At 59.9% G+C, this 55,699-nt stretch carries 56 protein-coding genes, 2 tRNA genes and 2 pseudogenes (2 of these 60 cut by a window edge); 33 read left to right on the forward strand and 27 right to left on the reverse strand.

What is annotated here, in order from left to right:
• The 21 genes and pseudogenes from LIS66_RS05730 to recX all read left to right on the forward strand — a co-directional run.
• On the forward strand, positions 1 to 118 hold the 3' end of the coding sequence (locus tag LIS66_RS05730) for a phage tail assembly protein (RefSeq protein ID WP_024011858.1). Its footprint begins 179 nt before the window's first position; 118 of the gene's 297 nt are visible here — the last part of the coding sequence; its start codon lies off the left edge, out of view; it ends in the stop codon at positions 116 to 118.
• A gap of 130 nt (positions 119 to 248) precedes the next feature.
• Entirely contained in the window at positions 249 to 2,015 is a 1,767-nt protein-coding gene (locus LIS66_RS05735) for a phage tail protein (protein WP_227973786.1), read from the forward strand.
• Positions 2,012 to 3,247 carry a DNA circularization protein gene (locus tag LIS66_RS05740; protein ID WP_042607024.1) on the forward strand — a complete coding sequence of 412 codons (1,236 nt, stop codon included), beginning with the start codon at positions 2,012 to 2,014 and terminating at the stop codon, positions 3,245 to 3,247. Before LIS66_RS05735 ends, LIS66_RS05740 begins: the two co-directional genes overlap by 4 nt.
• A gap of 4 nt (positions 3,248 to 3,251) precedes the next feature.
• Positions 3,252 to 4,295: a phage baseplate assembly protein gene (locus LIS66_RS05745; RefSeq protein ID WP_042607025.1), complete on the forward strand. Its 1,044-nt coding sequence runs from the start codon at positions 3,252 to 3,254 to the stop codon at positions 4,293 to 4,295.
• A 142-nt stretch (positions 4,296 to 4,437) separates the two neighbouring features.
• The gene (locus LIS66_RS05750; protein ID WP_116658366.1) at positions 4,438 to 4,947 is read left to right on the forward strand and encodes a phage baseplate assembly protein V; all 510 of its coding nucleotides are present in this window, start codon (positions 4,438 to 4,440) and stop codon (positions 4,945 to 4,947) included.
• A complete protein-coding gene (locus LIS66_RS05755; RefSeq protein WP_101157940.1) occupies positions 4,947 to 5,345 on the forward strand; it encodes a phage GP46 family protein in 399 nt (132 codons plus the stop codon). Before LIS66_RS05750 ends, LIS66_RS05755 begins: the two co-directional genes overlap by 1 nt.
• Positions 5,335 to 6,381 (forward strand): baseplate J/gp47 family protein, encoded by a 1,047-nt coding sequence (locus LIS66_RS05760; protein WP_227973787.1) that lies wholly within the window; start codon positions 5,335 to 5,337, stop codon positions 6,379 to 6,381. Before LIS66_RS05755 ends, LIS66_RS05760 begins: the two co-directional genes overlap by 11 nt.
• The gene (locus tag LIS66_RS05765) at positions 6,369 to 6,968 is read left to right on the forward strand and encodes a YmfQ family protein (protein ID WP_042607028.1); all 600 of its coding nucleotides are present in this window, start codon (positions 6,369 to 6,371) and stop codon (positions 6,966 to 6,968) included. Before LIS66_RS05760 ends, LIS66_RS05765 begins: the two co-directional genes overlap by 13 nt.
• Before the next feature lie 13 nt (positions 6,969 to 6,981).
• The gene (locus LIS66_RS05770) at positions 6,982 to 8,133 is read left to right on the forward strand and encodes a hypothetical protein (protein ID WP_042607029.1); all 1,152 of its coding nucleotides are present in this window, start codon (positions 6,982 to 6,984) and stop codon (positions 8,131 to 8,133) included.
• On the forward strand, positions 8,130 to 8,633 hold the full coding sequence (locus tag LIS66_RS05775) for a hypothetical protein (RefSeq protein WP_042607030.1): 504 nt from the start codon (positions 8,130 to 8,132) through the stop codon (positions 8,631 to 8,633). Before LIS66_RS05770 ends, LIS66_RS05775 begins: the two co-directional genes overlap by 4 nt.
• Before the next feature lie 123 nt (positions 8,634 to 8,756).
• A pseudogene (locus LIS66_RS05780) lies at positions 8,757 to 9,853 on the forward strand (phage tail protein).
• 7 nt (positions 9,854 to 9,860) lie between these two features.
• Positions 9,861 to 10,412: a tail fiber assembly protein gene (locus tag LIS66_RS05785; RefSeq protein WP_042607031.1), complete on the forward strand. Its 552-nt coding sequence runs from the start codon at positions 9,861 to 9,863 to the stop codon at positions 10,410 to 10,412.
• A gap of 29 nt (positions 10,413 to 10,441) precedes the next feature.
• Positions 10,442 to 11,182, forward strand: a complete 741-nt coding sequence (locus tag LIS66_RS05790; RefSeq protein ID WP_042607032.1) for a hypothetical protein — start codon at positions 10,442 to 10,444, stop codon at positions 11,180 to 11,182.
• A 2-nt stretch (positions 11,183 to 11,184) separates the two neighbouring features.
• Complete coding sequence (locus tag LIS66_RS05795; protein WP_227973788.1) at positions 11,185 to 11,616, forward strand: phage tail assembly chaperone; 432 nt, start codon at positions 11,185 to 11,187, stop codon at positions 11,614 to 11,616.
• A gap of 51 nt (positions 11,617 to 11,667) precedes the next feature.
• Positions 11,668 to 12,870: a hypothetical protein gene (locus tag LIS66_RS05800; RefSeq protein WP_042607034.1), complete on the forward strand. Its 1,203-nt coding sequence runs from the start codon at positions 11,668 to 11,670 to the stop codon at positions 12,868 to 12,870.
• 9 nt (positions 12,871 to 12,879) lie between these two features.
• Positions 12,880 to 13,095, forward strand: a complete 216-nt coding sequence (locus tag LIS66_RS05805) for a hypothetical protein (protein WP_080902455.1) — start codon at positions 12,880 to 12,882, stop codon at positions 13,093 to 13,095.
• A gap of 36 nt (positions 13,096 to 13,131) precedes the next feature.
• Positions 13,132 to 13,698, forward strand: a complete 567-nt coding sequence (locus LIS66_RS05810) for a glycoside hydrolase family 19 protein (protein ID WP_042607035.1) — start codon at positions 13,132 to 13,134, stop codon at positions 13,696 to 13,698.
• Positions 13,677 to 14,195 (forward strand): lysis system i-spanin subunit Rz, encoded by a 519-nt coding sequence (locus LIS66_RS05815; protein WP_042607036.1) that lies wholly within the window; start codon positions 13,677 to 13,679, stop codon positions 14,193 to 14,195. The genes LIS66_RS05810 and LIS66_RS05815 overlap by 22 nt, the downstream gene beginning before the upstream one ends.
• 67 nt (positions 14,196 to 14,262) lie before the next feature.
• A complete protein-coding gene (locus tag LIS66_RS05820; RefSeq protein WP_042607054.1) occupies positions 14,263 to 14,763 on the forward strand; it encodes a CinA family protein in 501 nt (166 codons plus the stop codon).
• Between the two features lie 83 nt (positions 14,764 to 14,846).
• Positions 14,847 to 15,905, forward strand: a complete 1,059-nt coding sequence (gene recA / locus LIS66_RS05825) for a recombinase RecA (protein ID WP_024011876.1) — start codon at positions 14,847 to 14,849, stop codon at positions 15,903 to 15,905.
• Between the two features lie 8 nt (positions 15,906 to 15,913).
• Positions 15,914 to 16,384 carry a recombination regulator RecX gene (gene recX, locus LIS66_RS05830; RefSeq protein ID WP_227973789.1) on the forward strand — a complete coding sequence of 157 codons (471 nt, stop codon included), beginning with the start codon at positions 15,914 to 15,916 and terminating at the stop codon, positions 16,382 to 16,384.
• Between the two features lie 61 nt (positions 16,385 to 16,445).
• Here recX and LIS66_RS05835 read toward each other — a convergent pair whose 3' ends face one another.
• On the reverse strand, positions 16,446 to 17,561 hold the full coding sequence (locus LIS66_RS05835) for a TIGR00730 family Rossman fold protein (protein WP_227973790.1): 1,116 nt from the start codon (positions 17,559 to 17,561) through the stop codon (positions 16,446 to 16,448).
• A gap of 339 nt (positions 17,562 to 17,900) precedes the next feature.
• Between LIS66_RS05835 and LIS66_RS05840 the strand changes: the two genes are divergently transcribed.
• Positions 17,901 to 18,098 (forward strand): hypothetical protein, encoded by a 198-nt coding sequence (locus LIS66_RS05840; RefSeq protein ID WP_039762578.1) that lies wholly within the window; start codon positions 17,901 to 17,903, stop codon positions 18,096 to 18,098.
• On the opposite strand, the gene LIS66_RS05845 is transcribed toward LIS66_RS05840, so the two are convergent.
• Positions 18,099 to 18,524: a PA3611 family quorum-sensing-regulated virulence factor gene (locus LIS66_RS05845; RefSeq protein WP_042607039.1), complete on the reverse strand. Its 426-nt coding sequence runs from the start codon at positions 18,522 to 18,524 to the stop codon at positions 18,099 to 18,101.
• Between the two features lie 189 nt (positions 18,525 to 18,713).
• Here LIS66_RS05845 and LIS66_RS05850 point away from each other — a divergent pair, with 189 nt between their 5' ends.
• The 3 genes from LIS66_RS05850 to LIS66_RS05860 all read left to right on the forward strand — a co-directional run bounded on the left by LIS66_RS05850 (position 18,714) and on the right by LIS66_RS05860 (position 20,772).
• On the forward strand, positions 18,714 to 19,460 hold the full coding sequence (locus tag LIS66_RS05850) for a tRNA-uridine aminocarboxypropyltransferase (RefSeq protein WP_042607040.1): 747 nt from the start codon (positions 18,714 to 18,716) through the stop codon (positions 19,458 to 19,460).
• A gap of 224 nt (positions 19,461 to 19,684) precedes the next feature.
• Entirely contained in the window at positions 19,685 to 20,335 is a 651-nt protein-coding gene (gene erdR / locus LIS66_RS05855; protein WP_027611090.1) for a response regulator transcription factor ErdR, read from the forward strand.
• 74 nt (positions 20,336 to 20,409) lie between these two features.
• Complete coding sequence (locus LIS66_RS05860) at positions 20,410 to 20,772, forward strand: diacylglycerol kinase (RefSeq protein ID WP_042607041.1); 363 nt, start codon at positions 20,410 to 20,412, stop codon at positions 20,770 to 20,772.
• Here LIS66_RS05860 and LIS66_RS05865 read toward each other — a convergent pair.
• Positions 20,769 to 21,695: a LysR family transcriptional regulator gene (locus LIS66_RS05865; protein WP_042607042.1), complete on the reverse strand. Its 927-nt coding sequence runs from the start codon at positions 21,693 to 21,695 to the stop codon at positions 20,769 to 20,771. The genes LIS66_RS05860 and LIS66_RS05865 overlap by 4 nt on opposite strands.
• Before the next feature lie 132 nt (positions 21,696 to 21,827).
• Between LIS66_RS05865 and fpr the strand changes: the two genes are divergently transcribed.
• Positions 21,828 to 22,607 (forward strand): ferredoxin-NADP reductase, encoded by a 780-nt coding sequence (fpr, locus tag LIS66_RS05870; RefSeq protein ID WP_007908723.1) that lies wholly within the window; start codon positions 21,828 to 21,830, stop codon positions 22,605 to 22,607.
• Positions 22,608 to 22,763: 156 nt separating this feature from the next.
• On the opposite strand, the gene tsaA is transcribed toward fpr, so the two are convergent.
• From tsaA to LIS66_RS05885, 3 genes are all read right to left on the reverse strand, one after another.
• Positions 22,764 to 23,462 (reverse strand): tRNA (N6-threonylcarbamoyladenosine(37)-N6)-methyltransferase TrmO, encoded by a 699-nt coding sequence (gene tsaA / locus LIS66_RS05875; protein WP_042607043.1) that lies wholly within the window; start codon positions 23,460 to 23,462, stop codon positions 22,764 to 22,766.
• Positions 23,463 to 23,645: 183 nt separating this feature from the next.
• On the reverse strand, positions 23,646 to 24,416 hold the full coding sequence (locus LIS66_RS05880) for an SDR family oxidoreductase (RefSeq protein WP_227973791.1): 771 nt from the start codon (positions 24,414 to 24,416) through the stop codon (positions 23,646 to 23,648).
• A gap of 129 nt (positions 24,417 to 24,545) precedes the next feature.
• Positions 24,546 to 25,016, reverse strand: coding sequence for a DUF1456 family protein (locus LIS66_RS05885; protein ID WP_064364222.1), 471 nt, complete (start codon positions 25,014 to 25,016; stop codon positions 24,546 to 24,548).
• A gap of 267 nt (positions 25,017 to 25,283) precedes the next feature.
• Between LIS66_RS05885 and LIS66_RS27900 the strand changes: the two genes are divergently transcribed.
• Positions 25,284 to 25,331: an SEC-C metal-binding domain-containing protein gene (locus tag LIS66_RS27900; RefSeq protein ID WP_223259094.1), complete on the forward strand. Its 48-nt coding sequence runs from the start codon at positions 25,284 to 25,286 to the stop codon at positions 25,329 to 25,331.
• Between the two features lie 373 nt (positions 25,332 to 25,704).
• Here LIS66_RS27900 and LIS66_RS27905 read toward each other — a convergent pair.
• Together LIS66_RS27905 and LIS66_RS05900 are read right to left on the reverse strand one after the other, a co-directional pair.
• Positions 25,705 to 26,055: pseudogene (locus tag LIS66_RS27905) on the reverse strand (hypothetical protein); the annotation flags it as partial.
• Positions 25,982 to 26,455 (reverse strand): GNAT family N-acetyltransferase, encoded by a 474-nt coding sequence (locus tag LIS66_RS05900; RefSeq protein WP_227973792.1) that lies wholly within the window; start codon positions 26,453 to 26,455, stop codon positions 25,982 to 25,984. The pseudogene LIS66_RS27905 and the gene LIS66_RS05900, both read right to left, overlap by 74 nt.
• Positions 26,456 to 26,747: 292 nt before the next feature.
• Here LIS66_RS05900 and LIS66_RS05905 point away from each other — a divergent pair.
• A protein-coding gene (locus LIS66_RS05905; RefSeq protein WP_416220740.1) for an IS3 family transposase occupies positions 26,748 to 27,889 on the forward strand; the annotation gives its coding sequence in 2 pieces (ribosomal slippage) (positions 26,748 to 27,009 and positions 27,009 to 27,889; 1,143 coding nt in all).
• Positions 27,890 to 28,073: 184 nt separating this feature from the next.
• Here the strand turns inward: LIS66_RS05905 and rimO are convergent.
• Positions 28,074 to 29,411, reverse strand: coding sequence for a 30S ribosomal protein S12 methylthiotransferase RimO (gene rimO / locus LIS66_RS05910; RefSeq protein WP_227973794.1), 1,338 nt, complete (start codon positions 29,409 to 29,411; stop codon positions 28,074 to 28,076).
• 349 nt (positions 29,412 to 29,760) lie between these two features.
• On the opposite strand from rimO, the gene LIS66_RS05915 reads away from it, so the two are divergent.
• Positions 29,761 to 31,602: a potassium transporter Kup gene (locus LIS66_RS05915; RefSeq protein ID WP_416220756.1), complete on the forward strand. Its 1,842-nt coding sequence runs from the start codon at positions 29,761 to 29,763 to the stop codon at positions 31,600 to 31,602.
• 198 nt (positions 31,603 to 31,800) lie between these two features.
• On the opposite strand, the gene LIS66_RS05920 is transcribed toward LIS66_RS05915, so the two are convergent.
• From LIS66_RS05920 to LIS66_RS05940, 5 genes are all read right to left on the reverse strand, one after another.
• A complete protein-coding gene (locus LIS66_RS05920) occupies positions 31,801 to 32,115 on the reverse strand; it encodes a DUF3077 domain-containing protein (protein WP_227973796.1) in 315 nt (104 codons plus the stop codon).
• 552 nt (positions 32,116 to 32,667) lie between these two features.
• A complete protein-coding gene (locus LIS66_RS05925; protein WP_227973797.1) occupies positions 32,668 to 33,963 on the reverse strand; it encodes a virulence factor family protein in 1,296 nt (431 codons plus the stop codon).
• Positions 33,963 to 36,602, reverse strand: a complete 2,640-nt coding sequence (gene mprF / locus LIS66_RS05930) for a bifunctional lysylphosphatidylglycerol flippase/synthetase MprF (RefSeq protein ID WP_227973798.1) — start codon at positions 36,600 to 36,602, stop codon at positions 33,963 to 33,965. The genes LIS66_RS05925 and mprF overlap by 1 nt, the downstream gene beginning before the upstream one ends.
• A gap of 279 nt (positions 36,603 to 36,881) precedes the next feature.
• A tRNA-Met gene (locus LIS66_RS05935) sits at positions 36,882 to 36,958 on the reverse strand.
• Positions 36,959 to 37,179: 221 nt separating this feature from the next.
• Positions 37,180 to 37,256: transfer RNA gene (locus LIS66_RS05940), tRNA-Met, on the reverse strand.
• Between the two features lie 279 nt (positions 37,257 to 37,535).
• Between LIS66_RS05940 and dinB the strand changes: the two genes are divergently transcribed.
• A complete protein-coding gene (gene dinB, locus LIS66_RS05945; RefSeq protein ID WP_227973799.1) occupies positions 37,536 to 38,597 on the forward strand; it encodes a DNA polymerase IV in 1,062 nt (353 codons plus the stop codon).
• 94 nt (positions 38,598 to 38,691) lie between these two features.
• Here dinB and LIS66_RS05950 read toward each other — a convergent pair whose 3' ends face one another.
• The 4 genes from LIS66_RS05950 to LIS66_RS05965 form a co-directional block, all read right to left on the reverse strand.
• Positions 38,692 to 39,645, reverse strand: coding sequence for a hypothetical protein (locus tag LIS66_RS05950; protein WP_042608242.1), 954 nt, complete (start codon positions 39,643 to 39,645; stop codon positions 38,692 to 38,694).
• Between the two features lie 17 nt (positions 39,646 to 39,662).
• Positions 39,663 to 41,378, reverse strand: a complete 1,716-nt coding sequence (locus LIS66_RS05955) for a proline--tRNA ligase (protein WP_042608241.1) — start codon at positions 41,376 to 41,378, stop codon at positions 39,663 to 39,665.
• Between the two features lie 129 nt (positions 41,379 to 41,507).
• Positions 41,508 to 43,067: an AmpG family muropeptide MFS transporter gene (locus tag LIS66_RS05960; RefSeq protein WP_042608240.1), complete on the reverse strand. Its 1,560-nt coding sequence runs from the start codon at positions 43,065 to 43,067 to the stop codon at positions 41,508 to 41,510.
• 43 nt (positions 43,068 to 43,110) lie between these two features.
• A complete protein-coding gene (locus LIS66_RS05965; protein WP_042608239.1) occupies positions 43,111 to 43,464 on the reverse strand; it encodes an MGMT family protein in 354 nt (117 codons plus the stop codon).
• Positions 43,465 to 43,629: 165 nt separating this feature from the next.
• On the opposite strand from LIS66_RS05965, the gene LIS66_RS05970 reads away from it, so the two are divergent.
• Complete coding sequence (locus tag LIS66_RS05970; RefSeq protein WP_042608238.1) at positions 43,630 to 44,637, forward strand: DUF481 domain-containing protein; 1,008 nt, start codon at positions 43,630 to 43,632, stop codon at positions 44,635 to 44,637.
• Positions 44,638 to 44,800: 163 nt separating this feature from the next.
• On the opposite strand, the gene LIS66_RS05975 is transcribed toward LIS66_RS05970, so the two are convergent.
• Positions 44,801 to 45,010, reverse strand: coding sequence for a cold-shock protein (locus LIS66_RS05975; RefSeq protein WP_002554837.1), 210 nt, complete (start codon positions 45,008 to 45,010; stop codon positions 44,801 to 44,803).
• A 355-nt stretch (positions 45,011 to 45,365) separates the two neighbouring features.
• Between LIS66_RS05975 and dcd the strand changes: the two genes are divergently transcribed.
• Positions 45,366 to 45,932: a dCTP deaminase gene (gene dcd, locus LIS66_RS05980; RefSeq protein WP_007940589.1), complete on the forward strand. Its 567-nt coding sequence runs from the start codon at positions 45,366 to 45,368 to the stop codon at positions 45,930 to 45,932.
• 107 nt (positions 45,933 to 46,039) lie between these two features.
• Positions 46,040 to 46,249, forward strand: coding sequence for a hypothetical protein (locus LIS66_RS05985; RefSeq protein WP_016771389.1), 210 nt, complete (start codon positions 46,040 to 46,042; stop codon positions 46,247 to 46,249).
• Between the two features lie 43 nt (positions 46,250 to 46,292).
• On the opposite strand, the gene pdeM is transcribed toward LIS66_RS05985, so the two are convergent.
• The 8 genes from pdeM to LIS66_RS06025 all read right to left on the reverse strand — a co-directional run.
• Positions 46,293 to 46,946, reverse strand: coding sequence for a ligase-associated DNA damage response endonuclease PdeM (gene pdeM, locus LIS66_RS05990; RefSeq protein ID WP_416220741.1), 654 nt, complete (start codon positions 46,944 to 46,946; stop codon positions 46,293 to 46,295).
• Positions 46,943 to 49,432, reverse strand: coding sequence for a ligase-associated DNA damage response DEXH box helicase (locus LIS66_RS05995; protein WP_227973800.1), 2,490 nt, complete (start codon positions 49,430 to 49,432; stop codon positions 46,943 to 46,945). The genes pdeM and LIS66_RS05995 overlap by 4 nt, the downstream gene beginning before the upstream one ends.
• Positions 49,433 to 49,624: 192 nt before the next feature.
• Positions 49,625 to 50,389, reverse strand: coding sequence for an ABC transporter ATP-binding protein (locus LIS66_RS06000; protein WP_042608235.1), 765 nt, complete (start codon positions 50,387 to 50,389; stop codon positions 49,625 to 49,627).
• Between the two features lie 12 nt (positions 50,390 to 50,401).
• Positions 50,402 to 51,520 (reverse strand): succinylglutamate desuccinylase/aspartoacylase family protein, encoded by a 1,119-nt coding sequence (locus tag LIS66_RS06005; protein ID WP_227973801.1) that lies wholly within the window; start codon positions 51,518 to 51,520, stop codon positions 50,402 to 50,404.
• Positions 51,521 to 51,547: 27 nt separating this feature from the next.
• On the reverse strand, positions 51,548 to 52,258 hold the full coding sequence (locus LIS66_RS06010) for an ABC transporter permease (protein ID WP_042608233.1): 711 nt from the start codon (positions 52,256 to 52,258) through the stop codon (positions 51,548 to 51,550).
• Positions 52,255 to 52,983, reverse strand: coding sequence for an ABC transporter permease (locus tag LIS66_RS06015; RefSeq protein ID WP_227973802.1), 729 nt, complete (start codon positions 52,981 to 52,983; stop codon positions 52,255 to 52,257). The genes LIS66_RS06010 and LIS66_RS06015 overlap by 4 nt, the downstream gene beginning before the upstream one ends.
• A 56-nt stretch (positions 52,984 to 53,039) precedes the next feature.
• Positions 53,040 to 53,822, reverse strand: a complete 783-nt coding sequence (locus LIS66_RS06020) for a transporter substrate-binding domain-containing protein (protein WP_042608231.1) — start codon at positions 53,820 to 53,822, stop codon at positions 53,040 to 53,042.
• A 353-nt stretch (positions 53,823 to 54,175) separates the two neighbouring features.
• Positions 54,176 to 55,699 carry the 3' portion of an ATP-dependent DNA ligase gene (locus LIS66_RS06025; protein WP_227973803.1) on the reverse strand. 165 nt of this gene lie beyond the right edge of the window, so only the last 1,524 of its 1,689 coding nucleotides appear in the window; its start codon lies beyond the right edge, outside the window — the gene reads right to left on this strand; its stop codon occupies positions 54,176 to 54,178.

Genomic DNA, 55,699 nt, shown 5'->3' on the forward strand with positions numbered 1-55,699 from the left:
GTGCGCCGGCATCCCGCCGTCGTCGGTCAACCAGTTGGATCTGGCTGATCTCAACGCACTGAGCTGGGCCGTTGCGAGTTTTTTCATGAGTGCGGCGTCGGCGCCATCACCGACCTGATCGCCGTCGCCTATGACCTGGCCTGGTTCTGGAAGGTTGACCCCGAACAGATGATGGCCAGGCCACTGGATGTGCTCCGCGAATCGCTGGAGCACGCGCAACGGATCAACGCGATGCAGCAGGTGCAGTGATGGCAGACGAAGAGAAGAAAACCCCGAAACCGTTGCTGATCACCGGCATCGATGAACTCTCGCCCAAACTGGGCGCCCTGCGTGTGAAGGTCGAGAGTTTCAAAAACAATCTCGAGCAGACCGGCCTCGGCAAACTGGACATCAGTGGTCTGTTCAAGGGCGGCAGTGTCATCACGCCGTTCGTGGAAGGGATCAAATCGGCGGCGGCGTTCCAGGGCAAATTGAACGAAGTCAGCGACACGGCGAAAACCGTCGATCTGCCCGCCGCGCCGACAGCCGCCGCGCAGAACATGAATGTGTTCAGTGCATCGATGGAAAAGGTTTCGGCCTCGGTTGACGCCGCGCTGGTGCCAGCCGTTGCGGCGCTGGTGGTTGGCCTGGAGCCGGTGCTGACTCAGGTCGGCAGCCTGCTCGCCGACAATCCGCAACTGGTCGAAGGCCTGGCGGCGGGGGCCATTGCCTTTTCGGCGATGCAAACCGCAGTGGCCGGCGCCACGCAAGTGTTCGATGTGATGAGCATGGTGCTGAAGACCAACCCGATCATGCTGATTGCCATGGGCATTGCCGTCGCCGCCGGTCTGATCGTGGCCAACTGGACACCGATCAGCGCCTTCTTCACAAGGATGTGGGAGGGCGTGAAAAACGCCGGGGCGAGTGCGATGGCGACGTTGCGCTCGATACTCGACTGGCGACCGATGGCTGCACTGGCGGCGCTGTGGGAGCCGCTCGGCGGATTCTTTTCGGGCATCTGGGACAAAGTCAAAGCAGTCACCGCGCCGGTGACTGACTTTTTGCAATCGGTGTTTTCCTGGTCCCCGGCCGGAATGATCATTGAAAACTGGGGGCCGCTGACCGGCCTGTTCTCGGCGATCTGGGAATTGCTCAAGGCCTTGAGTGTGCCGGTGATGGCGTTTCTCAGAAACCTGTTCGATTTCTCGCCGATGCAGATGATTACCGATGCGTGGGGTGGTGTCGTGACGTTCTTCGAACCGATGTTCACGACGCTGCGATCGGCCGTACAAAGCACCCGGGATATCCTGCGGACGCTATTCGATTTTTTCCCGATGGAAATGCTCACCAGCGCCTGGGGCGGGATTGTCGGGTTCTTCGAACCGATCTGGATGGCGCTGCAAACGTCTATGCAGCGGGTCAGAGGCTTTTTCACCAGCCTGTTCGAATGGTCGCCGCTGGAACAGATTGCCCAGTATTGGCAACCGGTCGGGGAGGTCTTTTCGGCGATCTGGGGCGTTGTATTGGCACTGTCCGCGCCGGTCGTGGATTTTCTGCACAGCCTGTTCGAATGGAAGCCTCTGGAGCAGATCATCGAGAGTTGGGGGCCGATCACCGAGTGGTTCGGCGAGTTGTGGCAAAAGCTGCAAACCGTCATCGCGCCGATCAAGGAATTGTTCGACGGCGGTTTTGCCGGATTGATCGCCAAGGTCACCGGCAAGGTTGAAACTCTCACTCAAGCACAACGCCAGACCAATGCCGAAGGCAAGGGCGAGCTGGCGCCGGCGTTCTTCGGTGCCAGCCCGGCGCCTGCTGGCAACGGCACACTGCAAAGCGGTTCGTTGCCGCAAACCTCCAGCGCGCTGATCCAGCAGAGCGCCGCCAACAACCGTACGCAACTCGAAGGCGGCCTGACCGTGCGCTTCGAAAATGCGCCGGCAGGCCTGCGCACCGAACAACCGCAAACCAATCAACCGGGCCTGGCCGTGTCTTCGCGCATCGGCTATCGCTCACTGTCGATGGGAGGTTCCCAATGAACTGGCGTGACCGTTTGTTGCCGGCATCCTTTCGCGGTGTCGGCTTCTGGATCGACCAGGCGAAAACCCCGGTCGGTCGCAAAGGGCAGTTGCATGAATACCCGCAGCGCGACCTGCCGTTTTTCGAGGACCTCGGCCAGCAGGCCAAGACCCACAATCTGACCGCGTTCATTATCGGCCCCGATTGCCTGGAGCAGCGCGACAAGCTGCTCAAGGCGCTGGAGCAGGGCCGTGGCGAACTGGTGCATCCGTGGCTCGGACGCCTGCAAGTCAAGGTCGGCGAATGCGACATGACCCACACCCGCCAGGACGGTGGGCTGGTGACGTTCGCCTTGAAGTTTTATCCCGATCAGCCGCTGCCGTTTCCGACGGCCACGGTCAGCACACAGAAAGTGCTGCTGGCCAAAGCCGACGGTCTGCTGGGTTCGGCGGTGGCGCGTTTCGAACAGGCGATGACGCTGATCAAGGCTGCGCGGATCGGCATCACCAACCTGCGCAACAGCCTTACCGGCGTCTACGAGGTGATCAAGGAGCAACTGAAACCGTTGATCGAGCAGTATCGGCAGATCACCGAACTGGTCAAAGCCGTGAAGGAGCTGCCCAGGGAAGTGGCGGCAGAATTCAAGGGTTTGCTCGGCGATATCAAGGAGCTGAAAGCGTTCGCCAAGGAAGGCTACCGTGGCGTGATTGCCGACGTGTCGCAGCAACTCGAAGCGATCCGCAAGGCCGATGCGCCGAAGATCACCACCGGCAAGGACACCAATGCCGCAGCGCAAGCGATGGTCGATCTGGTGCAAGACACGATGCTGGTCAAAGTCGCGCAGTGGGTGGCCTCGATGCCGGTGGCGACCACGCCGGTAAAACTGGCGTCGACACCGTCGGTGGCTCAACAGTCGACATCGCCGGTCAGCCGTCAGGAAGTGCCTGTCAGCGATGATATGCAAGCCCTGCGCACGGCGGTGACTGCCGCCATTGATCCGATGCTGGCGAAAGCCGGGCCTGCGCACTTCCAGGCCATCAATGATGTAAAGGAGGCGCTGGTGGCTCATCTCAAAGCGGTGGCGTCCTCCGGCGTGCGGCAAGTCAGCAAGTCGTTTCAGGAAAGCTTTCCGGCAGTGGTCGTGGCCTACAAGCAGTTCGGCGACGCCACGCGAGTCGACGAAGTGACTCAGCGCAACGGGATCACCCATCCCGGTTTCTCGCCCAATGACGTGAAAGTCTCGCGGGAGTGACGCCATGAACGAGATGGACAATCACGTCACGCTGACGGTCAACGACATGGAATACGGCGGCTGGAAAAGCGTCGAAATCACTGCCGATCTTGAGCGTCAGTTCCGCACCTTCAAGCTCGACATCACCTGGCAATGGCCGGGGCAGACCGTGGATCAAAGAATCAAACCGGGCGACCCCTGCGAAGTAAAAATCGGCAAGGACCTGGTGCTCACCGGCTACGTGTTCAAGGCGCCGATCCGCTATGACGGACGGCAGATCAGCCTGACCATTGAAGGCAGTTCGAAAACCCAGGATCTGGTCGATTGCGCCGCCCGCAACCTGCCCAGCCAATGGCAGCAACAACCGTTGCTGAGCATCGTCCGCGATCTGGCGAGCGAATATGGACTGTGGGTCGTCAATGAAATCAGCGAAACCACGCGCCTGACCAAACACACCATCGTGCCGGGTGAAACGGTGTTTCAGTCGATCGACCGGCTGCTCTCGCTGCTGCGGGTGTTTTCCACCGACAACGAACTGGGCCAGTTGGTGTTGGCCAAACCCGGCAGCGGCGGACGCGCCAGCGATGCGCTGGAGTTGGGCAAGAACATCCTCTCGGCCAATGCGCCGATGGATTTCAGCCAGGTGTTTTCCGAGTACCGGGTGATCGGCCAGCAAAAAGGCTCGGATGCGAAAAGCGGCGCGGCGGTCAGCGAAGTCGAGTCGACGGCGGCGGATCTGAGCTTCAAACGTCGGCGCACCACGGTGATCAATGAAGGCACGCAGCTGACCTTTGAGTTGGCGCAACAGCGTGCCCAATGGGAAAGCGCGACCCGCATGGGCCGGGCTCAGGCCACCACCTATCAGGTGCAGGGCTGGCGGCAGAGCAACGGTGATTTGTGGCGCCACAACACGCTGGTGAAGGTCAAGGATCCGGTGCTCGATTTCGATGGCGATATGCTGATCTCCAAGGTCACTTATTCGTTGTCGGCGCAGGGTTCGGTGACCACGTTGCAAGTGGCACCGCCGCATACCTTTGATCCTGATCCGACTCCCCCGAAGCAAACCTGAGCCTTGCACCGCCCCCTGTAGGAGTGAGCCTGCTCGCGATAGCGGTTCAACAGACACAGAAGTGTCGACTGTCATGCCGCCATCGCGAGCAGGCTCACTCCTACAGTTGATCGCGTTGTGCCCACCTTTTTGAGAAAAAACCATGAGCCTACTGACACGCCTGCTGGCGCGCGGCACTGTCGTGCTCGCCAATTCGGCTTCGAAACTGCAATCGCTGCAAATGCGCCTCACCGCCGGCGAAGTCAACGACGACCTCGAACACTTCGAGCCCTACGGTTTTACCAGCCATCCGCTGGCTGGGGCCGAAGGGATCGTCACCTTCATCGGCGGTGACCGTTCCCACGCCATCGCCCTGGTCATTGCCGACCGCCGCTATCGCTTGCAAGCACTCGCCGCCGGCGAAGTGGCGATCTACACCGACGAAGGCGACAGGATTCATTTCAAGCGCGGGCGGATCATCGATATCGAAACCGCCACGCTGAACATCCGCGCCAGCAGCGCGGTGAACTTCGACACGCCGGTCATCAATCAGACCGGCAAGATCGTTTCCACAGGCGATCAACTGGCCGGCGGTATCAGCCAGATCAAGCACGTCCATGTTGGCGTTCAGGCCGGCAATGGGCAGACCGGCGCGCCGGCAGGAGGCCAATGATGCTCATCAGCCAGAATCTCCACGCCGCACTGACCCGCGCCGTGCTCATCAGCCTGTTCACCTGGCGCCGCGCCGCCGATGACGACGCCCTCGATGACGAAGAGCGCTTCGGCTGGTGGGGCGACAGTTTTCCCACCGTGGCCGACGATCGCATCGGCTCGCGGCTGTGGCTGTTGCGCCGGGTCAAGCTGACCCGGCAGACGCAAATGGACGCCGAGTTCTATGCCCGTGAAGCCCTGCAGTGGCTGCTGGACGACGGCCACTGCAGCGCCATCGACATCATCAGCGAACGCCTCGACGCCCAGCGCCTGAACCTGCGCACGGTCCTGACCCTGGCCGACGGCGAACGTCTGGACATCAACCCCGATAACAGTTGGCAGGTGATCTATGCCGTTTGAAACCCCTACGCTGCCGGTGCTGATCAAGCGCACCCAAAGCGACCTGGCCGGCGATTCGCTGCGCCAGTCCGATGCGCAAGTGCTGGCCCGTACCCTCGGCGGCGCCGCTTATGGCCTGTACGGTTATCTCGACTGGATTGCCGAACAGATCCTGCCCGACAAGGCCGACGAGTCGACCCTTGAACGTATCGCCGCACTGCGCCTGAACCAGCCGCGCAAAGCCGCGCAAGTGGCTAGCGGCAGCGTCAGTTTTACCGCCACTCCCGGCGCTGTGCTGGATATCGACACGCTGCTGCAAGCGAACGATGGCCGCACCTACAAAGTCACCACCGCGCGCACCACGGTCAATGGCAGCAACAGCACCACGATTGCGGCGCTGGAGGCCGGCAGTCTGGGCAACGCTGATGCGGGTCTGACGCTGACCCCGGTGCAACCGATTGCCGGGATTGTCGGCACCAGCTTTGTGGTGCTGGCGCCGGGCCTCAGCGGTGGCGTGGCCCGCGAAAGCCTGGAATCGCTGCGCTCGCGGGTCATTCGATCCTATCGGGTAATTCCCCACGGTGGCGCGGCCAGCGACTACGAAACCTGGGCACTGGAAGTACCGGGTGTGACGCGGGCGTGGTGTCGTGGTGGTTTGCTCGGACCGGGCACGGTGACCGTGTTCATCATGCGCGACGACGACCCGCAACCGGTGCCGAACGATGAGCAACTGGCAGAGGTTCAGGATTACCTCGAACCGCTGCGCCCGGTAACCGCCGAAGTACATGTGCAGCGACCGGTGCAAGTGCCGGTGGTGTATCGCTTCAAGCGCGTCGAGCCGGACACCACCGCGGTACGCGCCGCCGTCGAAGCGCAACTGCGTGACCTGCATAACCGCGAGGCCGATCTGGGTGTGCCGCTGCTGATCAGCCATATCCGCGAAGCGATCAGCAGCGCTGGCGGCGAGTACGACCACAGCCTCAGCGCACCGGCGGCGGACGTGCCGGCCGGGCAGAGCGAACTGCTCACCTTCGGAGGCTGCGTATGGGAGGCATAAGAACCGCCGCGCAATATCAGGCGCAACTGCGCGCCTTGCTGCCCAGCGGCCCGGCATGGGATCCGGAACGGGTGCCGGAACTCGAAGAAGTGTTGCAAGGCGTCGCCGTCGAACTGGCCCGCCTCGACGCCCGCGCCGCCGATCTGCTCAACGAAATGGACCCGGCCGGCGTCAGCGAACTGGTGCCCGACTGGGAACGCGTCATGCAGTTGCCCGACCCGTGCCTGGGCACCACGCCGCTATTCGACGACCGCCGCCTCGCCGTACGCCGCCGCCTGCTCGCAGTCGGCAGCCAGGCTGTCGGCTACTACCTCGACATCGCCAAAAGCCAAGGCTACCCCAACGCCAGCATCACCGAACACGAAGCACCACGCATGGGCCGTGCACGTTTCGGCTCGGCGCATTGGGGCACCTGGGAAGCGCAATTCATGTGGACGCTCAACACCGGCGGCCGCCTGCTGCTCGGTCGGCGTTATGGCGCTAGCTATTGGGGGGAGCGCTTCGGCGTCAACCCCGGCTCGGCGCTGGAATGCCTGATCCACCGCAGCGCGCCGGCGCATACCAAGGTGCATATCAATTATGACTAGGGAGAAATAGCAGATGGACTATCCGATCAGTGTGCCCAGTGCCGGGCTGGTGAATGGCAGGTTTGTCGACGAGAACCCCATAACAGGGACGCCGGGGTCGTTGATTCCAGCGGACTGGGGCAACGGGGTTACCCAGGAAATTCTCAATGTGATCAAGGCGGCAGACCTGACGCCGGACGAGAAGAAATACGATCAGTTGTTGCAGGCGATTCGCAGCGTTTCGGCCAAGGGCTGGAATCTGGATTCGGCGTTGCCGATCGGTTCCTTGCCATTGCCGACCGTCGCGAATGCAGAGGGCCGATTGGCCGTCACTGCCAATGCGTCGGCGACCAGCGGAGGCAAGGTTTCGGTGCCGCCGGGTATACCGGTGAGCATCGCTCAAGAGGTCGTGCCTGGCCAGTTGGGCAGGTCGCGCACGTTTACCACGTCGAACTGGACCAGCGCCGAATTGTTGCCTAATACGGGTTATTTTCTGCGTGCTCAAGTAGTCGGCGACGCACTGATTTTTTATGTACAGCGCGGCGCGCCGACTGACGCAGCCCCGGCGTCCCTGAAAGGCATGGCGGATGGCGTGGGCGGTGGCGGATTTTGCTCGACCAGCCTGGACATGTGCGTTGCCTGGATTCTCACCGGAGCGGTGGGAACTGTCCCTCTGGTACTCGCAATCTATAACCGGGCCCGGCTCACCTGGAGCCAGACCGTTAGTGGGACCGGTGTGATTTATCTGCCACTGGACCCGCATGCGCGTTCGGCCCGGTTGATTTTCAGCAATGCGACGCCTTCAGCCAGCCTGCTGACCAGCGTAGGGTTCTCGGAGGCCAATTGGTTGGGCTCCAGTTACACGTTTACGAGCCCTGGCGTGCAGATCATCGGTGGCAACCCATCAGGATGGACAGCCAAAAATCCAATCGTGATCTGTTCCAATAATGCGGTCGGAGACGTGTCCGTATCGACCTTGACCGCCGGGTTCGATCACACGCAGCTTCGCTCGTTGTGGCAGACATTTCAGTCTCAACATGGTCTCGGCTCGATGGATGCTTCGAAGGACGAAGCGCTGCATGGCATCGGCATCAAAACTCACCCTGTTGCCGATTACGCCTCCGGTATCGCAGTGAATTTCAGTAACGCCGTCAATATTCATTTTTTGTGGGAGTTGATCCGATGAAGGTGATTCAGGAGCTTCATCAATTTGGCGACGAACTGCGCCCGCCGCAGCCTTCGCTTGCACACGAGTGGGATGGACAGCAATGGCTGGCAGACGCATCAAAACTGGCGACGCTGGAACATTTGGAAGCCGAGCACCTGTGCGCGAAAGTCGATGCCGCCGCTGACAACGCTCGCAGCGCACTGGCAGGCGACCCGCTCAAAGCCATGGAGTACGCACAGGCAGCCGCAGACGCTCAGGCTTTTCGGGACGCCGGTTACCCGAAAAAAGAAGTCCCTCTCGCAGTTGCCGCGTGGGTCGTCAAAGGTCGCACGGCCAAACAGGCGGCGGAGCAGATTCTCGCCAAGGCCGAACAGCTGACTGACCACTTGCTCACCCTACGCACTCTGCGCCTGAAGGCCAAGGCGCAGATCCGCGCACAGGCGGGCAAGGGCAAGATCGATCTGGCGCGCGGCGCGGCCGATGAAGCCTTGATTGCCATTGGCGAACTTGCCAGCTAACCGATCTTTCGTCCTGCCTCACCCAAGCCCACTTCGATGTGGGCTTTTTATTTTCCGAACCAGACCTGTGTCTGCCAGTGCGCAGGCATGGCTCATTTGTCATTGCACCGGAACGAACAATCCATGGACTATCCAAAAAGCGTCCCCAGCGTCGGCCTGGTCGACGGCCGTTTCGTCGATGAAAATCCGGTGGCGGGGACGCCGGGTTCGTTGATTCCGGCGGTGTGGGGTAACAGCGTGACTCAGGAAATCCTGAGTGTGATTACCGGCGGGGGCTGGAGGCTTCCGAGGCGGACAACGGCCAGTTGTTCAAGGCGATTCGGGCGATTGTCGGCGGCGCCAGTCCGATGCGTTCGGTGATTACCCGACTGGCTGCTTCGAAAGCGCTGACCGAACAGGAACTCGGGCTGTTGTTGATCGATGGCAGCCCCGGTAGCGTCACCTTGCTGTTACCTCCAGCCGATGCCGCCCTCGGTGTACGCGATGTCATTGTGCGTCGGGTGGACAACAGCGGCAGTCGCATGGTGATACAGGCGGTCGGCACTGACCGAATCCGTTTCCATACTCATCTCTCGCCGAATGGTTACGCGTTTTTCGTACTGATGGGGGGCGGCGACTGGTGGCATTTGCGCAGTGACGGTGCTGGCAGTTGGTGGCCGGTGGGGCGACTTGATACCAGTGCCTTGGGTCGGCCATTTTTCGAAACGACCACTCTGCTCAACCCGGGTGGCTACGGTATTCCTAACGGCGACCTGTTCAAGCGTGCCGAGTGGCCATGGCTGTGGGATTTCGCCCAAGCGTCTGGCGCGTTAACCACCGAGGCTTTACGCGCTGGGAGAGAGGGAGGCTGGACCACTGGCGATGGTGCTTCGAACTTTCGTATTCCGGAAATTCGCGGTGAGTTTTTGCGAGTGCTAAGTGAAAGCAGGAACGTGGACAGCGGGCGAGCTATCGGCAGCCTGCAAATGCATTCCTTGCAAACCCACAACCATTTTCTTCCTACCGGAACCGGCTCTTCTTTCCGTCCGGCGCCTGCTATCCCAGATCCTGTGTGGAACGTTGCCACTGATGTGAATTTTTCTCCGACGTCTTCAACCGTGGCGACGACCTACCCTAATCCTGCATTCGACTCCGATACCTTCATCGGCAATATCGGTAACTTTTCTGGCGAAACCCGTCCTCGAAATATTGCCTACCCCGCCCGAATCAAACTGATCTGAGGTGCACATGTTCAATTATCTGATAGATGACAGTGGCGCGTTGTCAGGACCGGTCGAATTTCCGTTGGTACCGGGTATCGGCGCCCAATTACCAAGTAATGCCGTGACCCTGAGCATCGAACTGGCCCCGGCTCCACGGGGATATGCCTGGGTTTATGACAATGGTTCGTTACAACAGCAAGTTGATCGTCGCGGCAATGTTTATCACACCGATACGGGGTTGAGAGAAAGCTGGACGAAGCTGGGCGATTTGCCGGAAGGCCTCACCGAATTGCCTTGGCCAGGCGGCTTTCACGCTTGGATCGATAATGCCTGGCAGCTCGACGAAGTCGCGCGACTGGCTGATCTGAAGCGTGTCGTTCTGGCTCAGCGCGATGTCCTGCTCGGCAACGCCTTACTCCGCATCGCGCCCTTGCAATATGCCGAAGACGCCGGTGATGCCAACCATGACGAACAGTTACAGCTGCTCGAATGGAAGCTCTACAGCGTGGAGTTGAACCGCATCGACAAGCAGCCCGGTTTTCCTGAGGCGATCAATTGGCCGGTTTTGCCTGCCTGACCGCTTAATTTTTCACAAAGAGATATGCAATGGATTATCCAAAAAGTGTGCCCGGTGCGGGTTTGGTAAATGGAAAGTTTGCGGATGAAAACCCACTCACCGGTGTCCCCGGGTCATTGATTCCGGCAAGTTGGGGCAATGGCGTTACGCAAGAAATCATGGAAGTCATCACGAGTACCGGGGCCACCGCTGATGAAAGTGACAACACTCAGCTCAGGGTTGCAATCAATACCCTGATCTCCAGGAACCAGAGCGAAAGCCTGGCTACTCAGGAAGACGCGGAGTCGGGTTCAAGTTCGACAAAACTGATGACTCCGTTGCGAGTCTTCCAAGCCATTGGCAAGAAAGTTTTGCAAGCAACCGAGACGATCACCGGGACAGCAAGAGTCGCTTCTCAAGCGGAGGTCAATGCTGGCACCAGTGATTCGGTTATGGTCACTCCCAGGAAACTCCGACTCGGGTTCATGGTGAGACTCGGTCCCTCTGGGTACCTGGTATTTCCGTCCTGGATGGGCGGTCTGATCATCCAATGGATCAACGGAAGTGCCAGTCAGACCGCTAACAATAACAACGGTGAACTCAATTTGTGGCCGTTGGCATTTCCCAATGCATTGTTCCTCGCGGTTGCAACCCATGAGGGGACGTCAACGGCGACATTTCTCACTTGGAATGCGGTGTCCTCGGTAAGTCGACAAGTGGGCATCAATGTGCGTTGCCCTGATTACGCTAATGTCTCGATTTCCGCACGAATCATCGGCGTGGGGTATTGAATATGTATTATTTTTCTCCGCAAACCAGCGGCTTTTATCATTCGCAACTGCATGGCCTGAACATACCGGCGGACGCTTATGAATTAAGCGAAGGCGAGTATTGCGCGCTGATATCAAATGCACCCAAGGGAACAATTCTTTCTCTCGATAAAGACGGACGCCCGGAACGAATCCTGATGGCCGAGCAAACTGCCGCCTCCCTTGAGCGTGTGTGGCGGGACCACCAGTTGCAGCTGACTCAGTGGTTGGTGATTCGCGATATGGAAGAGTTGGAAACGGGTGGCGGCACGACACTGCGTATCGAGGAATACAGACAACTTTTGGCTTATCGACAAGCGTTGCGCGACTGGCCTGATGATCCGGAGTTTCCGCAGAGTCTCTCGCGTCCGCTGGAACCCGATTGGCTTGAAATAGCGATGCGCGCAAACAGCTGAGTTACGCGCCGAGAAAGCGCAGCGCACAAAGAATCTTCAAGGAATACTCACGTGGATTATCCCAAAAGCGTCCCCGGCTCTGGTCTGGTCAACGGCAAGTTCGTTGATGAGGACGCCATTGCTGGTACGCCCGGCTCGCTGATTCCAGCGAGCTGGGGCAACAGTGTCACTCAGGAAATACTCAGCGCAATTACCGCAGCAGGGTTGAGCCCGGATGAGCAGCAGACTGATCAATTGGCTCAAGCGATCCGGCAACTGTCCAGGCCAGATCCGCTGCAACAGTTTCCGGTGCAGGTGTATCGCCGGAATCTGCTGATCAATGGCGGATTCGATATCTGGCAACGCGGGACGACCAATCAGGCGCCAAATGTCGGCGGGTACGTGGCTGATCGTTTCCGTTGTGACTGGAACGGCAATGCTGCCGTGAATATCTCTCGCCAGGATTTCGCGCCAGGCCAATCCGAAGTGTCAGGCGAGCCCGCTCATTTTTTGCGTTGGCAGCAGACAACAGCCGGCGTCGGTTCCACTGAACACAAAATTTCCCAATATATCGAGTCGGTCAGGACACTGGCCGGTAAAACCGCCACCATGACCTTTTGGGCGCGCTCCGATGCTGCGCGGCCGCTGAAGGTATTCATAACCCAGTACTTCGGAACTGGTGGCTCGGAGCCGGTGATGAAATCGGTCGAGGTCTTTCAATTGACCACGGCTTGGTCCAGGTACACGACCACCTTTCAGGTACCTGTAATCGCCGGGAAAATGCTCGGTGCCAATGATTGTCTGAGGCTGAGTTTCGATCTTCCGCTGAATGTGATTCAAACGGTTGACCTGGCAAGAATTCAGCTGGAAGAAGGGCCGGTTTCTACCCCCTTCGAAAGCCGTCCGGCCGCGGAAGAGCTGATGTTATGTCAGCGCTACTTCGAAAAGTCTTTTGCAAGCCGCTTGCCCATTCGGGCAAACAACGGCCCAAGTACCTGTATCGCCACGTTCACCCAGGCCGCTGCCGCGAAGTCCCCCCAGTCCGGGATGGCGGTAACCCTGCTGGTTCAGAAGCGCGTACAGCCTACGATCAAGATGTATTGCCCCGGCGAGGCCAGCGGTGAAATCTGGAATTATTCACTTATAAAGGCATGTACTGGATCCATCGTGCAGAGTGTGACCGAGCGCAGTTTTGCCTTTGGCACGACGACGCCCGTCGACAGCGTTCCGGGACAGATACTGCAGATTGAATGGACTGCGGATGCCGAGCTCTAGGAGTAAGCAATGAGTTATCAATTGACTACATGCGGCGTACTAAGGCTGAGCGATGTAGCTTATATCCCGCAAGATCCAACCAATCGCGACTGGCTTGATTATCAAGACTGGCTTTTATCTGGCGGCAAGGTAATGCCGGCAAACGATTCGTTTGAAACTGCCCTGGACAGCCCCCTGAAAACTCTGGCAAATAAATGGCTGGCAAGCATCAGCCGCCAACCGTGATTCAATCGGGACAACATCCAGGGAGGATCAAGCATCATGCAGTTAACTGAAAAACACCTTATCGACATCATGCCCAACGCCCGCTCCCAAGCGGGCGTTTTTATTTCGCCACTCAACGCCGCCATGGCCAGGCAGCGCATTGATACGCCCAAGCGCATTGCCGCGTTTCTGGCACAGGTCGGTCACGAGTCGGGCCAATTGCGTTACGTGCGCGAACTGGGCAACAACCAATACCTGAGCAAATACGACACCGGCACCCTGGCGCTGCGTCTGGGCAATACGCCCGAGGCGGATGGCGACGGGCAAAAATACCGAGGGCGTGGGCTCATACAAATCACCGGTCGCGCAAACTATCGCCAATGCAGCCTCGGCTTGTTTGGCGATGAGCGTCTGTTGGCATTGCCCGAATTGCTCGAGCAACCGCAATGGGCAGCCGAATCGGCGGCGTGGTTCTGGGCGCAGAAGGGCTTGAATGAACTGGCCGATGCGGACCAGTTCAACATCATTACCCGGCGCATCAACGGCGGGTTGAACGGCTTGCAGGATCGTCTCGAGATCTGGGCGCGGGCGAGGGCGGTGCTATGTCCGGCTCCTGGCGGGTGATTGGCCTGTTGTTGATGGTGGCCGGGGCTTTTGCTGCGGCGTGGCAGTTTCAGGACTGGCGCTACGGGCAGCAATTGGCCGAGCAGGCGCGGTTAAACGCCGAAACGCAAAACCAACTGACACAAGCTGCCGCGAACGCGCAACAGGCCGAGCAGGATAAACGCCTGGCACTGGAGCAACGGCTCGCGGCCAGTGAACACACCCATTATCGAGCGCTGAGCGATGCCCAACGTGATCAGGATCGCCTGCGCGATCGTCTTGCTACTGCCGATGTTCGGCTGTCAGTCCTTCTCGACGCCGGCGACGTTGCCCACGGCTGTGCGGTGCCAGCCACCGCCGGCACCGGCGGCGTGGATTCTGCAACCGTACGCGCCCGACTTGACCCGGCGCATGCTCAACGAATTATCGCCATCACCGACACCGGCGACCGCGGACTGATTGCCTTGCAGGCGTGTCAGGCCTACGTCAGAGCGTTGGCGCCCGAACATTTTGAATGATTCTGTGTATTGAAAGCGCGTCCGGCTCGTGTACGGTGAAGACATTCCACACGATCCGGAGCTCGCCGTGAAAGAGACCACCCAACTGGCCGCCGAACTGGGCCGACGTCTGCAAGTGCTCAATGCCCACGTCACCACCGCCGAGTCTTGCACCGGCGGCGGGATTGCCGAAGCGATCACGCGGATTCCGGGCAGTTCGGCCTGGTTTGAGGCCGGGTACGTGACGTACTCCAACCGGCAGAAAACCCGCCAGCTGAATGTGCCGGGTGATTTGTTCGAGACAGTAGGGGCGGTCAGTCGCGAAGTGGTCGAGGCCATGGTGCGCGGTGCGCAGCAGCACAGCCTGGCGCATTTTGCCGTGGCGGTCAGCGGTGTCGCCGGTCCCGACGGCGGCACGCCGAACAAGCCGGTGGGCACGGTATGGCTCGCCTGGGGTGTGGGCGACGCGGTTTACAGTGAGGTTCAGCACTTCCCCGGCGGCCGTGATGAAGTCCGCCGACAAACGGTGAAGGCCGCGCTAGAGGGGCTTGTGCGACTAGCGGCACGAGAAATCGAAAATCAGGGGTAGGCGATCTTCGAGCGCTGTGGAATAATACTGGCTACTTATACAGGTGTTGGCCGTCAGGCCTTATTGATTACGTGAGGACTTTAATGGACGACAACAAGAAGAAAGCCTTGGCTGCGGCCCTGGGTCAGATCGAACGTCAATTCGGCAAGGGTGCCGTAATGCGTATGGGCGATCAGGACCGTCAGGCGATCCCGGCCATCTCTACTGGCTCTCTGGGTCTGGACATCGCACTCGGCATCGGCGGTCTGCCAAAAGGCCGTATCGTTGAAATCTACGGTCCTGAATCCTCCGGTAAAACCACACTGACACTGTCGGTCATCGCCCAGGCGCAAAAAGCCGGCGCGACCTGCGCATTCGTCGACGCCGAGCACGCCCTCGATCCAGAGTACGCCGGCAAGCTGGGCGTCAATGTCGACGACCTGCTGGTTTCCCAGCCGGACACCGGCGAACAGGCCCTGGAAATCACCGACATGCTGGTGCGCTCCAACGCCGTTGACGTGATCATCGTCGACTCCGTGGCGGCACTGGTACCGAAGGCTGAAATCGAAGGTGAAATGGGCGACATGCACGTCGGCCTGCAAGCACGTCTGATGTCTCAGGCGCTGCGTAAGATCACCGGTAACATCAAGAACGCCAACTGCCTGGTCATCTTCATCAACCAGATCCGTATGAAGATCGGCGTGATGTTCGGCAGCCCGGAAACCACCACCGGTGGTAACGCGCTGAAGTTCTACGCTTCGGTTCGTCTCGACATCCGCCGTACCGGCGCGGTGAAGGAAGGCGACGAAGTGGTCGGCAGCGAAACCCGCGTCAAGGTTGTGAAGAACAAGGTGGCTTCGCCGTTCCGTCAGGCCGAATTCCAGATTCTTTACGGCAAGGGCATCTACCTCAACGGTGAGATGATCGACCTGGGTGTGTTGCACGGTTTCGTCGAGAAGTCCGGCGCCTGGTACGCCTACGAAGGCACCAAGATCGGTCAGGGCAAGGCCAACTCGGCCAAGTTCCTGGCGGACAACCCGGAAATCGCCGCGAAGCTCGAGAAGCAACTGCGTGATAAGCTGCTGTCGCCAGCAGTGATTGCAGACTCCAAGGCCTCGGCGGTCAAAGAGACCGAAGACGACCTGGCCGACGCTGACCTCTGATCGCAGCGATGACCACCGCCGTACTGGATACCCTCGTCGCGGTGCGGCGAACCGCCATGGACCTGCTCGCACGCCGCGAGCATGGTCGCGTCGAGTTGACGCGCAAGCTGCGTCAGCGCGGCGCCGACGCGGAGCTGATCGAAACAGCCCTCGACCGTCTGACGGAAGAGGGACTGCTTTCAGAAGCGCGATACCTTGAAAGTTTTGTTTCCTACCGAGCCCGTTCCGGCTATGGCCCATTGCGAATTCGTGAGGAGCTCAGCCAGCGGGGCTTGCAACGTACCGATATCGAAGTCGCCCTGCGCGAAAGCGGTATCAATTGGCAGGCGCAGCTTCAGGACACGTGGCAACGCAAGTTCTCCGGGCATTTACCGATTGATGCGAAAGAAAGAGCCAAACAAGGCCGGTTTCTGGCGTATCGGGGGTTCTCGATGGAGATGATCAACCGATTGTTCAGCGGTCGAGAGATGGACGATTAAATCGATTCAACAAAAAACGGCCCGCTATTTTTAAAAATAGCGGGCCGTTTTTTTTTTGCCTTCAGATCACGTTGGAAGGTTCGCGCGAGCGTTGTGCGGTGGGCGGTTTTGAGTCTGCCCAGTTTTCCGGCAGGTTGATAAAGTCCACCAACTCTCTCAGACGACCATGGGTGCGGCCGTTGAAGGCGAACGCCAGCCGCGCCAGATGGCTGAACTGTGCATCATCATGTTCTTCGCCACTGTAGGCGTGTTGATGAAACTGGTCGCTCAGGCACAAGTCAGCAAATTCCTCCTGCATCTGCGCCAATGCCTGCTCGCGGAGCTTGTGGTTCATGCGTATCACGAACTGCCGCTTGAGCCAGCGGGTGGAGTGAAAGTTGCTGTAGAACTGATTGATCTCTTCCACCGCGTCTTCAACGCTGTAGACCAGCCGCATCAGCTTCATATCCGTCGGCAGGATATAGCGGTTGTCTTCCAGTTGGTTGCGGATGAAATCCAGCGCGCCTTGCCAGAACGTCCCGCCCGGGACATCCAGCAACACCACCGGCACCAATGGGCTTTTGCCGGTCTGGATCAGCGTCAGCACTTCCAGCGCTTCATCAAGGGTGCCAAAACCGCCCGGGCACAGCACCAGCGCATCGGCCTCTTTGACGAAGAACAGTTTGCGGGTGAAGAAAAAGTGGAAGGGCAACAGATTGTCGGTGCCATCGACGGTGGGGTTGGCATGTTGTTCGAAGGGCAGGGTGATGTTGAAACCCAGGCTGTGATCTCGCCCGGCCCCTTCGTGGGCGGCGGCCATGATGCCGCCGCCGGCGCCGGTGATGACCATCATGTCCGCACGGGTCAGCGCTGCGCCGAGTTCGCGGGCCATCGCGTACAGCGGATGTTCCACTGGCGTACGTGCCGAGCCGAATACGGTGACTTTGCGCCGGCCCTTGAATTGCTCAAGCACGCGAAACGCCTGCTCCAGTTCACGCAGGGCTTGCAGGGTGATCTTGGCGTTCCAGCGGTTGTGGTCTTCCTGAGCCATACGCAGCACAGTCAGGATCATGTCGCGGTAGATGGGGATGTTCGGGCTGTTGGGGGAAACATGGTCGAGTTGGGCTTCGACCTGGCTGATGAGGTCGCCGCGTTCCTGAAAATGACGGCTCAAGAGGTCGTTCGGTTGATAGGGCATTCAACGTCTCCTTCTGCACAGAGCGAGTGACTCTGACGAGAACGTCCGAGCCGCACTGCAAAAACACACAGGGCCGGCAGTTCCATTTCTGCCGTTAACGAATGATCGGGAATACTCTGAATCTAGACCCTCCCACGCATTCGTGCCGACTTGAACAGTGCGCTGTAACGTTTTGCGTGGCAACCGCTTACTGGATTGCAACAAAGCCTCGCCGCTCGTCTGAACGTGTCGCGAAGGGCCATCACTCTGATTTACTCAAATACAGATGTCGCAAGACAACCTTGCGTTTGCGCAAGGCCGGCAATTCATGGATTCGTGGGTGGCAAGGAGGCGGGATGCATGGCCAGAGTGGTTCTGGAGATCGATACGCAACTGTATCGAATGTTGCAGGAGTCGGCCAAGACCAATCAATTGAGTCTCGAGGAAGAGTGCTGCCGACGATTGGCTGGCGGCGAGCGTCGCTCGCGTTATCTGCAGGCGCTGGTGGCGGAACTGCGCGCCGAGGATGAACAGCGGCGCGCTAACGCTTCACGCTGATTACTTTTTCTTGGCGGGCGCAGTTTTCGGGCAATCGGATTCCTGATAGCTCGCCGAGCCGATCGCTTTGTTGGTTTTCACTTCGGTGAAGTCGTAACGCATGATCGCGCCCTTGGCCATCAGCTTGCGGTACGACGGGTTATTGCAGACCGACGCGCCCAACTGAAAGTACACAGCCTTGGGATCGGCGCGCATCTTGTCGGCGTGGCTCTTCTGCACGCTCAGATGGTTGATCAACTGCGTGCCTTCGACGGTGTAGCCTTGATCAAGAATGTCTTCATTGATCGCCCGTGGCGTGCCGACGCTGCTTTGGGCGGCGACGTTGCGCAGCTCTCGGTTCAGATTCTGCTCACTCAGGGACGCAGCCTGAGCAGTAAAGGACGACGCCAGCAGAATGGCAGCGGTGGGAACGATAAGGCGCAGCATGAAACTCTCCTGATTCGGTGACTGGTGGTTCGACCCGTCACGGGGCGGTGCGTTCAGTGGCGGCGAATTATAGGGGAGCCGGTCTGGACGGTACAGGCTTGTAGCCGTCGCTCTGGTAAACTGCCGGCCTTTATTGCCCTGCCGAGTGTCGTTCGTGTCGAGTTTCCCTGTCTGCCGGTGTCGCCTGCGATGAACCATGCCCCCAACGCCGTGGCCCGCCTGCGCGATCAGCGCGAAGATGAAGGCATCAAGCCGATTCAGGCGCGCGGGTTCCGCTCCGAGCGCTGCCGTGATTGCCGAGTGATCATCAGCCATTGCCTGTGCGCGTGGCGGCCGAGCGTCGACACCCGTTCCGGCGTGTGCCTGATCATGACCGGCAAGGAAGTGTTCAAGCCCAGCAACACCGGCTGGCTGATTGCCGACGTCGTGCGCGACAACCACGCGTTTATCTGGTCGCGCACCGAGCCTGACCCGCAGATGCTCGCATTGCTCAACGATCCGCAATGGCAGCCGTATCTGGTGTTTCCGGGTGAATATGTCGAGCCGTCGCGGGTAACCAACACGGTGAGCGTCGATAGCAGCAAGCGTCCGTTGTTCATTCTGCTCGATGCGACCTGGACCGAAGCGCGCAAGATTTTCCGCAAGAGTCCGTATTTCGATCGTTTGCCGATTCTCAGTCTGCTGCCCGACAAACTCTCGCGCTATCGCTTGCGCCGCTCGACTCGCAGCGAGCATTTGTGTACCGCTGAAGTCGCCGCGTTATGTCTGGAACTGGCCGGTGACAGCGATGCGGCATCGGCACTGGACGCCTACTTCGATGTGTTCAGCCAGCATTACCTGGGTGCCAAGCAGCAACTGGACGTGAATGAATCAACTCCCGCTCACGCCGAGTTGTTGCCTTATATACGAAAGCCGCAGCCGGAGTTGGCCCGATAGTGGCCCATACTGTCGACAGCGCTGGCCATCTTGCTTGACCACCCCGGCTTCGCTGGGCATGCTTGGCGCCGATTAGGGTGCGGCCAAGGTTTGAAACGCCGTTTTTGCAGTTGATTGGCGTTGAACGTGCCCCTGTGGATATCGCTTCAAAAGCGACATCTTGAGTTGTTTTGGCCAGACCGGAATGCACCGGGTCTGCCATCAAAAACAGGATCATTTGAAAAATGGCCACATACGACATCCTGATTGCCGATGATCACCCATTGTTTCGTAGTGCCCTGCATCAAGCGGTGACGCTGGGCCTCGGCCCGGATGTTCGGCTGGTGGAAGTGGCGAGCATCGCCGAACTGGAAGCACGCCTGACCGAAAAGTCTGACTGGGACCTGGTCCTGCTGGATCTGAACATGCCCGGCGCTTTCGGGTTTTCCGGGTTGGTCATGCTGCGCGGACAGTATCCGCAGATTCCGGTGGTGATGGTCTCGGCCCAGGAAGAAGCTTCGGTGATGGTCAAGTCCCGCGAGTTCGGTGCCAGCGGCTTTATTCCCAAGTCCAGCGACTTGAACGTGATCCAGCAAGCGGTGCGCAAAGTCCTCGATGGCGATGTGTTCTGGCCGCCGCAAGCCTTCGAAGCGGTGAGCGTGTCGGATGAGGCGAAAGCCGCCAGCGATGGTCTGGCCAGCCTGACGCCGCAACAGTTCCGCGTGCTGACCATGGTCTGCGAAGGCCTGCTGAACAAGCAGATCGCCTACGAGTTGAGCGTGTCGGAAGCGACCATCAAGGCTCACGTCACGGCGATCTTTCGCAAATTGAATGTGCGCACTCGCACGCAAGCGGCTTTACTGCTGCAACAACTTGAGTCAATTCCGAGCCAGTGATGGCTGGCTGTTTCACGCTTTTTTGACTTTCGTTGATCTAGCTTCCCCACTCCTTTTTGGTTGGTTTCTTCTTTATGTCACCTTTCAAGGGCCAGACCGGCCTGAAACGCATCCTCAACGCGTCCGGCTATTCGCTTGACGGCTTGCGTGCCGCCTTCACCGGCGAAGCAGCGTTCCGCCAATTGGTGCTGCTCAACGTGGTGCTGATTCCGCTGACATTCTTCCTCAATGTCAGCCGAGTCGAGCAGGCAGTGTTGATCGCTGTTTGTTTGCTGGCGCTGATTGTCGAGCTGCTCAATTCGGCGGTGGAAGCGGCCATTGACCGCATCTCGCTGGAATTGCATCCGCTGTCGAAAAATGCCAAGGACATGGGCAGCGCCGCGCAGTTCGTGGCATTGAGCATGATCGCGCTGGTGTGGGCGGTGATTCTGCTTTAAGCGATGGTCGGCAAGACGATCTCGTCGCTGCGCTGCACCCCGGCGGTAAACGCGCGGCACAGGTCGAGAAACTCGCGCATGGCCGAGGTCTGGTACTTCTGTTTATGCCAGATGAAATAGAACTGCCGGGCGAGGTCCAGATCCGGCGTCTCGACCGGCACCAGGCTGCCGCGGCGGAAGGCATCGCGCAGCGCCAGCCGCGAGATACAGCCAATCCCCAGGCCTGACTCTACCGCGCGTTTGATCGCTTCAGTGTGTTCCAGCTCCAGCCGAATGTTCAGCGCACTGCGGTGGTGGCGCATGGCTTGATCGAAGGTCAGGCGCGTGCCGGAACCCTGTTCCCGCAGAATCCACGCCTCGTGGGTCAGCTCTTCCATTGTCGCACTGCCGCGTTTGGCCAACGGATGCTGTGGCGCGCAGAACACCACCAGCTCATCTTCGACCCAGCTCTGCACTTCGATGTCGGGATGGCTGCAATCGCCTTCAATCAGACCCAGATCAATTTCGTAATGCGCGACTTGTTGCACGATATTCGCAGTGTTCTGCACGTGCAGCTTGACCTGACTTTCGGGGTGGCGCTGCATGAAACTGCCGATCAGCAGGGTTGCCAGATAGTTGCCAATGGTCAGCGTCGCCCCCACTGATAAAGAGCCGAAACCGGATTTGCCGTTGAGCAGGTCTTCGATTTCCTTGGCCTGATCGAGCAGGGCCACCGCTTGCGGCAACAGCTGTTTACCGAGGGCGTTGAGACTCAGGCGCTTACCGGCGCGGTCGAACAGCTGGCAGCTGGACTGGCGCTCGAGCTCGGTGATCGAAGTGCTGGCCGCCGATTGCGAGAGGTTGAGCAGACCCGCAGCACGGGATACGCTTTCCTGCTGGGCGACGGCGACGAAGACTTGCAGTTGACGGAGAGTAAATCGCATATCGATATAACCGATAACCCTTATCTTAATAATCCAGTTAACAGATATTGTCGTCGCTATTAGAATGCGATGCAATTGCGCACGTTAAGCCTCATCGAGCCGCGCAGACCAATCTCCAGGAGTCAAACGTACATGAGCAACATGAACCACGAGCGTGTCCTCAGTGTTCATCACTGGAACGACACTCTGTTCAGCTTCAAGTGCACCCGCGATCCGGGCCTGCGCTTCGAGAACGGTCAGTTCGTGATGATCGGCCTGCAACAACCCAACGGCCGCCCGCTTATGCGCGCTTACTCGATCGCCAGCCCGAACTGGGAAGAGCATCTCGAGTTCTTCAGCATCAAGGTACAGGACGGTCCGCTGACCTCCCAGCTGCAGCATTTGAAGGAAGGCGACGAGATCATCATCTCGAAGAAGCCTACCGGCACGCTGGTTCTTGATGACCTGAACCCGGGCAAGCACTTGTACCTGCTGAGCACCGGCACCGGTCTGGCGCCGTTCATGAGCGTCATTCAGGACCCGGAAACCTACGAGCGCTTTGAAAAAGTGATCCTGGTTCACGGCGTGCGTTACGTCAACGAAGTCGCCTACCGCGAATTCATTACCGAGCACCTGCCGCAGAACGAGTTTTTCGGCGAGGCGCTGCGTGACAAGCTGATCTACTACCCGACCGTGACCCGCGAGCCGTTCGAGAACCAGGGCCGCCTGACCGACCTGATGCGCAGCGGCAAGCTGTTCAGCGACATCGGCCTGCCACCGATCAACCCGCAGGACGACCGCGCGATGATCTGCGGCAGCCCGAGCATGCTCGACGAGACCAGCGAAGTGCTCGACAGCTTCGGCCTGAAGATCTCGGCGCGGATGCGCGAGCCGGGTGATTATCTGATCGAGCGTGCGTTCGTCGAAAAATAACACCCCTTGTAGGAGTGAGCCTGCTCGCGATAGGGCCGCGTCAGTCGAAATCCATCTTGACTGATCCACCGAAATCGCGAGCAGGCTCACTCCTACAGAAAAGCAAAAAGCCCGCGTAGCCTGAGAAGGCAGCGCGGGCTTTTTCGTTTGCGGGTGTCATTCGCCAGCCGGGATGACTTCCAGCACGCAAATCTGCGCAGGCGTCGGGTAATGCCAGCGCACGTCCAGATCCCAGAACTGCGCGCCATATTCCCGTTCCGGCGCCGGTGTCTGATACGCCGGCCGTGGATCCTGCGCCAGACACTGCTCAATCAGTTCTACCAGCGGCTCGTCGAGGCGCTGTGCGTGTATGTGCGCCTGTTGCAGCGCCGAATCCGTCCACTGCACATCGATCAAGTGCGGCGCCGCGCTGGCGATGTGGTTGGTCGCCCCCGGGATGATATCGGCGTATGGCACATACGGCTTGATATCCAGCACCGGGGTCCCGTCGAGCAAATCGATCCCGGAAATGAACAACCGATGGGCTTCAACCTTGTCCAGCTTCACCACCGACTGACCGATGCCGTTCGGTCGGTGTGTGGCGCGGGTGGCGAATACGCCCATCGACTTGTTGCCGCCCAGCCGGGGCGGACGCACCTTCAGGCGCGGCTTTTCTTCCAGGGCTTGATGAAACAGGAACAACAGCCAGACGTGGCTGACCTGTTCCAGGCCCTGCACGGCGTCACCCTGATCGAACGGTGCGACCAGCTCCAGCACGCCCCGGGCAGCCGGGGCCAGTTGGGGCTGGCGGGGAATGGCGAACTTCTCCTTGAAGCAGGAGCGCACGAAGCCGATGGGGGAAACGCTGTAGGTCATGGTTTGGGATCGAAGCGGGGTAGGGCGGGCATGATAACCCGGCAGACCTTATGGCAGGTGGCGACTGGGCTGACGCCATCGCGAGCAGGCTCACTCCTACAGGGTCATGGGTGTACACAAAATCTGTGCTCGCTGAAAATCCCTGTAGGAGTGAGCCTGCTCGCGATAGCGTCACCGCCGATCTTAGAGGCTGAACCCACCATCCAGCGGAATGATATTCCCCGTCATGTAGGCCCCCGCCGTACTCGCCAGGCTGATCGCCAGCGCCGCCATCTCTTCCTCACGCCCCCAGCGCTTCATCGGAATCAGCGCAGTATCGTCAGCCAACGCCTGCTCATCATTACCAATGTGCTGCGTCATCCTGCTCGGAAAGCGCCCCGGCGCAATTACGTTGACGTTGATGTGCTGGCTCACCAGTTCCCGGGCGAGAATTCGCGACAGCTGATGCAGCGCGGCTTTGCTCGGCCCATAGGCGTAAGCCTGCTCGCCAAACGAAGAAATTCCCGCCACCGAACCGATATTGATGATCCGCGCCGGATTCGCCGCCGAGCCAGCCTTGCGCAACAACGGCAGAAACTGCTGGATGCAACTGAACACCGAGGTTACGTTGAGCTGCATGACTTTCTCCCAGCCCTTGACCGGGTAGCTCTCCAGCGGCGCCCCCCAGGTGGTGCCGGCGTTATTCACCAGAATGTCCAGATGAGTGATCTGCTCCCCCAGGCGCGCAGCCAGCTCCTGCACACCTTCTTCCGTCGTCAGGTTCGCCGCCACGCCGTGGCACTGGCCCAAGGCGCTGAGTTCTTCAGCCGTTTGATGGCAGGCTTCAGCGTCGCGAGAGCAGACGTAGACACGGGCGCCGGCCTCGACAAAGGCCCTGGCGATCATTTTGCCGATACCACGGGTGCCGCCGGTCACCAGAGCGGTGCGGCCTTGAAGGGAAAAGTAGGGATGCATGGCGAGTCCTGAAGATTAGGGATCAATACACCCTAGTCGCCAGCCGCGAAAAGCGGAGCCACTATTTTCAGAGGGAATGAGCGGTTATGCGCTGCGGTGGCGACCATCAGTCGCCACCGCAAAAGGGCATCAGGCCGGGCGAACGCGCAGCGTGAGCCCTTTGAGAAAGTTGCGCAGCAATTGGTCGCCACACGGGCGGTAGTTGGTGTGGCCAACCTTGCGGAACAGCGCGCTCAGCTCAGGCTTGGACACCGGAAACTCGGCGGCCTTGAGAATCGCGTGCATGTCGTCTTCTTTCAGTTCGAAAGCCACACGCAGCTTTTTCAGGATGATGTTGTTGGTCACCGGCACTTCGATCGGCTGCGGCGGACGGCTTTCGTCCTTGCCGCGTTTGAAGATCACCAGGCCATCAAGGAAGTGGGCGATGACTTCGTCGGGGCAGCGCACGAAACCTTCTTCGTCTTCTTCTTTCTTGTCCAGCCAGGTGATTACATCGGCGAGCGTGACGTCGAGGCCGCCGAGCTTGATGATCTCGACGACTTTCTTGTCGCTGATGTCGAGCATGTAGCGCACGCTGCGCAGTACGTCGTTATGAACCATGTCGGTATTCCTGATGCGTTGTGGGCAGCGCTCGCGAGCGCTGCCGGAATGTGGGACGGCGGTGGAAGTGTCAGAACTTCTCTTTGCCGGACAGGTAGCGCCATTGGCCGAGCGGAACCTTGCCGATCGAGACGCCGCCGATGCGGATGCGGCGGATGCCGATGACCTTGAGACCGACCGCCTCACAGAACTGCGCGATGATTCCCGGCTGCGGGTTTTTCATGGCGAAGCGCAGACGGTTTTCGTTCTGCCAGCTGGCCTTGACCGGTGGCAGCTCCTTGCCCTTGTGGGTCAGGCCGTGCTGCAGGCGATTGAGGCCGTGGGCAGCCATCTCACCCTCTACTTCAACAATGTATTCCTGCTCGATCTTCGCGGCGTCGGCAGTGAGTTTGCGCAGGATTTTCCAGTCCTGGGTGAACACCAGCAGGCCGCTGGCCTTGGGCTGCAGGTCGGCGCTGGCGGTGAGCCGCAGGAAATGTCCGCGCAACGGTCGTTTGCCGTAGCGGTGCTCTTCGCTGAGGGTTTCGGCGCTGAGCGACTGCATGGCGCTGTCGACATCCATGCCGGCGGGGGCGTTGAGCAGGATGGTCACCGGCTCCGGCGCGGTGGCCTTGGCGTCCTTGTCGAGCTCGACCTTTTGATCGCCAACCTTGAATTGCGGCTCATCGATGACTTCGCCGTCCACGGTAACCCAGCCGCCCTCAATGAACAGCTCGGCCTCCCGGCGGGAGCAACCGACCAGTTCGATGAGGCGTTTGGAGAGGCGAATCGGGTCAGTCATGACAGGGCCGTAACAAAAAAGGGGTGGGCATTGTACCTGTGTGGAAGCGGTTAAGCCCGGTTCCATTTCGGTATCGTTATTTGTAGGAGTGAGCCTGCTCGCGATTGCTTTATGACATTCAGTATTGTTGTCGGCTGGTCTGGCGCTATCGCGAGCAGGCTCACTCCTACAGGGTTGTGGTGTGTCAGCCGTTGCCTGAGCGCTGCTGGGACTGCCGCAGGCGCATATGCAGCAACGGGTAGGGCTGGCCCATGCCATCGACCTCGGAGCGTCCGACCACCTCGAAGCCCTGTTTCTCGTAAAACCCCAGCGCCTGCGGGTTCTGTTCGTTGACGTCGAGTTCATCGGCGTTCAGCCGTTCGATCGCATATTTAAGCAGCTGTTTACCTAAACCACGGCCACGATGATCGGGATCGATGAACAGCATTTCAATCTTGCCCGCCGCCACTCCGGCAAACCCGGTGATGCGCTGCTGGGCGTCTTTGGTGCAGATCAGCATCACCGCATCGAGATAACGGGTAAGCACCAGATTGCGCAGCAGCTCGATGTAGCTGTCCGGCAGGAATTGATGAGTCGCCCGGACCGAGGCCTCCCAGACCAGGGTCAGTTCTTGGTAATCGCTGATTTTCGGTGTGTGAATGACCGAATGCTGACGCATGTGCGTGTGCCTCTTGTACGTTTCAAGGGAGTCCGTCCCCCGCTAAACGATAGCCGCAAAAAAGCCCCGTATCTCGGAAAAGAGCGGGGCTTTTTGTTTTTGTTGCGGTGTCTGGCTGGCTATTTCTGTCGCCGGCAAGAGCTCTCCCCCTCACCCCAACCCTCACCCCAACCCTCACCCCAACCCTCTCCCCAACCCTCTCCCCCAAGGGGGCGAGGGGGAAGGTGATCTGGCTTAATGATTCTGGACACCCCTAAAGGGCGGTAATCTACGCCCATAGACGAGGTGTGATTTGACCAGACGATATTTTTCGACAGATTTCAAACGGGATGCGGCTTGCCTGGTTTTGGATAAAGACTATTCGGTGAGTGAAGCCTGCGAAGCAATGGGCGTGGGCCCTACAGCTCTGCGTCGCTGGGTTGAGCAACTGCGTGCGGAGCGCAGCGGCAAGACGCCTGAGAAGTCCAAGGCCATGACCGTTGACCAACAACGCATCCAGGAACTGGAAGCAACAATTCGACGGATTGAGCGCGAGAAGGAAATTTTAAAAAAGGCTACAGCTCTCTTGATGTCGGATTCCCTCGATCGGTAAGGCTGGTCGAGGAGTTAAGCGAGCAATATTCAAGATCCGAGTTGTGCGTTGTATTTGGAATCAACCGCAGCAGTTATTACGAGCGTCTGAAACAGCGGGCGAAAGTAGATGACGGGCGCAATCGCCTAAAGATCAAAGCTGCTGAATTACATGAGCAAAGTCGCGGCTCAATGGGCGCGCGCAGCCTGTCAAAGGCGCTATGTAACGAAAAAGAGTCGGTGGGTCGTTACATGGCTCGTAGCCTGATGCGCGAGCTCGGGTTGAAGAGTCAGCAACGGCGCAGGCATCGTTACAAACCCAGCGGTGCGGAGGCGCAATACGCCCCCAATCATTTGGAGCGTAAATTCAATGTCGAGGTCCCCAATCGAGTGTGGTGTGGCGACGTGACTTACATTTGGGCCGGTACTTACTGGGTTTATCTGGCTGCTGTACTTGATCTGCATGCCCGGCGTATCGTCGGCTGGGCGATGTCCAGAAGCCCGGATTCAGCTCTGACCTGTCGAGCGTTAAAGATGGCTTTCGAGTCGCGAGGACGCCCTGAAAACCTAATGTTCCATTCGGATCAGGGCTGTCATTACAGCAGTAAAATATTTCGTGAAATGCTGGCGGACATGCGCATAAAACAAAGCATGAGTCGACGAGGAAACTGCTGGGATAACGCCCCGATGGAGCGTTTCTTTGGCAGTTTGAAATCTGAATGGATACCCAAGGCTGGCTACCGAAACGAAGATGAGGCTAGTACCGATGTGTTGCGCTACCTGACCCATTATTACAATCGGATCAGGCTGCACAGTCACAACGGATATCGGACTCCGGTAGCAATGGAAGCCTTGGCAGCATGAGAAATGACCTAAACCCTATAACCGTGTCCAGTATCGTTTGACCAGAACAAGGGAGCTGATCTTTGTGCTGTTCAAAACCTGAGTTCGACTGGATGGCTCAGGTCGGTGAAGCTCGCGAGAACACCTCAATCAGTCCCCTCTCCCTCTGGGAGAGGGCTAGGGTGAGGGGCTTTTGATCTTCAGATCAGATCTGCTCAGCCCACAGATCATATTCGTCAGCGTCAGTCACCTTGCACCAGACCTTGTTGCCCGGTTTCAGATTGCTGCCGTTGTCGATAAACACGTTGCCATCGATCTCCGGCGCATCGAAGAAGCAGCGGCCGACCGCGCCTTGCTCGTCGACTTCGTCCACCAGCACTTCGATCTCGCGACCAATGCGCATTTGCAGACGGGCCGAGCTGATCGCCTGCTGGTGCGCCATGAAGCGCTCCCAACGATCCTGCTTGACCTCGTCCGGAACAATCTCCAGATCCAGATCATTGGCCGGAGCGCCGTCCACTGGCGAGTACTGGAAGCACCCGACGCGGTCGAGCTGGGCTTCGGTCAGCCAGTTGAGCAGGTACTGGAAGTCTTCCTCGGTTTCGCCCGGGAAGCCGACGATGAAGGTCGAACGGATGATCAGGTCCGGGCAGATCTCGCGCCAGTTCTTGATCCGCGCCAGGGTCTTGTCTTCGAACGCCGGGCGTTTCATCGACTTCAGCACTTTCGGGCTGGCGTGCTGGAACGGGATGTCCAGGTACGGCAGGATCTTGCCGGCGGCCATCAGCGGGATCAGCTCATCGACGTGCGGGTACGGGTAAACGTAGTGCAAGCGGACCCAGACGCCCAGCGTGCTCAAGGCTTCGCACAGTTCGGTCATGCGGGTTTTCACCGGCGCGCCGTTCCAGAAACCGGTGCGGTATTTCACATCAACGCCGTAAGCGCTGGTGTCTTGCGAAATCACCAGCAGCTCTTTGACGCCGGATTTGACCAGACGCTGAGCTTCGTCGAGCACGTCACCCACCGGACGGCTGACCAGTTTGCCGCGCATCGACGGGATGATGCAGAACGAGCAGCTGTGGTTGCAGCCTTCGGAAATCTTCAGGTACGCGTAGTGGCGCGGGGTCAGCTTGATGCCTTGTGGCGGCACCAGGTCGATCAGCGGGTTGTGATCCTGACGCGGCGGCACCACTTCGTGCACGGCGTTGACCACTTGCTCGTACTGCTGCGGACCGGTCACGGCCAGCACGCTCGGGTGCACGTCGCGGATATTGCCTTCTTCCACGCCCATGCAACCGGTGACGATGACCTTGCCGTTTTCCTTGATCGCTTCGCCGATCACTTCCAGCGACTCAGCCTTGGCCGAATCGATGAAACCGCAGGTGTTGACGACTACAACGTCGGCGTCCTGATAAGTGGACACCACGTCATAACCTTCCATGCGCAGCTGGGTCAGGATGCGCTCGGAGTCGACCAGTGCTTTCGGGCAACCCAGAGATACAAAGCCAACCTTGGGATTGGCCGGCGCAGGAGTGGTGGACATGTCTAACCTCGGTGTTTTGTGACGTCGCTTGCTTGATGCGCAAACCGACGGATGGGCGCTTGGGGCGCGCCTCTGATCAAAAAGTGCGCAATTCTAGCGGCGGGCAACGCACTTGACCAGCTTTATACGGGGAAATACGACGAGTGCTGCGCTATGCTTCGCGCCGTTGAGCTTTACCGATTTCTTGCAGTCAATCATTGGTCTGTAACAACAGGTAAAACAGCGCATGCTGCAATACAAAGCATAGTGCTTCCTTCTAAGAAGCCGGTATCAAGATCAGGAGTGTTGGATGGGTCAGGCAAGTAGTCATGCGGCGGGCGCCGAGGGTTCGGCGAGCAGACCGCTGAGCATGCTGGTCGCGGCGGTCGGGGTGGTTTATGGCGACATCGGCACGAGCCCGTTGTACACCCTCAAGGAAGTGTTTTCCGGCGGATACGGTGTGCCGGTCAATCACGATGGCGTACTCGGCATTCTGTCGTTGATCTTCTGGTCGCTGATCTGGGTGGTCTCGATCAAGTACATGATGTTCGTGCTGCGCGCCGACAACCAGGGCGAGGGCGGCATCATGGCCCTCACCGCACTGGCACGGCGGGCAGCGTCGGGGCGCAAGCGCCTGCGTACGTTGCTGGTGGTCTGCGGGCTGATCGGCGCGGCGCTGTTCTACGGCGACAGCATGATCACCCCGGCTATCTCCGTGTTATCAGCGATCGAAGGCCTCGGCCTGGCGTTCGACGGCATTGATCACTGGGTGGTGCCACTGTCCCTGGTCGTGCTGGTCGCGTTGTTTCTGATCCAGCGCCACGGTACCGCGCGGATCGGCATCCTGTTCGGGCCGATCATGGTCACCTGGTTTGTCGTCCTCGGCGCCCTCGGCGTGTATGGCATCAGCCATACCCCGGAAGTGCTGCACGCGATCAATCCGATGTGGGCGGTGAATTTCTTCATCGTGCATCCGGGCATGGGCGTGGCGATTCTCGGCGCCGTGGTGCTGGCGCTGACCGGCGCCGAAGCGCTGTACGCCGACATGGGCCACTTTGGCCGCAAGCCGATCGCTCGCGCCTGGTTCTTGCTGGTGCTGCCGGCGCTGGTGCTGAATTACTTTGGCCAGGGTGCGTTGCTGCTGGAAAATCCTGACGCCGCGCGCAACCCGTTCTATCTGCTGGCACCGAGCTGGGCGCTGATTCCGCTGGTCGGCCTGTCGACACTGGCCACGGTGATCGCCTCGCAAGCGGTGATTTCCGGCGCATTCTCCCTGACCCGTCAGGCGATCCAGCTCGGCTACATCCCGCGCATGTACATCCAGCACACCTCCAGCGACGAGCAGGGCCAGATCTACATCGGCGCGGTGAACTGGGCGCTGATGGTCGGCGTGGTGCTGCTGGTGATCGGCTTCGAATCCTCTGGCGCACTGGCCTCGGCTTATGGCGTGGCGGTGACCGGCACCATGCTGATGACCACCATTCTGGTGTCGGCGGTCATGCTGCTGCTGTGGAAATGGCCACCGATTCTTGCGGTACCGGTGCTGCTTGGCTTCCTGCTGGTGGACGGCCTGTACTTCGCCGCCAACGTGCCGAAGATCGTTCAGGGCGGCGCCTTCCCGGTGATCGCCGGTATCGCCCTGTTCGTGCTGATGACCACCTGGAAGCGCGGCAAACAACTGCTGGTCGAACGCCTCGACGAAGGCGCGCTGCCGCTGCCGATCTTCATCAGCAGCATCCGCGTACAACCCCCGCATCGCGTACAGGGCACGGCGGTGTTCCTCACTGCCCGCTCCGATGCCGTGCCGCACGCGCTGTTGCACAACCTGCTGCATAATCAGGTGCTGCATGAGCAAGTGGTGTTGCTGACGGTGGTCTACGAAGACATCCCGCGTGTGCCGCCATCCCGTCGCTTCGAAGTCGAAGCGCACGGGGAGGGCTTTTTCCGGGTGATCCTGCACTTCGGTTTCACCGACGAGCCGGACGTGCCGCAGGCGTTGAAGTTGTGCCACCTCGAAGACCTCGACTTCAGCCCGATGCGTACCACTTACTTCCTCAGTCGCGAGACGGTGATCGCCTCGAAACTCGAGGGCATGGCGCGTTGGCGTGAGGCGTTGTTTGCGTTCATGTTGAAGAATGCCAATGGCAATCTGCGGTTCTTCAATCTGCCGCTGAACCGGGTGATTGAGCTCGGCACGCAGGTGGAGATGTAGCCTGCGCCTCAACTGAAAAGCCCCCGTCAGCCTTGTGGCTGGCGGGGGCTTTTTTGTGCCTGCACATAAACTGTCAATCCACCGCATATCTCCTGTGGGAGCGAGCCTGCTCGCGAAGGCTTAGTGTCAGTCGAAGCATGTGGTGGCTGAACCACCGCATTCGCGAGCAGGCTCGCTCCCACAGGGTATTGGGTTGAATCAAGAGGTGCGTTCAGACAGGTCAGCTTTAGATTCAGTCTTCGTCCGCGCAGGTCGTGGCATCAACGCCTGAATTACATCATCAATCAAGGCTTTGCCCATCACCGTCAGGTAATGCGCGGCCCAGGCATGACGGTCGGTGTCACTGTTGAAGGCTGCGTCTTCTGCGAAGGATTTGGCGAGGGATAGCAGGTCGGAGGATTGGGACAAGGCATTGATGATCGGGATGCCGGAGCGGACGTTGAAGAACGCTTGATCCGAGTTATAGAGGAAGGGGGTGAAACCGATGGTTTTAAGATCAGATGGATTGTTCATGGTCAGTTCCCTTGATTTCGAGAGCTGCCGCATCCGATACCAAGCGAATGGGTGGCAGCTGTGCGCAGGTTGGTAAACCGGGGAACCAAGGAAACCGGCACGCTCGAAAGCGTCCCACACACAGCTGCCATAACACAGGGGCTCGGACGGGATTTCGCCTGAGTCGTGTCGGGTGCGCTGTTGCGCCTTATTCCACCGGGTTACCAAGCCCGATCGCTGAATGGGTCAGCGACGTCCGGAGAGTATCCCGTCGAAAAACAGCGTAATAGAGCGGCACAGCGCCCCAACAAGAGTTTCGGAGTTTGCCTACAAGGTCCGTGGGCGTCATCTGATATTGCGAGACCAGACGTAAACGAAACTAAACGTCGGACACTTGTTTCCCTGTAGGAGTGAGCCTGCTCGCGATAGCGGTGTGTCAGTTGGCAAATAGGTGGCTGACACTCCGCTATCGCGAGCAGGCTCGCTCCTACAGGGGATTGGGGTGATCCACGCAAATGTAAAAAGCCCCCGCTATTGTGAGATGGCGGGGGCTTTTGTAGTCGGCGGCTCAGATCACTCTTCGGCGACCGAATCCTTGCTCTGGCGCTTCTGAATCAGCTCCACCAGACGCTTGGCCAGCGCCGGGTAGTTCTCATCGAAGTGATGACCACCTGGCAGTTTCACCGCTTCGCCAACGGCAGTCTTGTCGGTGCAGCCACTCTCATCGGTTTCTTCTTCACCATAGATGCACACAACCTTGGCCGCTGGCAGTTTGGCCATTTCCGGGCCGGTGGCGGCTTCTTTGCCGGCGTTGCCGAGCCAGCCTTCGACTTCGATTTCGAAGCTGCCAGTGCGGGCGAAGGCGAGCAGGATGATCGCGTCGACGCGCTGATGTTCGTTCTCTGGCAGGCGGTTGTAGATCGCTGGCAGGACGTCCGCGCCGAACGAGTAGCCGGTGAGGATGAAGCGCTTGGTGCCCCATTTTTGCCGGTAATGCTGCATCAGTTCGGTGAGGTCGAGGGCGCTTTGTTCCGGGCTCTTGTGCTGCCAGTAGTAGCGCAGGGTGTCGATGCCGACGACCGGGTAGCCGATCTTGGCCATTTCCCCGGCGACGTCGCGGTCGAGGTCGCGCCAGCCGCCGTCACCGGAGAGGAACAGGGTCACGGTGTCGTTGGCCTGACCGGCCGGAACTTCCACTACCGGGATCGCCAGGCCGCCGTTGGCCTTGTCGCCGCCGACGAGGATTTTGCGCAGTTCGTTGTTCAGCACTTGCGGCAGGTTGATGTCGTAGTCGCTGATGCTGGTTTCGGCGTTCGGCTGATCGCGGACGAAACCTGCGCTGGCGTCGTCCGGGTTGTCGTTCCACGCCACCAGCCAGTGGCCGTGGGCGGCGGATTTTGGCAGCAGGTGAGTGCAGCCGGGCTTTTCCAGGGCCAGATCGACGGAGATGGCCTGGGCCTTGTCGTCTTTCTGTTCCGCCAGCCAGCGCCACGCCAGCACAGCGCCCGGGCCGATACCGCTGACCAGAGTGGCCGGGCCGTTCAGTTCGCGCAGGCCCGATTGCAGTGCGCGGCTTTGCAGCAGGCAGTCCTCGGGCAGAATCACTTGAACGATCTGCGCCGAAGCGCTGCGGCTGAGGGTGGTCAGTTGTTTCTCGGAGAGCTTCTGTTCGTCGGTGACAGCCACCAACACCTGAGCCTTCGGCTTGCTGCCCGGAATCACCCGGGTCATGGCCGCGCCATCGACGGGTTTGAGCTGTTCGACGGTCGGTTCCGGTGCCGGGCGTTTCAGGTACCAGTAACCGCCGCCGGCAATCACAGCCAGCACCAGCAGGGCGGCCAGGATGTACTTCAGGGAGCGTTGAATCATCAGCGTTTCACCAATCCAGTCAAGCCGCCCGCGATCAGGGCAGCAGTGTCGGCCAGCGCCACGAGCGGATCGAGTCCGGCGGGCACGGCCATATAACGGGGTTCCCAGTCAGGCTGGAACTTGTCTTTGAAGCGGCGCAAGCCTTGGAAGTTGTACAGCTGCTCACCACGGCGGAAAACCATCGAGCCCAGACGCTGGGTCAGTGGCGCACCACGGCGGGGTTGCAACCCCGACAACGGCACCATGCCCAGGCTGAAGCGCGCGTATCCGTGACTCTTATAGTGTTGAATCAGGCCGACCATCATGAATTCCATGGTCAGCTTCGGCGCTTCCGGGTGCGCGCGCATCAGGTCGAGACTGGCCAGATCGTGGCTGTAAGTCTCAAGCAGATTGGCGAACGCCACCGGACGGCCTTCGAAGCGAATCACCGCGATGCGGAAATGCTTCAGGTAATCGTCGCTGAAACGGCCGAGGGAGAAGCCTTTCTCGCGCACGTTCTTGCCGGTCAACCAGGCATCGGAAATGACCTTCAGCTCATCCATCGGCGCCTGACCCGGCTCATGGATTTCCAGCGACAGACCGTCGCGGGTGCCACGGTTCCAGGTGTAGCGCAGGTCTTTCATCTCCTTGCCCTTGGCTTCCAGATCGAAGCGCCGCAGATCGACCCGGGCTTCTTCGCCGAGTTTGATCGCGGTCAGGCCGATGTCCATGTAGTACGGCAGATTCTCCGCACGTACCTGATAGAACACGGGGCGGGTGTGATGGATGTCGCAAAGGTCGCGGAACTGCCAGATCATTTCCGCGCGTTGCTGGCTCGGCCCGATCGGGTCGTACAGCGCCACCAGACTGCGGCCACGCCGGGCGTACATCAGAAACGCCTCGTCGTTGGGATGAAACAGCAGCGCCTTGTCACCGGTCAGCGCGAGGCCGCCATCGGGTTGCGACGAGGCCATGAGGATTTTCGCTGCGCGGTCGAGTTCGTCCGGCGTCGGCAAATGAATCACCGGGCGCGCGGTGCGCAGCAGCCAGGTCAGGGAGATGATCACCAGCAACACCGCCGCGCCGAGCAGCGAGCGCAGGCCGCGCGGCGCGTCAGCGTCGAGGGTGAACTGCCACCACAGTTGATGGCTGTAGGGCACGTCCTGATAGGCGAACAGCAGCAACCAGGCCGAAGCGCCCAGCACGCACAGGCTGGCGACCAGATACAGCGGCGAGAACGGCAGCTCGGTCAGGCGGCTCGGGCGGTAGAAGGAGCGGCGGAACACACCCAGCAGTGCCGCCGTCAGTGTCATCAGCGTGGCTTCTTCCCAGTCGAAGCCTTTGAGCAGCGAAAGCAGGGCGCCGACCAGCAGCAGAATGGTAGTCAGCATCCACGCCGCCGACAGGCGCCGACGCAGGCCTTGGGCGAGCAACAGGCACAAAACGCCAATCAGGCTGGCGCCGAAGTGCGAGGCGTCGACCAGACGATGGGGGATCAGAAAACCGATGTGCTCCAGGCGCGTGTCGATCTCCGGGGTCGCGCCGGAAAACAGCAGCACCACTCCCGACAGGAACACCAGCACCGCCAGAATCGGCGCCGCCAGACCGGACGCGGCGCGCATGGTCTGGGTCTGAAACAGGCGCTGGCCTTCGTTGATCAGCAGCAACACGCAGGCGACCAGCAGCGGCAACACCACGTAGATCAGGCGATAGAGCAGCAGGGCAGCGGCCAGCGGCGCGGCGCCGAGCTTATCGGCAAACGCGGCAAGCAGAATCGCTTCGAACACGCCAACGCCGCCCGGCACATGACTGAGCACGCCCGCGGCCAGCGCCAACAGGTAGACCAGCAGGAATGGCGCAAACGGTGGCGCTTCCGGCAGCAGCAAATACAGAACGGTGGCAGCAGCCGCGACGTCGAGAGCGGTGATCAGCAGTTGCAGAAGGGTCAGGCGTCGACCCGGCAGGCGCAATGTCCGCCGACCGGCGCGAACCAGCAGATTGTCGGGGTAGGGTTGTTCCGGCAGACGACGGCGATAGATGCCGATCGCCAACACTGCACCGAGGATCAGTACGGCGGCGGCGACCGAACCAAGCAAGATTTCCGACAGTCCCAGCGCTTGCGAGGCGGCGGGCAGATTGCTCAACGTTGCCAGTGCAGCCAGCGGCGGCAATGCGCAGCCCAGCGAGAGGCTGGCGAACAGCGTCATGTGCGCAACTTCTGACGCACCGACACCCAATCGCGCATATAAACGATAACGAACCGAGCCGCCGGACAGCAGCGACAGGCCAATCGCATTGCCGATGGCAAACGCGGTGAAGCCGCCGAGGGCGAGCGTGCGCGGCGGCAGGTTCACGCCAGCGTAGCGGCTGGCCGACCATTCATAGCCGAGCAGAATGATGAAACCGATCACGGTCGCGCCGATGGCGCCGAGCAGGGCCGGTTTCGGTACGTCGAGAATCGAGTCATGCAACGCGTCGAGATCGAGCTCGGCGAGCAGATGGCGGCAGGCAATCAGGGCAATGGCAAACAGCAGCAACGTCACCGCCAGACCGATCGGCTGACGGTATTTGCTTAACCGATCCAGCCAGCGCAAACGCTGGGGTTTGATCGGTTGTTCTGCTGTAACGGTGTCTTGTGGATCAGACGAGTTGGCGCGCATCAATCACCTCTTGGATTGTGCGCGACAGGATGGAGGTATCCAGCCAAGTTACCAATCCCTGTAGAAAAAAATAATCACAAAATACTACGCCTCTCGTCGGGCATCGGCGAGGGCAGTTCCTGGATTGCAGAAAGCCTGTCTGCGACTCAAGCATAGTCGCAACACAGCAGTTCTGATGATCCCCAGCGGTTCACTGCACAGTGACAGATCATTGTTGCGAAAGGACTTTTTCGACAGATACAAAAAAGGCCACTCTTTCGAGTAGCCTTTTTTGATGTTTGGTTGCGGGAGCCGGATTTGAACCGACGACCTTCGGGTTATGAGCCCGACGAGCTACCAGACTGCTCCATCCCGCGTCTGTGTGGCGGCATTCTACAGGCGAACGGCGAGGTGTCAACCGCTAATCCCGGAATGGGTCAAATAACTGCGAAATCGCGGCAAACGGTCGCAGGCGCGCGTTAAGTTTCGGAAATCCAAAGAAATCCTGTTTTTCCCCAACCTGTGTCGCACGATGCTGGTTGAACAAAACAGACGCGCACAAAAAAGGCCACTCTTTCGAGTAGCCTTTTTCGATGTTTGGTTGCGGGAGCCGGATTTGAACCGACGACCTTCGGGTTATGAGCCCGACGAGCTACCAGACTGCTCCATCCCGCGTCTGTGTGGCGGCATTCTACAGAGGTTCGCGAGTGTGTCAACCTTCGATCAGGATAAATCTGTTGAGGTTCAAGCGCTTAGGATCTTTTCGGAATCCGGTGATCGGCACGCAGGGCAGGCCGCGCAAGGCTTTCAGCTCTATTGGTCGGCGATCCTTGATTGAGAAAATAAATTCGTCGGAAATATCCTACGGTCGGAAAACAACATTCAACCACTGGTGCTATATACAGGTGCCAATGAGATACTGCCGCTCCGGCCTGCCACGTTGCTTTTTCCGACATGACCCAGCGAAAAATCATCCACATCGACTGTGACTGTTTCTACGCCGCCATCGAGATGCGCGATGACCCGCGTCTGGCCTGCAAGCCACTGGCGGTGGGTGGTTCGGCGGACCGGCGCGGGGTGATCGCCACCTGCAACTATGAAGCGCGCGCCTATGGCGTGCGCTCGGCAATGGCCTCCGGGCATGCGTTGAAGCTGTGCCCGGACCTGACCATCGTCAAGCCGCGCATGGACGCTTATCGGCAAGCGTCGAAGGAAATTCATACGATCTTCGCCGACTACACCGATCTGATCGAGCCGCTGTCGCTGGACGAGGCTTACCTGGATGTGTCCGACAGCGCGCATTTCGGCGGTAGCGCCACGCGCATCGCCCAGGACATCCGCCGCCGGGTTTCCAATCAACTGCACATCACCGTTTCCGCTGGCGTCGCGCCGAACAAGTTTCTGGCGAAGATCGCCAGCGACTGGAAGAAACCCAACGGCTTGTTCGTGATCACCCCGGATCAGGTCGAGGATTTCGTCAGCGGTCTGCCCGTGAGCAAGCTGCACGGCGTCGGCAAGGTCACCGCCGACAAGCTCGGCAAGCTCGGCATCGTTGACTGCCAGCACTTGCGCGAATGGGGCAGGCTGGCGCTGGTGCGTGAATTCGGCAGTTTTGGCGAGCGATTGTGGAATCTCGCCCGTGGGATCGATGACCGCCTGGTGCACAACGACAGTCGGCGTCAGTCGATCAGTGTGGAAAACACCTACGATGTTGATCTTCCGGATTTGCGCGCCTGCCTCGATAAATTGCCCGAGCTGCTCGACACCCTGAAAAACCGCATGGCGCGGATCGACAGCAGTTACCGACCGGGCAAGCCGTTCGTCAAAGTCAAATTTCATGACTTTACCCAGACCACACTGGAACAGGCCGGGGCAGGGCGGGACCTGGGCAGTTATCAGTTGCTGCTGACTCAGGCGTTCAATCGCGGCGGCAAGCCGGTGCGGTTGTTGGGAGTGGGGGTGAGGCTGGAGGATTTGCGCGGCGGGTTTGAGCAGATGGAGTTGTTTGAGCGGTAGATCGTCAAAGCAAAAGATCGCAGCCTTCGGCAGCTCCTACACCGGGATGGTGTACACCCTGTAGGAGCTGCCGAAGGCTGCGATCTTTCAAGGCTTAATTCGGCCCCGGATCAGCCACTAAACGCCCGGCATCCTTGGCCAAAGACTTGAGAAACTCAGTCTGCAACTCCGGATCATTGCGCGTCAGTTCGATCAGGCTTTGTTCCAGTTCGCTGGCTTCCTCTTCCAGGCCCAGTTCCGACAGGCGTTTGACCCGGTGCACCCACTGGCTCACCTCGTCATCTTCCAGATCGTCATAAATCAGCCCGTGCGCTTCCAGCAACTTGCCGCGCAGGTGACCGCTGAGCATCAGTGTCGAGTCGGAGTGCACGTCATCCTTGGCGTCTTCGACACTGATCTGCAAGCGGCCGATATGATTGAGGTCATGTTCGGCGAAAGGACTGTCGAGCAGGTTCAAGCGCAGCACGCCGTTGCGGTCGGTGGTCATGTCGAACGTCTGCTTGCCGGCCTTCACCTGCACCGGGCGCTCGCTCCATGGCAGGCTCGAATACTCCGTGCGCTTGTCGCGCTGGACTTCGTCGATGCCCGCGAGGTTCTGCTGCGCGCGACCGTTGGACTGCGCGTTCATGAACGGGTTGAGCCCAGCGAAACCGTAGCTCAGCCAATCCTTGGTGACGCTGTCCGGCAGGTTGCCGAGCGCGAACACGTTGACCACGTTCGCACCGACACCACCGACCACGGCCACCGCGCCCAGCGGAATCTCATAGACTTCGCGCCAGGGTTGGTAAGGCGTGTAGCGGTCGTAACGGCGGGTGACTTCGAACTCGGTGACTTCGAAGGTCTTCTGCTCGTTGATCTTCACGCGTCGCTGCGGCAGCTCGAGCACCTTGGGCTCGCCGACATCGATCTGCAGGCTGTGATCGAGCAACTTTCGCTCGACCCGCTCTTCGTGCTCGCTGCGTTGCGACATGTGATTGGCGCAGCCGCTGACCAGCAGGGCGCCGCACAGGGCGGCGCCACCGAGGCCTAAGGTGTTTCGCTTGAACATGACGTCTCTATCTGGTTTCAGCGGCGGATACGGGCCTGAAGGAAGGACACAACATCGGCCACCGGCAGCGCTTGCGCCTCTGCTGCGGAACGACTCTTGTATTCCAGGTTGCCTTCGGCGAGGCCGCGGTCGCTGACCACGATCCGGTGTGGAATGCCGATCAGCTCCATGTCGGCGAACTTGATGCCCGGGCTGGTTTTCTTGTCGCGATCGTCCAGCAGCACTTCGAAACCGGCCGCCGTCAGTTCGGCATACAGCTTGTCGGTGGCTTCGCGAACCTGCTCGGTTTCATAGCGCAGCGGTACCAGAGCGATCTGGAATGGCGCCAGCGTGTCGCTCCAGATGATGCCGTTGGCGTCGTTGTTCTGCTCGATCGCAGCGGCAACCACGCGGGATACGCCAATGCCGTAGCAGCCCATTTCCAGGGTCACCGGCTTGCCGTTCTCGCCCAGCACTTCGCACTTCATCGCCTTGCTGTACTTGTTACCCAGCTGGAAGATGTGGCCGACTTCGATGCCGCGCTTGATTTCCAGCGTGCCTTTACCGTCCGGGCTTGGGTCGCCCGCAACGACATTGCGCAGGTCGGCAACGGTCGGAATCGGCAGATCACGCTCCCAGTTCACGCCGAAGTAGTGCTTGTCGTCGATGTTCGCGCCGATGCCGAAGTCGCTCATCATCGCGACCGAACGGTCGATGATGATCGGGAGCGGCAGGTTCAGCGGGCCGAGCGAGCCAGCGCCGGCGCCGATCGCATCACGCAGTTCGGCATCGGAGGCCATCACCAGCGGGCTGGCCACGCCTGGCTGGTTGGCAGCCTTGATTTCGTTCAGTTCGTGGTCGCCACGGATGACCAGCGCGATCAGCTTGCCTTCTTCTTCGGCATGAACGATCAGGGTCTTGATGGTCTTTTCAATCGGCAGATTGAATTTTTCCACCAGCGCCGCGATGGTTTTGGTGTCCGGCGTGTCAACCAGGCGCAGCTCTTCGGTTGGCGCAGGGCGCGAGGTTTCCCGTGGCACCGCTTCGGCTTTTTCGATGTTCGCTGCGTAGTCGGAACCGTTGCTGAAAACGATATCGTCTTCGCCGGACTCGGCCAGCACGTGGAACTCGTGGGAGCCGGCGCCACCGATCGAACCGTTGTCGGCTTCAACCGGACGGAATTTCAGGCCCAGACGCGTGAACACGTTGCAGTACGCCTCGTGCATGCGGTCATAGGTGATCTGCAGCGACGCCTGGTCGGCGTGGAAGGAGTAGGCGTCCTTCATGATGAATTCGCGGCCGCGCATCAAACCGAAGCGTGGGCGGATTTCGTCACGGAATTTGGTCTGGATCTGGTACAGGTTGATCGGCAGCTGTTTGTAGCTGCTCAACTCGTTGCGCATCAGATCGGTGATCACTTCTTCGTGGGTCGGGCCCGCGCAGAAATCACGACCGTGGCGGTCTTTGATGCGCAGCAGCTCAGGGCCGTATTCTTCCCAGCGCCCCGACTCCTGCCACAGCTCGGCCGGTTGGGTGCTCGGCATCAACACTTCCAGAGAACCGGCAGCGTTCATTTCTTCGCGAACGATGGCTTCGACCTTGCGCATGACTCGCAGGCCCATGGGCAGCCAGGTGTACAGGCCCGAGGCAAGCTTGCGGATCATGCCGGCGCGCAGCATCAGCTGATGACTGATCACGACCGCGTCGGAAGGCGTTTCTTTCTGTGTGGCGAGCAAAAATTGACTGGTGCGCATGGTTGGCCGTTGTCGGTTGCTATGACTGGAAATGACGGAGCAGTGTACCGGCGAGTTTTGCTGACGTACAGAAGTGTGGCCGGCGCAAAGGTCCGGTGGCGGGATTCCTCCCGTCACCGGCGAAGTGTCCTACGATTCTTCGGTTGCGGGCGTCGGTGCGGGTTCGGGCGTCGGTGTCGGCCCTTCGCGGCGGCGCTCCTGAAACCAGTGCAGCGCAATCAGCAGCAGCGTCGGCACGCCGAGCAGGGCGGTAATGAGGAAGAAGCTGTGATAGCCGAACTTCTCGACCAGCACGCCGGAATAGCCGCCCATCAGGCGCGGCAGCAGCAACATGATCGAGCTGAGCAGGGCATATTGCGTGGCCGAGAATTTCAGGTTGGTCAGGCTCGACAGGTAGGCGACGAACGCTGACGTCGCCAGGCCCGAACTGAAGTTGTCGAGGGAAATGGTCACCACCAGCATCTGCAGGTTCGGCCCCATGTCCGCGAGCATCACGAACAGCAGGTTGGTCGCCGCCGAAGCCACGCCGCCGATAAACAGGATCGGCAGGATGCCGAAGCGCACGATCAACAGGCCGCCCATGCCGGCGCCAACGAGGGTCATGATCAGGCCGAAGATCTTGCTGACGCTGGCAATCTGATCCTTGGTGAAGCCCTGGTCGATGTAGAACACGTTGGCCATCACGCCCATCACCGTGTCCGACATCCGGTAGGTGGCGATCAGGCCCAGCAGCAACAGCGCCTGCCAGCGGTAACGCAGGATGAAGTCATTGACCGGCGTCAGCACCGGCGCCAATCCACGCCGGCCCATGGCCGACAGACACATCCCCGTGAGTAGCGTATAGAGAATGGCGCGAAGGAAAGCGCGGTCTTCGAGCAGCAGGTCGAGCGGGCTCATGTCGCCGAACAGCACGCCAGCGAAATCAGTGTTGTACAGCTGGGTGAACATCGCCGGTACGGAAACCAGCAAAACGATCAGCACGAACACCGACATCAATTGATGCATGAACGTATAGCGCCCGGCCTGCAACTGCGTGCGCAGCGGCACCGGCGGCTCACGCATGAACAGCGTGGTCAGCAGCGCGGGCACCATCAATGCGCCGAACAGCACATAGGTGCCGGTCCACGCCGCGTGCTTATAGTTGAAACCGGTGGAGCCGAAACCTTCGGCGAAGAACAGCGCGCCGGCGGTGGCGAGCAGGGCGGCGACGCGGTAACCGGACATGTAACTGGCGGCGAGGGCGGCCTGGCGGCTGTCATCGGCGATTTCCAGGCGATAGGCGTCGACCGCGATATCCTGCGTGGCTGAGGCAAAAGCGACGACGACGGCAATCGCGATCAGCCAGGACAAGTGCTTCTGTGGATCACAGAAACCCATGCCGATCAGGCCAAGAATCACCAGTGCCTGAGAGAGCACCAGCCAGGAACGGCGACGACCGAGTTTGCCCAGCAAGGGCAGGCGCCATTGGTCGAGCAGCGGTGACCAGACCCATTTGAACGCATACGCCAAGCCGATCAGGCTGGCATAGCCGATGGTTTCACGGGCTACGCCCGCTTCACGCAGCCACACGGAGAGCGTCGAGAACACCAGCATGTACGGCAGGCCGGCGGCAAAACCGAGCAACAACAGCACGAGCGTCGAAGGACTGGCATAGGCGGCGAGCGCGGCGCGCCAGGTTTTACGGGGCATGGGCTGAAGTCTGCCTCAAAATTGCGAAAACAAAGCGCGCACTCTAACCGCTGTGCTCTACCGGACGCCAGCCATGGCGCCGAATATCCACACGATTGTTCTGGATGGTGATGCCTTCCATGCGCAATCGCGCGCGTTGTTCATCACCGGAGGGGGTGCCGACCGGCAGGCTGATGCGTCCGCCGGCACCCAATACGCGGTGCCAGGGCAGTCTGGTGTCGCCGGGCAACTGGCTCAAGGTGCGCCCGACCCAGCGCGCGGCGCGGCCCAGTCCGGCCAGTTCGGCCAGCTGTCCATAACTGACGACTTTGCCTTCGGGCACTTGCGCGAGCGTCGAGTAGAGCGCCGTGCGTCGGATTTGCGCATCGTTTTCGACGCTGTCGAGCGGGTCTTTCACGTACGCGGCTCCTGAGCATTGGCGTGACAATGGTGACAAGGGTAATCGCTTGGGGCGCAGTTGAGAAATGAACTCAATTGAAATAGTCCGGTCAGTCCTTGTCATGGGCAAAATCCTACGGATAATGCCGACCCTTTTCGCCAACTCTGAGCCCCCGGTCTGCTTATGTTCCCCAGAACCTTGTTGTGCCTTGCTGTTTTCAGCACGTCCACGCCCCTGCTTGCCGACACCGTCTGGTTGAAAAACGGCGACAAGTTGAGTGGCACTATCACGGTCTTCGACGGCGGCAAGCTGTTGATCCAGACCAAATACGCCGGTGCCGTGGCAATTGACTGGAAAGAGGTCAAGACCCTCGACAGCGATCAGCACTTGCTGGTGAAGCAGGACGCCTATGCTGGCGAAGTGTCGAAATCGCTCACCGCGGCCGACGACGGCAAGGTCACCCTGGCCAATGGCGAGGCGCCGAAGACAGTCGAGCTGGCGAGCATTCAGCAGATCCTCAAGCCCAAGCCGATCGTCACCGACCTGGTGTGGAAGGGCAACGTCGACCTGGCGCTGGACTATCAGCGCGCCGAAAAGGACACCGACGATTACGATGTTGGCTTCAAGACTTCCGCTCGCCATGGTCGCTGGCGGCATATTGCTGAGGGCGAGTACAACCGCGAAGTGCAGGATGCGGAAACCACCACCAACAACTGGCGCGCCGAATACTCCCTCGACCGCTTCCTCACCGATCAGTGGTTCTGGCAGGGGCGCATCAACTACAAGCGTGATCACATCGAAGAGCTGGCGCGTCAGCGTGTGGTCGGTACCGGTCCGGGCTACCAGTTCTGGGACGACGAACTGGGCGCGTTCTCGCTGGGTTCGTTGCTTAACCGCACCGACTATGAATACCGCGATGGCAGCAAGGACAACTTCTATTCCGTCGCGATGAAGTGGGACTACAACCGCTACCTGATCGGCAAGAAAGTCGAGTTCTTCACCAATGGCGAAGTCGGCAAGCCGTTGTCGGGCGTCGCCGATTACGCACTGGATGCCGAGCTGGGCCTGCGCTACAAGGTCACCGAATGGGCCTCGCTCAATCTCAAGGCCGAGCGCGACATCATCAGTGGCACCAACGATGCCGATTTGAACAAGACCCGCTATACCGCAGGGTTTGGCGTGGCCTGGTAAAAGCTTAAAGCAAAAGATCGCAGCCTTCGGCAGCTCCTACGGGGTGTACATCAATCCTCTGTAGGAGCTGCCGAAGGCTGCGATCTTTTTTACGCTCAAAAACAAGCGCCCACAAAAAAGCCCCGCTTTTAAGGGCGGGGCTCTTTTCTAAAGAAGCTACAAGTTAGATAACTTGTACTTCTTCAGCTTGCATGCCTTTCTGACCGCGAGTAGCGATGAAAGAAACCTGTTGGCCTTCTTTCAGGCTTTTGAAGCCGTCGGATTGGATAGCTTTGAAGTGAACGAACAGGTCGTCACCGGATTGTGGAGTGATGAAGCCGAAGCCTTTTTCATCGTTGAACCACTTAACGGTACCGGTTTGGCGATTAGACATGGTGTAACTCCTTGAACAAAGATAACTGCGACTCAGGAAGAACCCTGGCCGAGACTGAGTGCAAAGAGCAGGAAAAATTCTTGTAGATGGTTGGATCGAAATTCAACATATCGTGTAGAGATTCTCAGTGACACAAGCAACACAGTGACGCCACCTTAACCCTTTTTCCGGAACGTGCCAATGTTTCTTGCAAAGGATTCTGTGTTTTAGGGATCGGCGGTGCGGCTGTTCGTCGCCACATCTCGTAAATACGGGGTGTTCGCCGAGAATTGCGTTGCGCACTTTGATCGCGGCGACGCGCCCGGTAAGATGCCGGACAGAATTTTTCCACCTCGCTATTCAGGACAACCCCGCCATGAGCATCAAATCGGACAAGTGGATTCGCCGCATGGCGCAGGAACACGGCATGATCGAACCGTTCGTCGAGCGCCAGATGCGCGGCAGCGACGACAGCCGGGTGATTTCCTACGGCGTGTCGAGCTACGGTTACGACGTACGTTGCACCAACCACTTCAAGGTGTTCACCAACATCAACTCGGCGATCGTCGACCCGAAGAACTTCGACGCCGGCAGCTTCGTCGACATCCACAGCGACGTCTGCATCATCCCGCCGAACTCCTTCGCCCTGGCCAGCACCGTCGAGTACTTCCGTATTCCGCGCAATGTGCTGACCATCTGCCTGGGTAAAAGCACCTACGCGCGCTGCGGCATCATCGTCAACGTCACTCCGCTCGAGCCTGAGTGGGAAGGTCACGTGACCCTGGAATTCTCCAACACCACCAACCTGCCGGCGAAAATCTACGCCAACGAAGGCGTGGCGCAGATGCTCTTCCTTGAATCCGACGAGGAATGTGAAGTTTCCTACAAGGATCGTGGCGGCAAGTATCAGGGCCAGCGTGGCGTGACCTTGCCACGTACCTGATCGACCATCCGACGGATGTCGGGAATTCTTTGGCGGGCAGACACTCTATGGGGTGTACTGCCCGTTTTTGTTACACACAAATTCGGGCCTTCACTGAGGAGTGCCCTATGAAGATCGACCCGCGAATCAGCGCTGAACTGGCAAGGCTTGAGCCCAATCAGATAGGCGTACTGGCCTGGTCGCTACTGGCGAATCCGTCGTTAAGCCTGTCCGGCGGCGTGCCCGGCCAGCCCGATCCTGATACTCCCAACGAACAACCGACCGAGCCAGGCGAACCAACGCTGCCGGACGAACCGCCTCCGGCGCCAGTTGCCTGACCCTACTCATGAATATGGCCCGTCAACCCGATCGATCTGCGATCTAGCTGACGGGCCATATTTCGTTGTCGCCGATCACGAAGACTTTACAGCTGTCGTCGCGCTCGACCTGATAGCCGCCGGTAAACGCACCGAACGCCGGCATCAGGCTGATGCGCTCACCCAACCTGAAACAGGCCAGGCGCAAGCTCTGCCGGCCTCTGCCGTGCAATCGATAAACCGGATGAACATGTCCCGCGAGCACGTGCCGTTCGGGATGCGGATCGGGTTCATGTTGCAAGGCGAATGGCCCGAGCAATAGCGGCTCGGGTACCACGCGGATATTCAGCGAGGAGGGTGGGTCGCCAGCGCGTTTGTCGTGGTTGCCGCGAATCAGCGTCATCGGCAGGTCAGCGTGCCGCGCGCGCCATTCTGCCAGCGCATTCAGTGTGGTCGGGACATGGGAGCCAGGCCCATGCAGAAAATCGCCGAGGAAGATCAATTGGCGACACGGCAGTCGCGCCAGCAGCGCGTCGATCACTTCGATGTTGCTAGCCGTGGTGCCATGCGGCACCGGCTGGCCGAGGCTGCGATAGGCCGCCGCTTTGCCGAAATGCACGTCGGCGATCAGCAGCGCCTCCTGCGCGGGCCAATACAGGGCTTTCTCCGGCAGTAACCACAATTCTTCGCCGGCCAGGCGCACCGGGTAGGCGCTCACGACGATTTACCGTTATCAGCAGTTTTTTCCAGGTCACCGACCATTCTTCTGATCCTGTCAGCCAGTTTTTCCGAACTCATGCTCTCGCGCATCCGCTCCACCAGCAGCGGAAAGCCCAGCGGTGTAGGACGTTTAACCTGATGCACGTCGAGTTTCATCTGATTGATGCGCGCCAGTGTCTGTTCCAGGCGGCGAATATCCAGTTCTTCGCGCAGGACTTCTTCCCCGGCCTGGGCCAAGAGCAGATTGTCGGCGTCGTATTGTTTGAACACCTGGAAAAACAAGCCACTCGACGCCTGCACCTGGCGCGTACTCTTCGGTGCGCCCGGATACCCGGCGAACACCAGTCCGGCGATCCGCGCGATTTCACGGAAGCGGCGCAACGCCAGTTCGCCGGCATTGAGACTGGCCAGCACGTCCAGCAACAGGTCATCGGCATTGAACAGGTGTGCGTCGAGATGGGTGGCCCAGTCCACCGGCGTGGCGCTGAGCAATTCCAGGCCGTAGTCATTCACCGCGATCGAGAAGGTCACAGGCTGGCGCTGACTGACGCGCCACGCCAGCAGGCTCGCCAGCCCCAGATGCACTTGGCGCCCGGCGAATGGATAGAGGAAAAGGTGCCAGCCTTCGCGGGATTTCAGCACTTCGGCCAGCAGATTTTCCGTGGTGGGCAACCCAGACCAGCGTATCTGCGTTTCCAGTAGCGGCCGCAGCGCGTGCATTTCCGGGCCGTTGAAATGACCTTGAGCAGCGGCGCTGAAACGCGCCACCACCGCTTCGGCCAGTTCGTTGGATAACGGCATGCGCCCGCCATTCCAGCGTGGCACGGCGGCTTTTTTCGCGGTGCTGCGTTTAACGTAGGCGGTCATGTTTTCCACCCGTACCAGCTCCAGCAAGCGGCCGGCGAAGAGGAAACCATCGCCGGGTTTCAGTCGCGCGATAAAGCCTTCCTCGACGCTGCCCAACTGTTTGCCGCCGCCACCCTTGCTCCAGAATTTCAGGTTGATGCTCGCGTCGCTGACGATGGTGCCGATGCTCATGCGATGGCGCCGCGCCAGACGTGCATCCGGCACACGCCAGACGCCGTGTTCGTCCGGCTCGACCCGGCGGTAGTCCGGGTACGCTGTAAGAGACATCCCGCCGTGGCGTACGAAAGCCAATGCCCAGGCCCAGTCCGCCGGTGTCAGGTCGCGATAAGCCCAGGCGCCGCGGACTTCTTCGTACAGATCCTCAGGAATAAAGCCACCGCCGAGGGCCATGCTGACCAAATGCTGGACCAGCACATCCAACGGCTTGTGCGGCGACAGGCGTGGCTCGATGCGCCGTTGCTCGACGGCATCGCGGGCGGCGACCGCTTCGATCAGTTCAAGGCTGTGGGTCGGCACCAGCGTCACCCGCGAGGTGCGCCCCGGTGCGTGGCCGGAGCGCCCGGCACGTTGCATCAACCGCGCGACCCCTTTCGCCGAGCCGATCTGCAGCACGCGCTCGACCGGGAGGAAATCCACGCCCAGATCCAGGCTTGAGGTGCACACCACGGCTTTCAATTGGCCATTCTTCAACGCCTGCTCGACCCAGTCGCGGGTGTCGCGGGACAGTGAACTGTGGTGCAACGCGATCAACCCGGCCCAGTCCGGCCGCGATTCCAGCAGCGCCTGATACCAGATCTCCGACTGCGCGCGGGTGTTGGTGAACACCAGGCTGCTGGCGCAGGCGTCGAGTTCGGCCACCACTTGCGGCAGCATCTTCAGGCCGATGTGTCCGGCCCACGGAAAACGCTCGGTGGCCGGTGGGAGCAGGGTATCGACCTGCAGGGTTTTTTCGCTTTTACCCTGGACACTGACGCCGCCGCCCTGTGGGATCAGCACTTGCTCGGCGTGAGACTGATTACCGAGGGTGGCGGAAACGCCCCAGACGATCAGTTCCGGCTGCCAGTGACGCAGACGGGCGAGGGCCAGTTGCAGCTGCACGCCGCGTTTGTTGCCGAGCAACTCGTGCCATTCATCAACGACGATCATGCGCAGGGTCGACAACGCCGTGCGCGCGTCGGCGCGGGCGAGCAGCAGGGTCAGGCTTTCAGGTGTGGTAATCAGGGTGGTCGGCAGGCGCCGGCCCTGACGAGCGCGTTCGCTGCTGCTGGTGTCGCCAGTGCGCAGACCGATGCTCCACGGAATCTGCAAATCATCCACCGGGCTTTGCAGTGCGCGGGCAGTGTCGGCGGCGAGGGCGCGCATCGGCGTGATCCACAGTACCGTCAGCGGTTCAGCCGGCGGTTTGCGTTTGCGTGGCGTGGCCACGGGCGGCTGCAAGCGGGCGAAGCGATTGAGCGCGGCAAACCACACCGCATAGGTTTTGCCGGCGCCGGTGCTGGCGTGGAGCAAGCCGGATTCGCCGTTTTTTACCGCCGCCCACACCTGTTTCTGAAAGGCGAACGGCTTCCAGGCGCGAGCGCTGAACCAGGTTTTTGCAAAGTCGGGGGATTTCGCCATGCCGGCTGCGTGCGCTCTGGAGGTGTTGTTTCAGAGACAGCGAAGCGTGGCGACAAGTTTGATTTTTGTGGCTTGCGCGGTCCCCTGTAGGAGTGAGCCTGCTCGCGATAGCGGTGTGTCAGTTACATCAATGTTGGATGTGATGACGCTATCGCGAGCAGGCTCACTCCTACAGGGGAGATGTGCACGGCGTTATTTAAGGTTACCGCTGAGGAACTGCTTCAGGCGTTCACTCTTGGGATTGCCCAGCACCTCTTCCGGCGCGCCTTCTTCTTCCACCAGACCCTGATGCAGAAACAGCACCTGATTCGACACCTTGCGCGCAAAACTCATTTCGTGGGTGACCATGATCATCGTCCGGCCTTCTTCGGCCAGACCCTGAATCACTTTCAACACCTCACCGACCAGTTCCGGGTCGAGTGCCGAGGTCGGTTCGTCGAACAGCATCACTTCCGGCTCCATCGCCAGCGCCCGGGCGATCGCCACGCGCTGTTGCTGGCCGCCGGAGAGAAACGCGGGATATTGATCGGCCACCCGCGCCGGCAAGCCGACTTTGTCCAGATAACGTCGGGCGCGATCCTCGGCTTCCTGTTTGCTGCAGCCCAGCACCCGGCGTGGGGCCATGGTGATGTTTTCCAGCACGGTCATGTGGCTCCACAGATTGAAATGCTGGAACACCATCGCCAGCCGTGTGCGCAGGCGTTGCAGTTCATTGGCGTCGGCGACGTGCATGCCGTGGCGGTCGGTGACCATGCGGATCGCCTGGCCATCGAGGCTCATGGCGCCGTCGTTCGGTTGTTCAAGAAAATTGATGCAGCGCAAAAACGTGCTTTTGCCCGAGCCGCTGGCGCCGATCAGGCTGATCACGTCGCCGGTCCTGGCCTTGAGCGAAACGCCTTTGAGCACCTGATGATCGCCATAGCTTTTGTGCAGGCCTTCAACGGTCAGTTTGTACATGGACGAGCATCCTCAAGGCGAAAGTAGGTAGCCGCTGCGATAGGCTTCGGCGCCCGCGACGTGGGCGATGACCATGCCGGCGGTGGCCATGCGTCGCAGCGAGCGCGCGTACAGCAGGCCGGCGGCGGTGCAATGAATGGGGGTGACCTTGTCGTGGATCGGGTCGATGATTTCGGCGATCTGCTGCCCGGCTTCCAGATATTGGCCGGGCGTTGCGCAGTACACCAGCAGGCCGCCGACGGGCGTGGTCACCGGTTCGACACCGGCCAGCGGCGTGGCCGGGTACGGCAGCGGCGGTTGCGGCTTGGTTTCGCCGACGATGGCGTCGAACTGGATCAGGTAATCGATCAGCGCCTGACAGTCGCGGCTGGCCAGCGGGTGATTGACGTCGCCCTGGCCGCGCAACTCGACGGTCACCGAGAAACTGCCCAGGGGAATCTCGAAGTGCTCACCGAAGCGCTCGCGCAATTGCCACCAGAGCAGGGTGAAGCATTCGTCGAACGACTGGCCGCCGGAGTCGGTAGCGAGCAGGCTGGCCTGGGCTTCGATATAGCGCGCCAGCGGCTCGACCTGCGGCCACGCCTCGGGCGTGGTGTACAGGTGGACCACCGATTCGAAATCGCAGTGCAAGTCCAGCACCATGTCGGCATCGCAAGCCAGGCGTTGCAGGGTCAGACGCTGGGATTGCAGTTGCGTGGTCGGCGTCTGACGGGCGAGGGCGTTGCGCAGGCTGGCCCGGATCAGTTCAAGGTTGTGCTGCGCATCGTCGTTGAGTCGGCCCTCGATGGTGTTGCCGATTTCTTCGCTGAGGTCGACGAACCAGCGATTGAAATTCTGCCCGCTCTCCAGGTCATAGCGGCCCAGCGGCACGTCCATCAGCACTTGTTCGAGGCCGACCGGGTTGGCCACCGGCACCAGAACGATTTCGCTGCGCAGGCGACCGGCGGCTTCAAGCTCCGCCAGACGCTGCTTGAGGTGCCAGGCGACCAGCATGCCCGGCAGTTCATCGGCGTGCAGCGACGCCTGAATGTAAACCTTGCCCTTGGCCTGCTGTGGGCCGAAGTGGAAGCTGTGAATCTGCCGTGCGGTCCCCGGCAGCGGGGCCAGCAGGTCATGGATCTGGTGGCGCATTGTTATCTCTTTATTGTCAAACCGGTGCTAGTGAGTCGGCCCGAGGAAGGCCAGCCAACGGCGTTCGGCGAGGCGAAACAGGCCGACCAGCGCAAAGGTGATGGTCAGGTAGATCAACGCGGCAATGCCGAACGACTGGAACGTCAGGAAGGTCGCCGAGTTGGCGTCCCGTGCGACTTTCAGGATATCGGGAATGGTCGCGGTGAACGCCACCGTGGTCGAGTGCAGCATCAGGATCACTTCGTTGCTGTAGTAAGGCAACGAACGGCGCAGTGCCGACGGCATGATCACGTAGGCATACAGCTTCCAGCCGGTCAGGCCATAAGCCTTGGCCGCTTCGACTTCGCCGTGGTTCATGCTGCGAATCGCCCCGGCGAAAATCTCCGTGGTGTACGCGCAGGTGTTGAGGGCGAAGGCGAGGATCGTGCAGTTCATCGCATCGCGAAAGAAACTGTCGAGGATCGGCTGTTCGCGCACGGCGGCGAGGCTGTAGATGCCGGTGTAGCAGATCAGCAACTGGATATACAGCGGCGTGCCGCGGAACAGGTAGGTGTAGAACTGCACCGGCCAGCGGATGTAGAAGTGCGGCGATACCCGTGCAATCGACAGTGGAATCGAGACGATGAAGCCGATGCCGATCGACGCGGTGAGCAGCCACATCGTCATCGCCAGCCCGGTGATGTTCTGGCCGTCGGTATATAGGAAGGCTTTCCAGTATTCCTGCAGGAGTTCGATCATCGTACGGCCTCCCGGGCACCGGCGGCGTAGCGGCGTTCGAGCCAGCGCAGGATGAAGTTCGAAGCACTGGTGATCAGCAGATAGATCAAGGCGGCGAGAACCAGGAAGTAGAACAGTTGATAGGTGCTTTTACCGGCGTCCTGGGCGGCCTTGACCAGATCGGCGAGGCCGATGATCGACACCAGTGCGGTGGCCTTGAGCATGACCATCCAGTTGTTGCCGATGCCCGGCAGGGCGAAACGCATCATCTGCGGAAACACCACGTAGCGAAACCGCTGGCCGCGTTTGAGGCCATACGCGGTGGCGGCTTCGACCTGACCACGCGGCACCGCGAGGATCGCGCCCCGGAAGGTCTCGGTGAAATACGCGCCATAAATGAAGCCCAGCGTCAGCACGCCGGCGCTGAACGGGTCGATCTCGATGTATTCCCATTCCATGTAGTCGGTCAGCGTGGTCAGCCAGGTTTGCAGGCTGTAGAAGATCAACAGCATCAGCACCAGGTCCGGCACGCCGCGAATTAGCGTGGTGTAGAGCTGCGCGGGCAGGCGCACCAGTTTGACTTTCGACAGTTTGGCACTGGCGCCGAGCAGGCCGAGCAACACGGCCACCAGCAGCGACATCGCCGATAATTTGATGGTCATCCAGGTGCCTTGCAGCAGCAACGGGCCGAAGCCCTGCAGACTGAACGAGGCCAGCCCCAGATTTTGCAGGAGGGTTTCAAACATAAATCAGCAACCTGAGCGGATGGAAAAGGCGCCCATCGAGGATGGGCGCCGGGGCATTATTTGCCGCTGTACAGATTCAGGTCGCCAAAGTGTTTCTTTTGAATCTCGGCGTATTTGCCGTCGTCGTGTAACGCTTTGATACCTTTATCCAAAAGCGCCTTCAGCTCAGTGTTACCTTTCTTGATACCGACAGCCGTTTTCGCTGGCAGCAATTCGCTGTCGACCGGCTGGCTGATTTCGTAATCGGCGCCTTTCGGCGACTTCAGAAAGCCCAGTTCGGCTTGCAGCATGTCCTGGATACCGGCGTCGAGACGGCCGGAGGTCAGGTCGGAGTACACCTGATCCTGGTTCTGATAGGCCTGGGTTTTCACGCCAGCCTTGTCCAGTACGGCTTTGGCGTAGGCTTCCTGAATCGTGCCTTGCTCATAGCCAACGGTTTTGCCCTTGAGCGAAGCGACGTCGGCGGTGATGCCGGAACCCTTTTTGAACACGTAAGCGGTCGGGCCGGAAAACAGTTCGCTGGAGAAGTCGATGACCTTCTCGCGCGCCGGGGTCACGGTCATCGACGAGATCACACCGTCGAACTTGTTGGCCTTGAGGCCCGGAATCATGCCGTCGAAATCGCTTTCGACCCACTTGCACTTGACCTTCAGTTCGGCGCAGATCGCGTTGCCCAGGTCGATATCGAACCCGACCAGGCTGCCGTCGGCCGCTTTCGACTCGAACGGTGCGTACGAAGGGTCAACGCCAAAGCGCAGCTCTTTGTATTCCTTGGCCAGCGCGGAGCCGGCGGCCATGCACAACGCCAGTGCAGAAAGGGTCAGCAATGCTTTTTTCATTATTCAATCCCTAAGAACCAATATGAGCGCTTGTGGCGCAGAATTATTGTTACTGCAACGCTTACGACCTATAGAAAGTAGCAATTTCCGAACCAGAGTGCCGAACAGGTGTTTTAAAAGGTTCAGTAAGGAGGGGCAAGGGCAACCGGATGCCCGGAAACGGGCGCGGCGTTTTTCCTGCACCGTTTGCGAGCGCACGTTGAGTTGGTGGCAGCCATTACCTGTGGCGAGGGAGCTTGCTCCCGCTGGAGAGCGAAGCACTCCCCGGCGCTTTGCCTGAGAAATCGGCGGTGCAGGCTTTGCGACTGCAGCGCAGCCGGGCGGGAGCAAGCTCCCTCGCCACAGGGTTTCGCTCAGGCGAGCAGATCCTGGAGGGTTGCGAGGCTGTCGGCTTCTTCGACGGTCTTGTCCTTGCGCCAGCGCAGCATGCGCGGGAAGCGCACGGCGATGCCGCTCTTGTGGCGGCGCGACAGGGCGATGCCCTCGAAGCCGAGTTCGAACACCAGACTCGGTTTCACGCTGCTCACCGGGCCGAATTTTTCGACTGTGGTCTTGCGCACGATGCTGTCGACCTGGCGCATCTCTTCATCGGTCAGCCCCGAATAGGCCTTGGCGAACGGCACCAGCGAGCGCTGGCTGGATTCGGGTGGACCGTCCCACACGGCGAAGGTGTAATCGCTGTACAGACTGGCGCGGCGGCCGTGTCCGCGCTGTGCGTAAATCAGCACGGCATCAACGCTGAACGGGTCGACCTTCCATTTCCACCACACGCCCATGTCCTTGGTCCGACCGACGCCATACAACGAATCGCGGGCCTTGAGCATCATGCCTTCGACGCCGAGTTTGCGTGATGCCTCGCGCTGGCGCCCGAGATCGAGCCAGTCTTCGCCGGTCAGTACAGGGGAGGGCAGCAGCACCGGGCTGTTGCAGCGCGCGATCACTTCCTCTAGTTGCGCACGGCGCTTGGCTTGCGGTTGATTACGCCAGTCCTCGCCCTGCCATTCCAGCAGGTCGTAGGCGAGCACCACCACCGGCACTTCTTCGAGAATCTTCTTGTCGAGCGTTTTGCGACCGATGCGTTGTTGCAGCGAGGCGAAAGGTTGCACAGCTGGCGGCTCATCGGATTGCGGATCGAAGGCGTCTTCGGTGGTCGGATGAGTGCTCTTCCACACGACGATTTCACCGTCGATCACCGTGCCGTCGGGCAAGCCGTGCACCAGCACATCGAATTCGGGGAAGCGCTCGGTCACCAGTTCCTCGCCGCGGGACCACACCCACAGCTTGCCGTCACGCTTGACCACTTGCGCGCGGATGCCGTCCCACTTCCATTCCACCTGCCAGTCGCTGGCCGGACCGAGCAGTGCTTCGAATTCCTCGACCGGTTGCGCCAAGGCGTGGGCGAGAAAAAACGGGTAGGGCTGGCCGCCGCGCTGGGCGTGCTCATCAGCGGATTCGGGGGCGATCAGTTTCAGGTAACTCGCGGCGTTGGGCCGGTTCGACAGATCGGTGTACCCGACCAGACGCTGGGCCACGCGTTTGCTGTCAAGCCCGGCCATCGAGGCGAGGGCGCGGGTGACCAGCAACTTCGACACGCCGACCCGGAAACTGCCAGTGATCAACTTGATGCAGAGCATCAGGCTCGCCCGATCCAGCTCCGCCCATAACATTGGCAGTTGCCGCGCCAGGTACTCGGGCGTTTCACCGCGCATTGGCAGCAGCTTGTCTTCGATCCATTCGGCGAGACCGGCCTCGGAGCTGTGCGAATTTTCCGGCAGCACCAGAGAAATGGTCTCGGCCAGATCGCCGACGGCTTGATAGCTCTCTTCGAACAACCACGGCTCCAGCCCCGAAACTTCCACCGCCAGCTCACGGAGGAT

Source organism: Pseudomonas sp. HN2 (genome assembly GCF_020736465.1).
Lineage (GTDB): Bacteria > Pseudomonadota > Gammaproteobacteria > Pseudomonadales > Pseudomonadaceae > Aquipseudomonas > Aquipseudomonas moraviensis_A.

Coding starts and splice junctions, on each gene's coding strand:
- LIS66_RS05735 (WP_227973786.1), top strand. CDS start 249: ATGGCAGACGAAGAGAAGAAAACCCCGAAACCGTTGCTGATCACCGGC.
- LIS66_RS05740 (WP_042607024.1), top strand. CDS start 2,012: ATGAACTGGCGTGACCGTTTGTTGCCGGCATCCTTTCGCGGTGTCGGC.
- LIS66_RS05745 (WP_042607025.1), top strand. CDS start 3,252: ATGAACGAGATGGACAATCACGTCACGCTGACGGTCAACGACATGGAA.
- LIS66_RS05750 (WP_116658366.1), top strand. CDS start 4,438: ATGAGCCTACTGACACGCCTGCTGGCGCGCGGCACTGTCGTGCTCGCC.
- LIS66_RS05755 (WP_101157940.1), top strand. CDS start 4,947: ATGCTCATCAGCCAGAATCTCCACGCCGCACTGACCCGCGCCGTGCTC.
- LIS66_RS05760 (WP_227973787.1), top strand. CDS start 5,335: ATGCCGTTTGAAACCCCTACGCTGCCGGTGCTGATCAAGCGCACCCAA.
- LIS66_RS05765 (WP_042607028.1), top strand. CDS start 6,369: ATGGGAGGCATAAGAACCGCCGCGCAATATCAGGCGCAACTGCGCGCC.
- LIS66_RS05770 (WP_042607029.1), top strand. CDS start 6,982: ATGGACTATCCGATCAGTGTGCCCAGTGCCGGGCTGGTGAATGGCAGG.
- LIS66_RS05775 (WP_042607030.1), top strand. CDS start 8,130: ATGAAGGTGATTCAGGAGCTTCATCAATTTGGCGACGAACTGCGCCCG.
- LIS66_RS05785 (WP_042607031.1), top strand. CDS start 9,861: ATGTTCAATTATCTGATAGATGACAGTGGCGCGTTGTCAGGACCGGTC.
- LIS66_RS05790 (WP_042607032.1), top strand. CDS start 10,442: ATGGATTATCCAAAAAGTGTGCCCGGTGCGGGTTTGGTAAATGGAAAG.
- LIS66_RS05795 (WP_227973788.1), top strand. CDS start 11,185: ATGTATTATTTTTCTCCGCAAACCAGCGGCTTTTATCATTCGCAACTG.
- LIS66_RS05805 (WP_080902455.1), top strand. CDS start 12,880: ATGAGTTATCAATTGACTACATGCGGCGTACTAAGGCTGAGCGATGTA.
- LIS66_RS05810 (WP_042607035.1), top strand. CDS start 13,132: ATGCAGTTAACTGAAAAACACCTTATCGACATCATGCCCAACGCCCGC.
- LIS66_RS05815 (WP_042607036.1), top strand. CDS start 13,677: ATGTCCGGCTCCTGGCGGGTGATTGGCCTGTTGTTGATGGTGGCCGGG.
- recA (WP_024011876.1), top strand. CDS start 14,847: ATGGACGACAACAAGAAGAAAGCCTTGGCTGCGGCCCTGGGTCAGATC.
- recX (WP_227973789.1), top strand. CDS start 15,914: ATGACCACCGCCGTACTGGATACCCTCGTCGCGGTGCGGCGAACCGCC.
- LIS66_RS05835 (WP_227973790.1), bottom strand. CDS start 17,561: ATGCCCTATCAACCGAACGACCTCTTGAGCCGTCATTTTCAGGAACGC.
- LIS66_RS05840 (WP_039762578.1), top strand. CDS start 17,901: ATGGCCAGAGTGGTTCTGGAGATCGATACGCAACTGTATCGAATGTTG.
- LIS66_RS05845 (WP_042607039.1), bottom strand. CDS start 18,524: ATGCTGCGCCTTATCGTTCCCACCGCTGCCATTCTGCTGGCGTCGTCC.
- LIS66_RS05850 (WP_042607040.1), top strand. CDS start 18,714: ATGAACCATGCCCCCAACGCCGTGGCCCGCCTGCGCGATCAGCGCGAA.
- erdR (WP_027611090.1), top strand. CDS start 19,685: ATGGCCACATACGACATCCTGATTGCCGATGATCACCCATTGTTTCGT.
- LIS66_RS05860 (WP_042607041.1), top strand. CDS start 20,410: ATGTCACCTTTCAAGGGCCAGACCGGCCTGAAACGCATCCTCAACGCG.
- LIS66_RS05865 (WP_042607042.1), bottom strand. CDS start 21,695: ATGCGATTTACTCTCCGTCAACTGCAAGTCTTCGTCGCCGTCGCCCAG.
- fpr (WP_007908723.1), top strand. CDS start 21,828: ATGAGCAACATGAACCACGAGCGTGTCCTCAGTGTTCATCACTGGAAC.
- tsaA (WP_042607043.1), bottom strand. CDS start 23,462: ATGACCTACAGCGTTTCCCCCATCGGCTTCGTGCGCTCCTGCTTCAAG.
- LIS66_RS05880 (WP_227973791.1), bottom strand. CDS start 24,416: ATGCATCCCTACTTTTCCCTTCAAGGCCGCACCGCTCTGGTGACCGGC.
- LIS66_RS05885 (WP_064364222.1), bottom strand. CDS start 25,016: ATGGTTCATAACGACGTACTGCGCAGCGTGCGCTACATGCTCGACATC.
- LIS66_RS05900 (WP_227973792.1), bottom strand. CDS start 26,455: ATGCGTCAGCATTCGGTCATTCACACACCGAAAATCAGCGATTACCAA.
- rimO (WP_227973794.1), bottom strand. CDS start 29,411: ATGTCCACCACTCCTGCGCCGGCCAATCCCAAGGTTGGCTTTGTATCT.
- LIS66_RS05915 (WP_416220756.1), top strand. CDS start 29,761: ATGCTGGTCGCGGCGGTCGGGGTGGTTTATGGCGACATCGGCACGAGC.
- LIS66_RS05920 (WP_227973796.1), bottom strand. CDS start 32,115: ATGAACAATCCATCTGATCTTAAAACCATCGGTTTCACCCCCTTCCTC.
- LIS66_RS05925 (WP_227973797.1), bottom strand. CDS start 33,963: ATGATTCAACGCTCCCTGAAGTACATCCTGGCCGCCCTGCTGGTGCTG.
- mprF (WP_227973798.1), bottom strand. CDS start 36,602: ATGCGCGCCAACTCGTCTGATCCACAAGACACCGTTACAGCAGAACAA.
- dinB (WP_227973799.1), top strand. CDS start 37,536: ATGACCCAGCGAAAAATCATCCACATCGACTGTGACTGTTTCTACGCC.
- LIS66_RS05950 (WP_042608242.1), bottom strand. CDS start 39,645: ATGTTCAAGCGAAACACCTTAGGCCTCGGTGGCGCCGCCCTGTGCGGC.
- LIS66_RS05955 (WP_042608241.1), bottom strand. CDS start 41,378: ATGCGCACCAGTCAATTTTTGCTCGCCACACAGAAAGAAACGCCTTCC.
- LIS66_RS05960 (WP_042608240.1), bottom strand. CDS start 43,067: ATGCCCCGTAAAACCTGGCGCGCCGCGCTCGCCGCCTATGCCAGTCCT.
- LIS66_RS05970 (WP_042608238.1), top strand. CDS start 43,630: ATGTTCCCCAGAACCTTGTTGTGCCTTGCTGTTTTCAGCACGTCCACG.
- LIS66_RS05975 (WP_002554837.1), bottom strand. CDS start 45,010: ATGTCTAATCGCCAAACCGGTACCGTTAAGTGGTTCAACGATGAAAAA.
- dcd (WP_007940589.1), top strand. CDS start 45,366: ATGAGCATCAAATCGGACAAGTGGATTCGCCGCATGGCGCAGGAACAC.
- LIS66_RS05985 (WP_016771389.1), top strand. CDS start 46,040: ATGAAGATCGACCCGCGAATCAGCGCTGAACTGGCAAGGCTTGAGCCC.
- LIS66_RS05995 (WP_227973800.1), bottom strand. CDS start 49,432: ATGGCGAAATCCCCCGACTTTGCAAAAACCTGGTTCAGCGCTCGCGCC.
- LIS66_RS06000 (WP_042608235.1), bottom strand. CDS start 50,389: ATGTACAAACTGACCGTTGAAGGCCTGCACAAAAGCTATGGCGATCAT.
- LIS66_RS06005 (WP_227973801.1), bottom strand. CDS start 51,520: ATGCGCCACCAGATCCATGACCTGCTGGCCCCGCTGCCGGGGACCGCA.
- LIS66_RS06010 (WP_042608233.1), bottom strand. CDS start 52,258: ATGATCGAACTCCTGCAGGAATACTGGAAAGCCTTCCTATATACCGAC.
- LIS66_RS06015 (WP_227973802.1), bottom strand. CDS start 52,983: ATGTTTGAAACCCTCCTGCAAAATCTGGGGCTGGCCTCGTTCAGTCTG.
- LIS66_RS06020 (WP_042608231.1), bottom strand. CDS start 53,822: ATGAAAAAAGCATTGCTGACCCTTTCTGCACTGGCGTTGTGCATGGCC.